Raw genomic sequence first — 43,864 nt, forward strand, 5'->3', positions numbered from 1 at the left:
AAATTCATCCAAGCTTATTCGTTCTGGTGCTTCCCACTCTTCCTTTTCTAGTTCTTTAGCACAGTGATTAAATATTAACTCAACTTCTGACCATCCTAACCCTTCTTCTCGACTTATTTCTTCGATGCTACAATTTTTTACCCTCTCATAAATCATCGATTCATAGCGAATTGTCTGATGCTGTCTTAATCTCATAAAACTTAGTCTTTCGCTGATATACTTTTGGCACTTTTGACAATGAAACTGACGGCGTGGTACTTCTAAATATACTGGATTACCTAATATTGACAAATCTCTGACTAGATTATACTCTGTCTGATTGATTCTGTCCAAGGTTTGATGGCAATTCGGACATTCAATTGTTTCATTTAAAAGAGCGAGCTTTAGGAAAATTGTCTCATCAATTTTTTGATAATTGACCACTGTTACATTTGGTAAATCGAGGAGTTGATCAAAATTTATCCACATAACCCACCTCCTGTTCTGTGTTACTATTATACCATGCTCACACAGAACCTAGAAGAGCCAAAAGCGGATAATTTTAACTGTCGATCTAGATTTTTCTCAACTTCTCGCTATTAGTGTTGATAATTTACCAAGTGTCATCCTATTCCGTTTAGGCAATGAAAACTACAATCTAATTAATCAGCGTTTAACTATAGTTTTACGAGATTGTACAAAAGCATTAAAGACGGGAGCAATTGTGTCAGTAACAGATCGTATTTTTCGGATTAGACTTTTACCAATTTAAGATTTTTGCTTTATAGCGTTCATGGAGTCTTCCCGTTAATTCCATCTTAAATATTGTGTTCCAAAAGCGAACACCTTTATTATTGAGTACAAATTATAACATTGGCAAATAATCTCCCTGTCCTCTGTGTCTCTGTGGTTAATTACACTTCGTTTCTGAATAGTCACCAATAATTATAGGTTCTTTGTTGGGAATTTTGACAATAATTTCGACAGTTCCACCTAAGGCGTTAACTACTTCGCGCAGTGTATTTAGCTCTAGATTTTGCTCTTGTTTAAGTTTAGGTACTATTGATTGCTGTACTTCAAGATACTTTGCCAATTCTGATAAAGATAAACCTAGTTTTTCCTGCAAATACTTAAGCGTAAGTTCCTCCAGATAAATTTGGGAAGCTCTTGCTTTAATAATTGCTTGTCGTTCTCCACAAAGTTTATTAAATTCTTCCGAGAAGTTGGTATATTCTTTCATGACTTTTCTTCCTTAAGTTTTTCCAGATATTTTTGATAACGTTGATCTGCTATAGGAATATTTTCTTTGTACCATCTTTTGTTACCTGACTTGTTCCCCCCAACAAGTAAAATTGCTTGTCGATGAGGATCAAAGGCAAATAAAACACGCCAAGGTTCACCTTTATACTGAATACGAAGCTCTTTCATATTCTTAAAAGAAGATCCTTCAATGGTATCAACTCGTGGTCTCCCCAGTGCTGGTCCAAGTTTCATCAATACAGTTAAAACAGCAAATACTTCATTTTGAAGTCCCTGTTCTTGTTGATAAAACCAGAACCTAAAATCTGGATCAAATATAATATTCCATTCCATAACTATAATATAGTCTGTACATAAAATAATGTCAAGCTTTCAGTTAAACATTCGGCTCTCTTGCCATCATCATTATAAATTATAACATCGGTGAATAATCTCTGTGTTCTTTGTGTCTCTGTGGTTAATTACCCTCGATAATCTCCGTACCTCGCTCCAACTCGAAAATGCTATGATAAAAGTAACCTATTATCACTAAGGAACCTTTAATCATGACTAACTTAAACAATCATTCAACCTCTAACACATCCGAAGAGCCTGAGTTATCAATGGAAGAACTCGATGCTAAATGGGATGCACTAGAAAATGACCCTGAATTTCGCAAAAAACCTTTTTGGCAAAGAATTGTTGAGATTGGTAAAGTTGTTCCCCAATCAGAATGGCGAAAACACTTACCTACAGACTTTGCGCGTAATTTTGAACACTATATGTACGGCGCACCGAGAGAAGGTGAGGAAGAATGAGAACAATTTTCTTAGATACATCCTATTTACAGGCTCTTGCTGATTTTGGCGATAATCTTAATCCATTAGCTACAGCTATGACAGGACGACTCCGTAACTTTAGAGGTGTTACCAGTGAAATGGTTCTCACAGAATTACTCAATGCTTTATGCAGTAGAGGGGAATTTTTGCGTAAATCAGCTATTCGTCTAACTCATGATTTACGCAATGACAGCAAAACCATAATCATTCCCCAAACCAGTGAACAATTTCAGCAGGCTTTTGATTTTTATCAAAGACGATTAGATAAAGGTTACAGTTTAACTGATTGTGCTTCCATGCAGATTATGAGACAACTGGAAATCAATGAAATCTTAACCTTTGATAAGCATTTTCAGCAAGAAGGATTTAGCGCATTACTCAGAGAATAGTCACTAAACTTTACTTCACTTTAATTTTTTTCTCGCTTCATATAACCATTGTTCTTCCTCTGTATTAATTATCCTCCCTTCGGCTAAATTAAGACATTTACGCCAATTTTCCTGAGATAATTTCTTATCTTGTTTTTCTAAAAGTTGAGCATAAATACAAAAAGCAGCACCGGGATTGCGGATAAATTTCTGATAAGCTGGATTTTCAGCGATACCAATAGCAACTAAAAGATTAGGAACTGCATCTTCACTGCGATTTTGCTTAAATCTGGCCCAGCCTAGATTTTTATAAATACTATATTTTTGTACTGCTAAATTGCGTTTCTCCTCTTCAGTAAATTGGTCTAGTTTTTCATCTTTTTCTGCTAATAATCTCTTGGCTTTTTCCAGTAACTCTACTGCTTCTGCATTCTTATTATCGCGCAGATACCAATAAGCGAGATTATTATAAGCATCTATAAAACCACCTTTTGCCGCGATTAAATAGTGTTTTTTCGCATTAGTCAAATCCTGTAACTCTTCGTAAAGTGTTGCCAACTTATAATGAGCATCTAAATTATCTGGATCTAACTCAATCGCTTTTAAATACTTCTCTTCTGCTAAGGCTAAATTGGGAAGTTCTTGACTTGCTGGCGGAGGAGATTGTAAATGGCTTCCTTCTTGCTTATAAAACTCAGAAAACCAAGAGAAATTTAGATAAATTCCCAAGAGAAAAGCAAAGACTATTACTGTTACAGAAAACTGTATTTCTTCATACCAATGTTCAGCAATCCCAAGAAATTTCATTAACTTAACAAAACCCTTCTGGCGCGTCCGTGTGAGAGCATTTTCAGTTTGTAATAAAGAAATGAAAGTCGAAAAAATAACACCCCCTATTTCTGGCAAACCTGAACCACCACTAAGAAACCGAGTAGCAATCGTTCCGATTAATGTAAAATTAACCCCTAATAAAACCAGTTTACCGATTCTCCATAGCCAATCAAAGCGATTGCAAGGATGCAGAGATTCTCTACTTTCTAAATGCCACCACCAAGCCTGAGCAGACATAGGTAAAGTCTCCCGATATTCAGCTAAGTCAATAACTTGAGTAATTTTGTAACTCTTCTGTTTTAATCTATTATCTTGTTCGATTAATTTTGACGACATATCAACCGAAATTTCCGCCTCAGCTTCCATTCGTTTCTGAAGAGCATCTCTGGCGGTAATAATTTCTAAAGCCTGTGCTTTTTTCAGAGATTTATTATGAGAAGTATCTAAATAATTTAGAGCATTCTGGTAACGCTCTAAAGCAACTTGAAAGGGTGTCGGCACAGGTGCAGGAGAATTCATATTATACTAAATCCGTTGAGCATAGGTTACCTATAAGGACAGGCAAAAGGCAAGAGGCAAAAGGCAAAAGGGGGAATAAATAATCAGTTTTTAATAACCAGATTTAGTATTATAAGTAGTCATGCAAAATAAATTTCCTAGTGAAGACAGGCAAGAGGCAATAGGCAAGAGGCAAAAGCTTTATCGAAATGTGTAATTAATTTTGCTTAGGTACTTACAATCCTAAAAGTTTAGTTTCTTTCACTGTTTGAGGGTAAAAAATACCTCGGCAAAACTGGCTGATGATACTAAATCCTGTTTAAAAAGTATAGGAAAGTGGGAAGATGGGGCAAAAAACCAAAGAAATTAGGAACTATATGTCCCTAATTCCTGTAGTATATGCCATTGTATGTAACGGGCTTGGAGAGACTCGAACTCCCGACCTTGTGGTCCGTAGCCACACGCTCTAATCCACTAAGCTACAAGCCCTTGTTTTTCTCAACAGTAAACTACTATAGCACAGGTTCATTCAATGACGCAAGAGGGTAAAGAAAAATTATCTCATCTCGACAGCCAAGGCGAGGCCCAGATGGTGGATGTATCGGAGAAAATGCCCACTAAACGCACTGCTATCGCCCTAGGACAAGTGAGAATGCTAAAAACGACTTTTGAAGCCATAGAACAGGGAAATGCGCCTAAAGGTGACGTTTTAGGGACGGCCAGACTAGCGGGAATTATGGCGGCCAAACAAACTTCCTCCTTAATTCCCCTTTGCCATCCCTTACCCCTGCAAAAAATCAATGTTCAGATTATCCCGAAAGCAGAGTTACCCGGTTACGAAATTCGGGCAGAAGTGGTGACAAAATCGGAAACTGGGGTAGAAATGGAGGCTTTAACGGCGGTATCTGTGGCAGCCTTGACTTTATACGATATGGCCAAAGCGTTAGAAAAATCAATCCTGATTGAAAATATCCGTCTGCTGAGTAAAACAGGAGGGAAATCAGATTATCATCAGGATACCCTGTTGCCATGAAAACCCGGGTGCATCTCACATTTGCAGAAATACCGACAATCAGCAATTATCAGTGACTCTTAAATTATTACAGATGGGTCAGCGGCTGCGTGTAAGCATCCCACCGAAAAACTAATGCGCGGGGGGTTTGGGGGGTAGAACCCCCCAAAGGCTTGGATTGAGTGGTAAAATCGGAAGTAATGACCGATTTTAGCCGAGAGTGTCCCCGTAAAAATCCCAACTTGGTAGATTGACAAAAATGAGATGCAGCCTAAAAAACCTAAGTAACCCCTTCTAACTTTTCATCGGTCAATTGATATAATTCCTGTAATTTCTCTAATTTGTCGGGGTCTGCTTGCCAAAAACCGCGACCCTGTGCTTCTAACATTCTACCGACAATATTACGGAAAGCTTCGGGATTAGCTTGACGCAATTTTTCCGCCATTTCTGCATCAAAAGCGTAGGTATCGGCTGCCTGATCATACACCCAATCGTCACTAAAATTAGCCGTACCGCCCCAACCAATTAAAGCGGTCATTCTTTGGGAGATTTCGTAGGCCCCACCGGAACCTTGATTAACCATGGCGTTGGCCCATTTAGGATTGAGTAATTTACTGCGGTATTCTAAGCGCAAAACCTCCTCTAATTTGCGGGGAGTTGTATCATTGGAAAAACTCTCGACAAAACTCGTCATCACCCGTTTACCGCTTTGTTTTTCTGCGGCTAATTTTAATCCTCCCGTGTTGCCGTAGTATTCCTGAATATCGGTTAAACCGTATTCTACCGAGTCAATTTCTTGGATAATACTTTCACTGGTTTTTAATAACTGTTGTAGCACTTCTGGCCGCGCTTGTCCCTTATCTTGACGACCATAACTAAAAACATTACGCTTTTCCCAAGTTTTCGCTAATTCGTTGTCATTGTCCCAATTTCCTTCCACTACTTGGTCATTAACTAAAGAGCCAAAATCCCCAGCAGGATTGGAAAATAAACGAGCGCTGGCATTGTCAATCCCTTGACTTTTTAAGGCTAAATAGTGCTTACGGATATAATTATCATTTTCCGATTCTTCTATCTCGGCTGCCCGCTGCATTAAATCATCCAATAACTCGATAATATTGATAAAAGTATCGCGAAAAATTCCCGATAAATTAGCCAAAATATCGATGCGCGGGTGTCCAATTTCCCCTAAAGGTTTTAATTCATATCTGACAATTCTTCCCGTTCCCTCTTTCACTGGTTCCGCACCGACTAATTCTAAGAGAATACCCAGGGATTCACCCTTAGTTTTAATCACATCTAATCCCCAGAGTAAAACCGCTACAGTTTCGGGATATTTTCCTTTTTCGGTTAGGTTTTGTTCTAGCAGTTTTTTGGCGATTTCTCGTCCGCGGGTGTAGGCTGCCGGGGAAGGCATCCGGTAGGGGTCTAAAGCGTGTATATTGCGTCCTGTGGGCAAAACTCCCGCACCATCTCGGAGTAAATCACCCCCCGGCGCTGGGGGTACATATTCCCCATTTAATCCCCGCAAAAGATTAGTTAATTCTTCGCTATTTTGTCCTAATAAATTTTTAATAGCAATGCCTTCTTTAAGCTTTTCATTGGTTGCTTCGTCAGCGATAATTTGCTGAAATTCTCGCTCAGATAAATCGGTAAAATAAGCATCAAGATAACCTTTTAATTCTTCCTGATTGGGAGCAGTTCCTAGGGTGTGTAAACCCGAAGAAAATAGTCTTTGTTCGACGATTTGTAAGTAATTATACACCTTGACAAAATAATCGGTTAGTGCATAGCGGCTAAATAATTTGGCATTTTCTAAAGTGAATTCTATTCCCTGTTTTTCTGCTTCCAGAAAAGGACAATCTTTAGAGATACCTGTATCAATAATCTTTTGAAGAATACTATCTCTTAAAGCGTAATTTTTCTCAGGATTTTCTCGAAACTCGGCAATCAAATCTCGTAAAATCATCAATTCTTTATATAATCCCGCTCGTCCGTAGGGAGGCACATTATGGGAAATTAACACCCCATAACCGCGACGTTTAGCTAGGATAGATTCCGAGGGATTATTAGCGGCATAAATATATAAATTCGGTAAATCTCCTAATAAAATATCTGACCAAGAATAACCGGTATTTCCTAGGGGTGAACCAGGCAGCCATTCGACAGTTCCGTGCATACCAAAATGAACGAGCGCATCGGTCTTAAAATCTTTTTGTAACCACTGATAAAAGGCTGCATACTGAGGGTGAGGAGTTAAATCTTTTTCAAACATTAACCGCATCGGATCCCCAGCAATTCCTAAAGGTGGTTGCACTCCAATCCAGATATTACCTAACTCAATTCCCCCTAAATGATACTGGTCGCCAATAGTTTTTATCCCCGCATCTTTAAGGGATTTCCAGTGTTTTTCGATGCGAGAAGTTAATAGATAACCTAGCCAATTTTCTAAAGTTTCTATCGATAAACGATTTTGTTTAGAGAGATTTTCATCATCGGCAAATTTGACTTTTTGAATAATTTCTTCCCCGTCTTCGGGAATCGTTCCCAGATTATAACCCTGCGCTTCTAAAGCTTGTAAAAACTTAACTAAACTCCGGGGAACATTTAACAAAGCTGCCGTACCAACTGCCCCATAACCCGGCGGAAATCCATAGAGAATGATGGCTATTTTGCGTTCTTGCGGAGGGGTTTTATGTAACTTAATCCAACTATGCAAACGTCCAGTTAAACGCTGTAATCTTTCGGGGATTAAATAGATAGTTTCCCCCACTAATCCCCCCAGAGGAATTGTATCAATTGCTCCATCTAATTCCGGTAAAGCGTATAGAACCACACTCTGTAAACCACCGATTCCCTGTCTTGTCCAAGAATAAATATCTTGAATCAATAAAGGGGCAGCGATAAGATAAGGAATATTTTTAGCGGACAGAATTCGTTTAGCCACTTCTACCTGTCTTCCTGCTTCCATAGAACCCGCAGGACCTCCCACCAAAGGAAAGCCAATCGTCGAGACAATTGCATCTACTGTCACCGCATCTTCACTTAAAGAAGGAGTTTCAATGATTCCTTTTTTTCTTTGCTGAATTTCGTAGTCTGTGGTTAACCAATCCCGAACAATTGTATGGCCTTCCACTCCGTTAATAAACACGGGTAGGGGAATTAAATTAGCCGTTTCAAAATGACGGATTAATTGATTAATATAGGGTAGTTTACTGATAACGTGCTTCCGATAAAGCAGCAGTGCCACCACTGGTTTATCAAGAGATTTATTTTTTTTATACCAAGTTAAATATTCTTGGGGAGTGAGAAAATAACCCTGATAATCGGGGTGTAATAGTCCCTTATTGGGAGTTTCGATAACTTCGGGTATTTCCCGTACTTTTAATCCTAGATATTTTTGGGCAATTACCCAACACATAGCGGCAACATTTTCGGTTCCTCCCGCATTCCAATAACCGTAAATAATTAACCAATTACGCAAATCTTGAACTTTTTTAGCGGGAATAAATTTCAGCAGTTTCGGACCAGTTTTGAGGAAACTGAGATAACCAGCTAACTTATCTTCTTCCTTGCCACTGGAAAATTTACTCAAGATAAATTGAATTGGTTTTGGCATTCCTTTTGGTTTATCCCCGATGGCAAATTCTCCCAAACGGGTTAAACTCATTAACTCTAAAGCAGACTCAAAAACTAAGCGAATCGGAATCTGTGCTGCTCGTTGCCGCAGCCAAGTAACTTGATCGTAATCGAAGATCAAACTAGCAAAAAAAACGTCGGCAGTGGCTAAAGCTTGCTCGACTATTTCCGGTTCGCTAGTCAAGGATTTATCGCTAAATACTTTTACCTCTAAATCGGGACATTTAGAACTAGCCAACAGGCCCGATTGCCGATACAAATTACTATTAAAGGTTTCAAAGCCAACAATTAAAACAATGCTTTTCATAAGAATTTATTTTCTGATAAATCAGGGTGCGTTATTTTGCCTTAACACACCCCCTGAAATGATCATAACAACAAATTAATAATAACTGCCAGATTTGCGATGATGGATGGCGGTTAAACCTTGGTGTAAAACCTTACCTTTTTCTGCGATCGCATAAAGCAGCCAATGATCACCGCACTCCATTCGTTGTTCCACCCGACATTCCAGATAAGCGAGCGCTTCGGCCAAAATCGGCCCACCGTTCTCAGCTTTAGTGGTTTCGATATTAGCGAAACGATCTTCTCCGGGGGAAAAAGGTTTAAGAAAATGCTTCATTAAAGCTATATGTTGTCCTTCTTGCCGGATATTAAGGACAAAATGGATATAAAGTGGGTAGAATCGATGGGAGGTATTATCAGCAATTCTCATTTTAAGGTTTCATGACATTAAAACCCTTGCACCTAGAAGGGTTAATAATTCTTAACGAATCTCTAGATCGCTGAAACAAGGCAAAATCGTTTCAAAATGAGAATTGCTGCCACTATCTCACCTGCATCGGTCTAACACCCCCTTAATAAGACTTATAGCAGAGAACGAGTTGGTTAGGACAACCTAAATCGCTAAAATTCAGTTCTGGCAAGGATTTTCCTTCTTCCTTCTGCCCGCTGCTATAATAGCGCACTGTGCGGTTTAATCACCTCAATCAGGAGTCAGGAGACGATGCCAAATCAGATTATACTTCATCTTTATGAGAAACGCTGTAAGCTGTAATAATTAAGAGACATCTTAAAAAAAGTCAGAAACCCTTCTGTTCCCTGTTCCGGAGTTCCCTTGTCTCTAAAGTTAACTTTATTTTTAACTAGGTACTTAGAATGAAAAATGAAATATTAAATCTAGAATTTTCTCCCGATGTTCTTGCCGCTTTAAAAATAGGAATTGATGAACTCGGTCAAGAAATTAAACTTCTGGCCGCTATTTATTATTTTCAAGAAAAGCGACTTTCTTTAGGAAAAGCGGCGGAATTAGCGAGAATTAATCGCCTAGAATTTATGGATATTTTGTCTAAAAAAGGGATTGTATTGTTTGATTATGACGAATCGGCGTTAGCGGTTGAATTAAAGGGAATAGAAAAACTGGAGCCTGATGATTGTAAGTAACGCTACTCCCCTCATCGCTTTTGCGCGAATTGGTCAACTCGGTCTTTTACAAGAAATAGTTAAAAGCATCATTATTCCTAAGGCGGTAGCTCTTGAAATCAGCACTTATGATCAAGACAAAACTGGCTCGATCGATCTATTACGAGAACAGTGGATTTCTGTCCGAGAAATCGCCTCTCAACAGCAGGTTTCCTTACTATTACCGACTCTGGATCGAGGAGAATCAGAAGTCATCGTCCTTGCACTAGAACAAAAAGCCCCTTTAGTGCTTATCGATGAATTAGCGGCTCGTCAGGTGTGTAAATCTCTCAATATTCCAATTACAGGTTCGATCGGTATTTTAATTAAAGCAAAACAGTTGGGAAAGATCGCTGCAGTCAAACCTTACATAGAAACGATGCAACAACAAGGCATATACTACAGCCAGAAATTTATTGATCTTGTTTTACAAACAGTAGCAGAAGGATAGGGGAGAGTATTGTTCACTTTCGGGATCAGCCGAAACCCTTGTTTTTTGCGATCCCTTACCCGTCACCATGAGTTAATAATAACTGCCAGATTTGCGATGATGGATGGCGGTTAAACCCTGGTGTAAAACCCTGCCTTTTTCTGCGATCGCATAAAGCAGCCAATGATCACCGCACTCCATTCGTTGTTCCACCCGACATTCCAGATAAGCGAGCGCTTCGGCCAGAATCGGCCCACCGTTCTCAGCTTTAGTGGTTTCGATATTAGCGAAACGATCTTCTCCGGGGGAAAAAGGTTTAAGAAAATGCTTCATTAAAGCCAAATGTTGACCTTCTTGGAGGATATTAAGGACAAAAGGCGTACCGCTATAAAGCAGAGACTCGATCGCTCGTTCTTTCGCCACGGCAATAGTCAATCCGGGGGGGGTGAACGTCGCTTGCGACACCCAAGAGGCTAACATGGCGCCGCGCAATTCCCCCAATTCGCAGGTGACGATACAGAGAGAACCCACCAAACGTCCCAGAGCCTGCGATCGCCGATCGCTTTGGGATTGGTTAACATTAGTTTTCGGTTGTCTGCTTTTGCGAGCTTTTTTGACTGCTTGAGCGAAATCGGTTCCTGCTTCCTCACAGGTCTTTAAAATTGCCTCCGTGGGTTTAAATTTAACCCGAATTGGCTCAAAACCGAAGCGATAACCGCCATCCCGGAATTTACCTTCTAAAAGATCGACCGCTTCCCCACTCCAACCGTAGGAGCCAAAAACTCCCACCAGCTTGCTTTTATCGCCATTTGCTAGGGTAATCCCCAAGGCGGTTTGGATGGGAGTCGGTGCGTGTCCTCCCAAAGTGGGGGAACCAAAGATAAAACCGACACTTTTTTCGATCGCCGTTTTGATCTCGTCCGGTTCAGCGAACTCGGCATTAATCGCCGTGACTGCTACTCCCGCTTTCGTGATCCCCATGGCGATCGCTTGAGCGAGGGTGGTGGTGTTGCCGTAGGCACTGGCATAAATCAGGGCGATTGTCAACTCTTGATACTTTTGTACTGCCAACCATTGTTGATAGGAAAGGGTCAATTCGTGCATCGCGTAACGCACCAGAGGGCCGTGACCAACAGCATAAAATAAGGGCGATTTAGCGGCTAATTTCTCCAAAGCGTTGCTAATTTGGCTGGCATAGGGAGCCATGAGACAATCGAAATAATAACGCCGATCTTCGTTATAAACGCTCCAACCCTCATCAAAAATTTGGTCGCCACAAACGTGCGCTCCGAATAATTTATCGGTGTAGAGAATATCGGTTTTGCTGTCGTAGGTACAGAGTTGATCGGGAAATCTGGGGTTAGGAGTGGGGATAAATTCTAATTGATGGTTTGCCCCTAAATTTAATATTTCTTCCCCCTTGACAACCAACAGATTTAATGCTTCGGTTTCGAGAATTTTTTTCAGGGAAATTGCCCCCGGATTAGAACAAACAAAAGTGACTTGAGGCGCGATTTCTAAAAGTGCCTTGAGGGTGACGGCACGATTGGGGTTAACGTGACCGAGGATAATATAATCAATAGTTTTCGGATCGATTCTTTTAGTTAAAGCCTCTAAAAATATAGCCGAGAATGATTTCCCGGGTGGATCAAAAAGAGCGACTTTTTCACCTTTAATCAGATAACTATTGGCGGTAGTTCCCTTTTGTAATCCATATTCGATCTCGAATTTTAACCGGTCCCAAGTGCGGGAACGAAAGACAAAAGTATCGACGGCAATAGGTGCTACTTGTACATCTCTCGGTTTGACAATTGCATTATTCATAATCTTAGTTACCAGTTATCAGTTAAGTAGTCAATTAGTTAAGCGGCAACTTGAGGCTGTGATCATTTTTTACTAGGCAAGTTTGGCATCAAAGTCAACACTTGATTTTTGACTAAATACAGCCTTTTATCGCTGGGGACGAGTGGGGAAATTTACAGGTTATCTTACCAGCCGGAAGGACATCAATATCTACAGTACACTATCTCTGGGAAGAAACCTAGCTTCTAGCAATTGGCTCGCGGGTAACGATACTCCTCTGGGGGGATTTGCCAGTCTATTGAGAAATTCTAAAGGGAACGTGATCCCCAGAAGCGAGGTGCTAGTCTGAGGGAAACCCTGCTATCTCCCTATCAGGCAAAGTTTTTATGAGCTATCAGCACTCGTCTTTTGACTGCACTAGCGCCAATTTTGAGAAAGCCGCTTTGACTCATTTTCGCACTCTTGTGGCTTTTTTACCGGACAATTGCCGTATTTACCGGCAAACTTGGGAATTTTCTACGGTTCTCTGTCTCGATTTTCTAGCCTGTTTGCAGGGACTAGCAATCACTCGTCAAAATTTCGCCCATCTAGTTAATGTGACACAAGAACTGGGTTTAGGTCAAGCAATTATTTTGAAAGTAGGCAATAAAATCGTTGAGTGGCATCGTTTAACAGTCTAGAAAAAAATCGGCTCTCTGTGTTCTTTGTGTCTCTGTGGTTTATCTTTAACGCTGCTGACATAACCTAATAAAAAGGTAGATTGTCGGCTATTCTAGAACTGTTTAAGTTGAGAAAAAGCTCCGATAATTTGACCAAGGCTAATACCACCATCATTAGTGGGAACGGTTTGCTGCCAGTAGGGTTGAAATCCCGAAGCTTGTAAGCGATTAATTGTTCTTTCCGTCAGATAACGATTTTGAAAACAGCCTCCCGTCAGGAGAATTTTTTCTCTGCCTATTTTCTGAGCAATTTCTACAATAATCTCACTTAAACTATTATGAAATTTAGCGGCAATTATGCCGATTTGTACTTGTTTTTCTAAATCTTCAACAACTCCTAAAATTATCTGATTCCAATCAATAACTATGGGGGAGTCGGCGGATAAAGAAAAATGATAATACTCTTCCGTTTTAATGCCATCAAGGGCAAATTCTAACTGCATTGCTGCCTGTCCCTCAAAACTTAATTGATAACATAAACCTAGAATCGCCGCCACACCATCAAACAAACGCCCGACACTAGAAGTTAAAGGACAATTAATTTTTTTGGTTAACATTTGCCTAAAAATCGACCATTCCTGTTCACTAAAAGCTGATTTTATCCTATCGGTATTTTCCATAACTTCTAGTAATCCTAAAGCCACTCGTCTGGGTTCTTTAACCGCTTTTTCTCCTCCGGGTAATGGCCAGGGTTTAAAATGGGCGACTCGCTGCCAAGAATCGGCAGCAATATGGATAAATTCTCCCCCCCAAATTGTGCCGTCTAAACCGTATCCTGTTCCATCCCAAGCAACCCCTAAAACTGGAGGTTGTAGCTGATGTTCTGCCATGCAGGATAAAACGTGAGCGTAATGGTGTTGAATGGGAATAACGGGTAAATTTAAGCTATAAGCGTACTTGGTTGCTAGATATTCAGGATGAGCATCACAGGCAATAACTTCGGGTGCAAACTCGTATAATTTTTTTAAACTATCGAGGATATTTTCAAAATGATTGACGGCATTAACTGTATCTAAATCGCCGATATGTTGACTAATAAAAACTTGATTTTTTTGGTAGATAGCCACGGTATTTTTAAAATAACTTCCCACGGCCAGAATCGGGGGGAAATCTCCCTCATTAACTTTAACGGGAAAGGGAGCATATCCCCGCGCTCGCCGCAAAATCATCGCTTTTCCCGCCATTTCCCTGATAATAGAGTCATCCACTGGTCGAACTATGGGACGATTATGAACTAGAAATAAATCGGCGATAGTTCCTAATTTTTCTAAAGCTTCTTTTTCCTCAATACAGATAGGTTCATCGGCTAGATTACCACTGGTTGCTACAATAGGAAAGCCTAATTCTGCTAATAAAAGATGATGTAGGGGAGTATAGGGTAACATGACTCCTAGATAGGGATTACCCGGAGAAACGGCAGCAGAAAGATAATTTTTTCGCTGTTTGATCAGGACGATTGCCGCAGCAGGAGACTGCAATAATTGCGATTCTAAAGAAGAGACATAACCATGCTTTTTCACTAACTCAAGATTAGGATACATCACGGCAAAAGGCTTATCCAGTCGCTGTTTACGTTGTCGCAATTTTTGCACTGCTTCCGTATTTCTTGCATCGACAACTAGGTGAAATCCTCCTAATCCTTTGATCGCTATAATTTTTCCCTGTTGAATTGCTCTAGCAGTGGCGATTAAAGCTTGATCTTTTTCCGCTAATACAGAGCCTTGACTGTCTAAAAGACTAATTTTGGGTCCGCAACTAGGACAGGCATTCGGTTGGGCATGAAAACGGCGATCCAGAGGGTTTTCGTATTCCCTTTGACATTCGGGACACTGATTAAAACCCCTCATAGTTGTGGCACTGCGATCATAGGGTAAACTCTCGATAATACTGTAGCGAGGACCGCAGTTAGTGCAGTTAGTAAAAGGATAGCGATAACGACGATTATTCGGGTCAAAAATATCGGCTAAACAATCGGGACAAGTGGCTAAATCGGGCAGAACAATTGTATTTTTTTCACCGCCGCTGCTCTGGCGTATGCTAAAGTTTTGATAACCGATAGGATTTAACCATTGAGTCTCAATATTTTCAATTAGCGATCGAGGTGGTTTTTCTAAAGATAATCGAGTCAAAAAAGTTTCTAGTTTGTCTCGATTGCCCTCGACTTCAATAAAAACTCCCGCTGCTGTATTATTCACCCAACCAGTTAGGTTTAATTCCGTTGCTAATCGATAAACAAAAGGACGAAAACCGACCCCTTGTACTGCTCCGCGCACAATTAAAGCTAATCGCTGATCCGATTGAATGCTCTGATTATTCATAAATAATTTAACGGGGAAATCATCAAATTCATCCCTGATTACTTTTCCCGTTATACTAAACTTTCACTAATCACCCGACAGCATTCTTCCACACTGGTTCTTTTTTCCATAGCTATCACTAAAGCTTGATAGGCAGTCTGTTGTTTTTCTAAAAGAGTTTTTGCCTGTAATAAACTCCAGCGCTCTTTTTGGGCATAATTATTCTCAGGAACCCCCGCTAATTTTAAGGCCGATTGCAGATAAAATCGATCGCTTTCTCCCCCCTCCGCTTTACCATAAACTAAGGTTTCGGCAGCAATTCCCGCCATCCACACCGTAGAAATTCGCTCTAAAAAAGCAGGAAAATCGGTAAAGTTCTTGACTTTTTGCTCTAAATCTGCTAGGTCAAATTGAACGCCGCCGACTCCCTCCTGGCCTTGACGAAAGGCTTCCCAAGCGGTCAAACTATAACTGGCGATCGGAATGCCTAAAATATAAGCGGTGAGAAAATGTCCGGCTTCGTGGTAGATAACTCTTTGACGGTGTTTACTGGGAGAAAGAGCATCCAGTAGTAAAGTCACGCCTCGGTTATTAAAGGTGAGAGTATCGACGGTAACTAATCCCAAGAGGCTAAAAGTAGCCAAAGCGGGGACAAAAGGCGAAATAGACAGCAAAGGGGTGACAAATACGGAAAGAGTGATCGAAAAAACGGTAATCGCGATCAGATTTAAAGCTGTCTGTTCCATAAAAATTAATAAAAATATACAAATGCTTAATACTATGTTACATTGCCTAGTTTTATTTTCCCCGAATCAACCAACCAATTACCCCACCCACAAAAGCAGTCACAATCGATATACCGATCTGTTTCCAGTTTTTTACCTCCCCAATTTTTTCGGCTAAATCGGGAATTTTTCCCACGGATGCCTCGATGAGTTTCACTCTTTCATTTAAACCGGTGATTTTTGCGTCTAAAGTCCTGATTTCTCCCTTAATTTCCGTCTGTCCTATCTCTAAGACCTGAATTTCTCTTTTGATCTCTCCGAAACTATTCTCGATCGCTTTTTGTCCACTCTCCAGAGAGGTTAAACGAGTTTCGATCGCTTTTTGTCCATTGATAATCAGATTTTCTAACCTTTTTAGGTCATTTTCCGTAAAAGCCGTCATCAGCTAAACTCCTAATAGATTAATTTTTTCTCGTCTTGAGATTAAATCGATTGTTGACTAACTTAATTATGGAGTCAAAATCAAGCTGTTCCCCATTGATGGTTCTAGGTTCGACACAGCAATAGGGATTTAGGGTGATAGGGAAATTTCCGCTAAATCCCCCATCTCCCCACTTCCCTTTACCATAAATAAATATTATTGTTTTCCTGTATGGATAACTTTTATTGATGAATATCGATCGCACTATCCAAGAGGCAATAGGGATTTAGGGTGATAGGGAAATTTCCGCTAAATCCCCACTTCCCTTTAACATAAATAAATATTATTGTTTTCCTGTATGGATAACTTTTCTTGATGAATATTGATCGCACTATCCAACTAGCTCATCAATTAGCGGACGCGTCTGGAGAGATTATCCGGCGCTATTTTCGGCAGCCTCATCTAGAAACCGAAACAAAACTCGATCAAGTTTCCTCAATAGTAACAATCGCCGATCAAGAAGCTGAGGAGGCGATGGTGGCGATTATTCGGCGAGAATTGCCTGAAGATGGGGTTATTAGGGAAGAAGGAGTCAATATTCCTTCCCAAAGTGGTCGTTATTGGGTATTGGATCCGATCGATGGCACATCCTCTTTTGTCAAAGGATTACCGATTTTTGGGACTTTAATCGGCCTAGTGGCAGAAAATCAACCGATTTTAGGAATTGTCGATCAACCGATTTTAGGCGATCGCTGGTTAGGAGTGAAGGGAAAAGGGAGTCTTTATAATAACCAGATGATTGTTAATCCCTACCGTCAAGATCAAGAACTTGTCTTAAAAAATGCCTGTTTAGCCTCCACCACTCCCTTAATGTTTATCACAGAACGACAACAAGCGATCGCTCGTCAGCTGCAAAGCGTCTGTAAACGTACCGCTTTTGGGGGTGATTGTTATAACTATATGATGTTAGCCACTGGCTGCACTGCCATGCCGATGGTAATCCTAGAATCAGACCTGAAATACTACGATTTTTGTGCTTTAATCCCGATTATTGAAGGTGCGGGCGGAATAATTAGCGATTGGTCAGGTAATCCCCTAAAAGCTGATTCTAGCGAAGTTTTAGCCGTCTCTAATTCGGGTTTATGGCGGCAGGTTTTAGAACAAATCAGCAGAGTGGGTTAGTGCCAATAGCTAACCCACCCCTGCGGCAATTAAACGGTGGCTAATTGAGGTTGGGGACGTTTGCTGTTACGGATACCTTCGATCGCGGCTGCGTAATCAGGGGCATTAAATACCGCCGAACCTGCTACGATCGCATTAGCACCCGCTTCGAGAACTTGCCAAGTATTAGCCGGTTTTAAGCCGCCATCCACTTCAATCCAGGGATCCAAGCCTTTTTCATCGCAGATTTGACGTAATTGACGGATTTTGGGGACAACTTCTGGGATAAAACTCTGGCCACCAAAACCGGGGTTAACGCTCATAATTAGGACTAAATCGCACAAATGCAGCACATATTCGATTAAATCTAAGGGAGTGGAGGGATTTAATACCACACCCGCTTGTTTACCGAGTTCGCGGATTTGGCAAAGAGTACGATGGAGGTGGGGAGAAGCATTATGTTCAGCGTGAACAGAAATAATGTCAGCACCCGCTTTCGCAAAGTCAGCCACATATTTTTCTGGTTCCACGATCATTAAATGCACATCTAAAGGTTTTTTCGTATAGGGACGAATAGCGGAGACAATCAGGGGTCCAATGGTGATATTCGGGACAAAACGACCATCCATAACATCAACGTGAATCCAATCGGCTCCTGCCTTATCCACAGCCTCGATATCGGCTCCTAATTTACTAAAATCCGCCGATAGGATCGAGGGAGAGACAACGATCGACTTCGAGCTTCCGTTTTGGGTCATGGCTAACTATAGAATTTCGTGTTTATATTTTCGTAACAATCTTATCAGCAATCAGTGATCAGTGATCAGTAATCAGTGATCAGGAGTCAGGAGACAGGAGATTATTTTTATTTATTCTCCCCACACCCCACACCCCACACCCCACACCCCACACCCCACACCCTACACCCCTCCGCATCCGGCATAGAAGCATAGGTTTATGTAATTGTCAATATAGATTTACGAACTTTTTTGTCGAAACTGGATCATAAACTTTAAAAATAGGCATGATGGGAATAGTTGGGATCGAGGGGGTGGAAAGATAGATAAACTGGTGGCTCTGTAGTTATATATACTTAGCTATCTCAGAAATTTACGCTACCCTAGATTTAGGGTTCTTTACATTTTGTTACTTACCATCCGTAAGAAAACTTAGTTCACTTACCCTATTTTCTCAGAAAAGAATCTTAAAAAAGTGTTAAGGTTTTATACTTGAGCAGTGTTATCAGGAGGAAAATTGTGTTTAAACGACTTGCAGAAGAGCATCGCCAACTGGTCAAAGACTTAGTCATGGATTTACAGGCTTTAGCGATCGCACTAGAAAATCAAGGTTATCTAGCATCTTGCTACACCTGTGGCGGTCAACTGAATAGCGCATCTTTTATGGTGGGATTGGGGGAAACCCATCTAATTCGGTTTCTCGTGTCCGATTACGGCATCACCTGGACAGAAATGCGCGATGATCGAGAGTTAATGAAACTCGAAGGTGCGGAAGCCATCAGCCAACTACAGGAATTAGCCAATCTGATTAAATATCAAATTTCGCCGGCGGAATTTATTGACAAAAAACCCTCCTCCGTGCTGCAACGGTTAGAGACGGTTTAACTGGAGATGTGACCTAGACTTGTATGTTTAGGGAGCTTTTTTCCCTAAGCTTTCAGCCAACTGTTAGCTAGATAAGCCATTCGTTTCATCTCTTTTCGTCCCCGGGAGACGGAATCGAGGATCATGCCACAGGTCAAACCTAAAAAGGCTAAAAGCATGATCGAGGCCGATAAAATAGCGGTGGGAAAACGTGGCACTAAGCCGGTTTCGAGGTATTCAAACAGGACGGGAATCGCTAAGAGGAGGGAAATAACCGCTAAAATTAGCGAGACAAGGCTAAAAAAGAGAAAAGGACGAATTTCTTTAAAAAGTAGAATAGCGGTTCCCAATACCCGCCAGCCATCTTGAAAGGTTTTTAACTTACTTTGGGAACCTTCGGGACGTTCCCCGTAGAGGGTTGGTTCTTCAGCGAAGGGAATTTTTAATTCTAAAGTGTGGATAGTTAACTCGGTTTCAATCTCGAAACCATTGGATAAAGCGGGAAAAGATTTGACGAAACGACGAGAAAAGATGCGATAACCAGAGAGCATATCGATTAAACGCGCTCCAAACAGAAATTTAACGAATCCTGTTAAAAATAGATTACCGGCGCGATGACCCCGGCGATAAGCCTGGGAGGATTTTACCGCTTCCCGACGCGCACCGACCACCATATCTAACTGTTCCCGCAGCATTCGTTCAATTAAGCGTCGTACTGCCGCAATTTCGTAGGTATCATCACCATCGATGAGAACATAGATATCCGCTTCGATATCGGCAAACATCCGCCGGACAACATTGCCTTTTCCCGGTTGGGTTTCCTGACGAACGATCGCCCCCGCTTTCAGGGCCTCCGTCACGGTATCATCGGTAGAGCGGTTGTTATAGACATAAATTGCCGCTTCTGGCAGAAAAGTTTGGAATTGGGAGACCACTTTAGCGATCGTTAGTTCTTCGTTGTGACAGGGAATAATCGCAGCGATACGGTAGTTTTGCAGGGAAATCGGCGGAATAGCGGTCATTTCGATCATAGCTGAGGACAACGTTTAATGATGGTTAGGGGGGTGTCTTGGCGTTGGACGGCGTGAACAATGGGACAATGGGGGAAAGCTTGGAAATAATCGTATCGGGATAAACCCATGTAATAATCGGGGTCGGGGGCCTTTCCCCAAGCAAAGTCATCTCGATAGATTATCGTAAAGTTTTTTTGGTAGTCTTGTACCATTTCCGCCGCAAACATCGGACCGGCAACCACAATGGTAGAGTTAGCGGCGGCATTTTGATTAAGCCATTCCATCCCCTCTTTGAGACTTAATCCCCAGTAATCGGTTTCCTGTTGACCTTGGGTAGCTTTTAAGCCTCCGTAGGCGCGATTATAGTAGGTGTACTCGTAGGGATGCAGGCTAATCATGTCATAGACAATGACGCTAAAGTTGAGGATTAGCAGGGTCGTTAGAAAGATTTTTATTGACTTTCGCTTGAGTTTATGATATGTCCAAATAATGGCCGTAGATGCGATCGCTACTAGGGCGGGAATGACAAATAAAAAGTGACGGATGCCGTCGTAGAGAGTAGATTGACGCAGGATAGCAAAGGTGGGCAGTAAAAACGCTTGCAGTAGGGTGATTATGGCGCAAGCACGCTGGCTTGGCGTTAATTTGGTCATTTTTGTCAAAATCCCCATTACACCCAATAGGACGGCGATTTGCAGGAGGACGGGGGTGGTGAGGGAAAATAGCCGGGGTAGATAGTACCAAGGCAAGGAACGACCGGGGATATTTTGACCGTCAAAGAGAACCGTATTATCCCAGATGTTATACTTCGACATGAGGGTTATCGCTTCGATAAACCAAGTAATCGGGTTTCTCCAAGCAGCAGGATAGACTATATAGGTGGTTATTGCCCAAAAAAGTATAATAACTGCGTATAGGGGCAGAAAACGCCAGAGAGTTTTGAGGATTGTTTTTAAATTCCATCGGGCCACCAGATGGGCGAAGATGAGATAAAAGAGGATAAAAAAGCCACCGATGCGAATTCCGGTGATTAAACCAGCGAGAATCCCGTAGAGGCAAGAATAAACGGTTAAACGGTTAAATCCTAGTTTAATAGTCTGATTTTCGGACTGAAAATATTTATCTAGTAATACGGAACCAGCGAAGGTTCCGAGGGTGAACATGGCTGCAAAGGGGATATCTTTGGGATTAAAGAAGCTATGACCCCAAAAAGCGGGAAATAGGGCTAAAATTAGCGCACCTAACCAAGCAGATTCGATTCCTGCTAAGATAGCGACGATTCCCACCACCGATAGATAGGCAATCAGGGAAAAAAGAAAGGTGACGACGTGCTTAACCCGGGTTATTTGCCAGATCCTCGATAGCCATTTATCCTTATCAGTGGGATTGGGAGGAAGATTGGGGGTAGCAGGGAAAAATTTTTCTTTGCTCTCGTAGATGAGCTGGGAGATGTAGTTAAAATAAAAGCCGTAATGACGGGACATTTCTGATATGGGCTTGTTTTCTCGGATATATTCGAGATTATGATTGACCATATCCACTTCGATCGGTTCGTCCCAAGTGATACCATAGTTTCCGACTACCGATAAACCAATTATCGCCAGAACTAGGATAACCGATAGAATTTTTAGATAAGCTTGCTTGACCGAGATTAACCCTTTTTCGGACTTCATGGGCGATCGAGTCAGTATGGTGGGCAATTTTATCACCTTAGTATATCAAAATTTGGTCAACTCGCCTAAGGACGTTTTTGGGAGTTAAAAGTTTCCGTTTGTATTTGTTAGCCAAACATGGTATATCAAGTAAAAAGCTATCAGCTAAAAGTCCGACTCGTCCCAGAGCTACTAATTAGTCTAATGGCACAAAAACGGGTTAGTTTTCTCGTCAAATTCACCAGAATTATTGATTAAGTTATGACATTATTAAAACGGTTCAACCTGACTCATCCCCTCCTCTGGGCAGTAGTTTATTTTATCGGACTAGGGATTTTATCAGTTATCTTAGGTCAAGATGTTAGCTGGGATTTACGCAATTATCATTTTTATAATCCCTATATGTTATTAACGGGACGTTTTAAGTATGATGTCCTCCCAGCACAGATACAAACTTTCTTTAATCCTTTGATGGATGTTCCTTTTTTTGTTGCTATCTATTACCTAAAACTACCTCCGGTGGTGGTTGGGTTTTTCTTGGGAGGATTTCACGGTTTAAATCAGTGGTTAGTTCATTTAATCACTTATCACTCCTTTGATAAGGTTTGCGAAAGATACAAGATAACTTTAAGCATAGCGGCAGCGATTACCAGTATTTTTGGCGCAGCCTATATTTCCGAATTAGGAACCAGTATCGGAGATAGTACCAGCAGTGTTTTTGTTTTGGCAGGATTATTTTTGATTATCGCTTGTCTTGGTCGTAATCAACCAGTTAAGCTTAAAACGATAATTTTCGCAGGATTGCTTTTAGGACTAGCAACAGGACTAAAATTGACCACGGCACTGTATAGTATCAGTTTAATCGTGGCGATTAGTTTTTTAACCAATACCATCAAAGAAAAGCTGCGTAATCTTCTGACTTTAATTCTCTCTATGGCTGTGGGTTTTTCCCTGACGATGGGTTATTGGATAATCCTGATGTGGACTAATTTTGCTAATCCCCTTTTTCCCTTTTTCAACAAAATTTTTCAATCTCCCTACATCGAAACAGATTTTAACCTGCAAGATACCCGGTTTTTACCGAAAGATGTTTGGCAATTTTTATTTTATCCCTTTTATTTTGTGCAGGAACAAACCCTAGTGGCTGAGGTAAAATTTAAAGAGACTCGTTTTGCCATTGCCTATCTTTTAATTGTCATTCTTCTGGGAGTGATTATTTATCAGTACACCTCTCGCCGTTCTCTAGAGCAAAAAAATAATTTAGTCCATGTACCCATTCTCGGATTTCTATTACCTTTTTATTGTAGTGCCTATCTGATCTGGTTAAAGGGTTTTTCTATCTATCGTTACTTGATAGTTTTAGAGTTAATTACACCAGTTTTAATTATCCTGATCATTGCCTATCTTTATCCTCATAAAAGGACAGTTTTTATAATCTCGATCGCTATTTTTGCCTTAATTGCCGCTACAGTCAAACCCTTAGACTGGTGGAGAATGGGATGGTCAGATAATTACTTTGGTATCGATAGTCAAGCATTAAAACCCTACGAAAATTCCACGATTGTTATGTGGGGAGATGAAGGAACGGGTTATCTAGTTCCCCATTTTCCCGCTTCGACTCGTTTTGTGCGATTGCGAGGAAATATGGGAGTTAGTGAGGGAACTTTAATGCGAAAAAATGCTGAAAAGTTTATCGCAGAAACCCCCGTGGGTAATCTCTATATTCTGATGACTGACTTTAATAGCAAATCTCCAGAGCTAGGGAAGGATTTAGCTAAAGAAAATCTAGAGATTGACTTCCAAAATTGTCAACCCTTTTCCAGTAAAATTGAAAAGTATAATCTCTGTCCTCTCCAAAAAGAGTAATTAGTACGGAAAAGCTATTCTCTAACCATTATTAATTGCCAGTGACTCCTACCTTTTATCTGTAATGATTTATCTATTGACGGTTAACTACAATTGCGGGGAATTAATTAAGCGTTTAATCGTTTCCCTCAACGATAACTTATCTGCTACTCTCATCATTATTAACAATTCCACTGAAGATAAAAATATCCAATCTTTAGCAGCGCAAAGAGTCAAGATTATTGAAGCGGGAGAAAATTTAGGATTTGGGAAAGGATGTAATCTAGGACTTGATTGGATTTATCAACAAGACAAAGAAGCTATCGTTTGGTTAGTTAATCCCGATGCTTACTTATTACCGGACTCTCTGGAGAAAGCAAGCAAATTTTTTCAGCAATATCCCGAAGTTGCCATCGCTGGTACAGAAATTTACGAACCGGATGGTAAAATCTGGTTTGGTTGGGGAAAATTTAATGCTAAAATCGGCACAATTAACGTGGTAGAGGAATCCTTAGACTATGGAAATAAACCCTATCTTATTCCTGACTGGGTGACGGGATGCAGTTTATTAATTAATTTCTCTAATTTTTCCACTTGTCCCCATTTTGATCCCGATTACTTTCTCTACTACGAAGACTTTGATTTTTCCCGAAGATACGCAAATCAAGGCTATTTAGTCGTTGTTACCAATCAGATTAAAATTATTCATGAACCATCTTCTATCACCCGACGCTATGGTTATCTAAGACTAACTCATAATATCTATGGTTATCTTCTCAGTCTCGAAAAACATACGACTTTAACTATCCTTGTTTATCGCTTGCTGCGGATGAGTTTTATGTCTTTACTGCTCCTTCCCATTAAACCCAAATTCTCCTTAGCCAAGCTGCAAGGAATTCAACTCTATTGTCAAAGAATAAACCTCTTACATAATTTTTTTATGGTATAATGCAGCGTTTTTCTTTTTTCTCGATTTTTAGATGGAAGTGGAAAAAAGAATAAAATGTGATCTTAGGTCAGGAAATCATCTATACTTTTGCTATGTTTATTAGCAAAAGTATGGATTATCAAAACTTACCAGATGAACAATTCAAAAAGACGGATGCTTTTACCATCGGGAAACTTCCGTTTAAAAGAAAAAAAAGCTCTACTAAATCAAGCAGAGATACCGGTCGTAACGGTAATGGATGTAACGGAAACTCCCAGGGAACGCCACCAAAAGAAACAGAAAGATTTTTTGGGTAGTAAAAGAGGTTATCATACTTTAAAATCCCAATTAGTAGCTGATAAAAATACTGAACAGAAACGAGAAGAGCCGCTATTTCTTTAAATGGTTTATTTCCACAACAGTCTCTGACAAAATCTACTCTTGCCGTTAATACTTCCTCATCTCACTTTTGCTCTTTGCGCCTAAAAACTTCCTTGTCCACTTTCCCTCCTTGTCCTCCTTGTCTTCTCTTCACAGGTTTGTAAAATACCTACACCTGTGAGTTCCCCGCACCCTTCTCCCTTCTCTCCCAATACTATCGGGACGGGGAAGAATTTATCGGGGGTAAAGAAGGAGAAATTTCGCCACCTCGATCGAATATTTCCAGATTCCATTGACCGAAACGATTACTTTCAAAAGCAATAAAACGACCGTTACCACTAATCGTCGGATGACGCACTTCTCCTAAGATATTTTCGGTGAGATTTTTTGCTTGCAGAGTTTGTCGATCATAAATATATATATCGGGTTTACCGGACTGTTCCGACACATAAACAATATAACGACCATCGGCACTAATATCTGGCTGATCTTGATAGGTTTTTGCTTGATTTAACCCCGGTAGGGGAACTAAACGATTAGCCACTCGATCGAATAAATAAATCGTTCGTTGACCCCTGCGATCAGAGGCAAAAACCAGATAACGACCATCGTAGTTAAAACGGGGATTATCTTCTGAGGAAGGGGTATTTAAAGTATTTCCTAAAAGCTGTTGGGGAGGGGTGACAAAACCCGCATCACTACATCCCCCCAGACTGATGATATTAACCGCAAGCAAAAGTCGAAGAAGTTTAGGAAACCTGATCATCGGTCAGCGCCGGGGAAGGAAGGATACAACAATTAATATCATCAAGACAAACTTTACCCCAATGCAATGCCCAACGCACCAATTCCACCCGATTATCGGTTTTTGTTTTCGTCAAGATATTACTAATATGATTATCAACGGTACGCTTACTAATCTCCAGCTTTTCCGAGATTTCTTGATTAGTTAAACCATTAGCCACTAAATCGAGTATTTCTAGCTCTCGATCGGATAATGAAGCGGCTGTTTGAAACTTCCCAGCAGACATGAGTATAATTCCTCTCGTATATGTACTTATCATTCTAGAAGAATTTTTTCCCCTAGGAATCGATAATCAGTAATCAGTGATCAGTAAACAGTAATCAGTGAAAAGACAGCACTGTTACTGCCATTTGATCATGCACACTTAATATAGATGGTTTGCGGCAAAAAGCTTTTCCTGGGAGTGGGGTATGGGGTTTGGGGTGTGGGGTTTTACCAGTTTTGAGGTAGTCAGTTACCTAATTTTCAGGGAAAAAGTCCAGGAATTTTCCCCCCGATCCCCGCAATGGCTGGCACTTTAAAACCTTTGTGGACAATGCGTTGAGAGGGATTGTTCCCCTCTCAGACTCAAAACTGATAACTGATAACTGATAACTGATAACTGACAAGGCTGGTAATATATAATAAAAAACGCTCCTTAGTTAGATATTGAGAAAAACATGGAAGTTATCCCCGCTATTGATATTCTCGATGGCAAATGTGTGCGACTTTATCAGGGAGATTACCAACAATCGCAGGTTTTTAATGATAATCCCGCAATAGTGGCGCGAGAATGGGTCAATCAGGGGGCAACCAGATTACATTTAGTCGATTTGGATGGAGCCAAAGAGGGTAAATCGGTTAATTTGTCAACCATTGAAACAATTCTTAATGATATTGCCATTCCCGTACAGGTGGGGGGTGGACTGCGAGATCTAGAAACGGTGAGTAATCTCCTAAAAATCGGGGTAGAAAAGGCGATTTTAGGGACAGTAGCCGTAGAAAAGCCAGAATTAGTCAGCGAACTTTGTCAAAGCTTTCCGGGGCAAATAATTGTTGGTATTGATGCTCGCGATGGTAAAGTAGCCACCAGGGGGTGGTTAGAAACTTCCTCAGTAGATGCGATCGCACTCGGTCAAGATATGGCAAAAAGAGGAGCCAGCACGATTATCTACACTGATATTCATCGAGATGGCACCCTTTCTGGCCCGAATCTCGCCGCTTTGCGAGAATTAGCCGAATCTGTCGAAATTCCCGTCATCGCCTCCGGGGGTATTAGTTCCCTGACAGACTTACTGAGTTTATTGTCTTTGGAACCTTTGGGAGTAACGGGAGTAATCGTGGGCCGCGCTCTTTATACCGGTGCGGTTAACCTCTCGGAAGCGATTAGCGCGATCGGTTCAGGCCGTTGGCAGGATGTACCCCCGAATTTTTTCGCCTAACGGACTTGTTTGAGAGTATCCACCTGTTTATTGAACATATCGGTAAATAGTCCCAAAACCGTGCGATTTTCATTGACTTTGATGTTGACACTCACAGACATCCCCGATTGCAGCGGCAGAGTAGATTTATCTTTCAAAACTAACTCTTGACTGCTCAAGCTTACCCGGACAGGGAACCGATAAAAACGGTGATTTTCGTCGGGAGGTAAAGCATCAGAACCGATCGAGATTACTTCTCCCTTAATATCGCCGTATTCACTGTAGGAAAAGGAATCAATGCGAATATCGGTCTTTTGTCCCACGCGCACAAAACCGATGTCTTGGTTAGTCACGTCCACCTCTGCCACTAAACAACCTTTAGCAGCATCTTTGATCTGGGTGGGACAGCCATCGGGAACAATTTTTAACAATGCTTCCGCTTGACTTGGTTGGGGAACAAACCCAGGCCGCGCCTTGAGATCAAAGACCACACCATCGATGGGGGCGGTAATTTTTTGATATTTAATCGTCTGTTGTGCTTGACTAATTTGACTATCTAACTCAGCAATGCGCTTGTTGTTATCAATGATAACGCGACTGATCTGACTATCGATTTCAGCAATCCGTTTCTGATTGTCCGCCATTTTATCACGCACATCTTTTTCCGTGATTACTGTGGTGTTAATCAGCCTTTCTCGCGCTTGGGAGATCAATAGGGAATAACGCTTTTCTTCCTGTTCCAAACGGGAAATTTCGGCGATGCGGGTTTGTACTTCTTGCTCTTGTTTTTCTCGATCAATTTTGCCGTTAGCCTCTTGCTGCTGCAGTTCATTTTGACGGTCAGTGACAGATTGTTTTTGTTTATTAATCTGATAACGGGCGACCGCCCCTTCTTCTCCCAAGGGTTCAATATCCTTAAGAATATTACGCTCGATATCCAAGCCTTCTTGGCCTTGTTTCATCGAATTGGCATTACGAGTCTTAATTTCTTCTAAGACGAAGCGATCATTGATTAATTGGGAGCGGGCATCGGCCAACTGTACCCTGGTTTGGTTCAATTGTTTTGCTAATTGTTCCATTTCCAATCTAGCGGCCGCTTGTCGAGAATTGGCCTCTCGTTGGGCAACCTCTAAACGGGCTAACTCTTCCCCTTGTAGAGCAGAGCTAGAGGCACCTTCATTGACCTGTGCTTGATAAAGTTGATTTTCTGCTACCAAAGCGGCACGATTACGGGCTAAATCGGCGATTTCACTCGGTAATTTTAATTGAGCGATCGAACTTTCCACTGCTGCCGGTGTCAGATCCTGCGCCATTAAGAGACGATAGAATTGATTTTCCTTCTCAGCAGTGGCGCGAATTTTTTTCAAAGATTCTAACTGCACTTGCGAGGCACTGGAATCCATTAAAACCAGTACATCCCCTTTGTTAACTCGATCGCCATCTTTAACTTTAACGAACTGTACCACCCCATTCACCGGTGCTTGTACTTCTTGCACTTTGCCCTGGGGTTTAAGTTGTCCTTGGGCACCGACCACCTGCTCGATTTTGGCGAACACTGACCAAATTAAAGCGGCAGTGGTGACACTCATTAATGTCCAGATAATCGTCCGCGACCAAATGGGCGATTGTTTCAGAATCACCGATTGTTCCGGTGGGCTGAAAGTGGGTAAAGAAGGGGTAATACTTTTATTTTTCGTGGTAGTGGCCACGTTTTTACCCGCTTGGGTCAGTTCATCGCTTTTACCATTGCCCTTGCCGTTTTGACCGTTATTAGAATTGCTGTTCATGGGGATTCTCCTATATTTATTTTTTCAGTGAGCAGTGAACAGTAAACAGTAATCAGTGAACCGATAACCGTTTACTGATAACTGATGACTGATAACTGATAACTGATAACTGATAACTGACTAACTAGATTTGCGAATCCTGTTGTTTATAGAGAGTATAGTAAAGGCCTTTTTTGGCCATTAATTCCTCGTGGGTGCCTTCCTCCGCTACTGTCCCTTTATCCATCATGACAATAATATCGGCGGATTTGATCGAAGCTAAACGATGGGTAATAAAGAAGACCGTGTGATCCTTGAAAACTTCCTTGAGATTCAGAAACACTTGCCGTTCGGTGTTATAGTCGAGGGCGCTGGTGGCCTCATCAAGAATGAGAATTTGCGGTCTTTGCAGGACGGAACGAGCGATCGCAACCCGTTGTCGTTGTCCCCCCGATAGGGATGCCCCCCGTTCACCGACGCGGGTATTATAGCCATTGGGTAGGGTCATAATAAATTCGTGGGCTGCAGCTGCTCTCGCTGCCGAGACAATTTCCTCCACCGTCGCATCGGGGTTAGTCAGGGCGATATTTTCCTGTACCGTACCGTCAAATAATAGAGTTTCTTGGGGAACCATGCCAATTTGACGACGCAGGGAATAGAGTTCCACTTTGTTGATATCGTAGCCATCGATGAGAATCCGTCCCGATTCTGGTTCGTAGAGACGGGCTAATAGTTTAGTGATGGTACTTTTCCCAGCGCCACTTTCTCCCACCAAAGCGACAAAAGTGCCAGCGGGGAATTCTAAATTGATGTTGTATAGTTGCAGGGCACCGTGGGGATTGAAGCGGAAAGCGAGGTTTTCGTAGGTGACAGTGCCTTTAATTAAGGGCATGGGGATATTGTGGCGATCGAGTTCCGCTTCTTGGGGAGTATCGACGATATCGGCTAATCTTTCCAGGGATAAGCCGGTTTCTTGGAAGTTTTGCCAGAGTTGGGTCAAACGCAGAATCGGCGAGGTAACGTAGGAAGAGATAATCCGGAAGGCGATTAATTGACCGAGAGTGAGTTGTCCGTCTAAAACTAAGGCTGCTCCCACCCACAGCACTAATAAACCCGATAATTGGTTAAAGAAGTGACTAAAGGAACCGGCCAAAGTTGAGGTCATTACCGTTTGAAAACCTTCGGCCACATAGCGAGCATAACGTTCTTGCCACTGCCAACGGGAACGCAATTCGATATTCTGTGCTTTTACTGTTTGGATTCCCGTCATCACCTCCACCAGATAGGATTGGGTTTCGGCGTTTCGTTCCGCTTTTGCTCGCAGTTGTCGCCGCACGATTGGTGCGAAAATAGCTGTGCAGAGAACTAAAATCGGCACGACTCCCAGCGCCCAAACGGTTAGAATCGGGCTATAGATCAACATAACCACGATGTAGATAACCGAGAAAATGGCATCTAACACCACCGTTAGGGCTGTACCCGTTAAAAATTGCCGAATATTCTCTAATTCGTTGATTCTTGTCGAAATTTCCCCCACAGGTCGCCGTTCAAAGTATTTCAGGGGTAAGCGCAGCAGGTGATCGATAATTTCCGAACCGAGGGTCATGTCGATGCGGTTAGTGGTATCGACAAAAAGGGATGTCCTCAAAAAGGTTAAAATTCCCTCAAAAACGGCAATTACTAACAGGAAAACCCCGAGGGTATTCAGAGTTTCTGGGCTATTCTGCACGATCACTTTATCGATGATCACCTGAATCATCAAGGGATTGGCCAGGGCAAATAACTGCACGAAGAAAGAAGCAATAAAAACTTCTATTAAGACTCGTTTATGTTTCTTGACAGAAGGCCAAAACCATGATAGGCCAAAACGCTGTTGCTGGGTGTGTTTGGTGGGTTTGAGCAGAATTACTTCCCCTTTTTCGCCCCAAGATTCCAGAAATTCGCTGGTTTTGCGTTTAATTATCCCCCGTTCGGGAACAGCGATCGTGGTTTCCCGTTGATTGATTTCGTAGAGGATAACGATGCTGTCTTGCCAGCGAATTAGGGCAGGAGGGTTGATATTGGGCAAGGAAGTAGCAGGTAAAGGCACTAATTGACTATGGAGTCCCACTACCTCGGCCACAGCCCCACACAGGGGCAGGGAAAGGCTGCCAGTTCTTTGCAATTGATCCCCTAGTATGCGTTGGATCACGTCCTTGCGAAAGGGGATATTAAAATATTTGCAGATCATCTGAAAACAGGCACTCACCGCCTCTAGTTCCGTTTTTCCCCTGAAAAAGGGATAGGATTTGCGGTTTTTCTGGAGAGTTTTGTCAAGGTCGATATCGCTGGTGATGTCGCTTATTTTTCCTTGAGGGATATCTAATACCTGGGTGGGTTTATTTCCCTTAATGACTTGGGTTTCCCAGATATCATCGGTTTTTGTTTCCGCAGCCGATTCGGCTGCAACTGTCAAGAACTTGCCCTGAGCTACGTCGAAGAATTCATCTAACTGATTGGAGAAAAGACCTAATAAACGGGTGTTAGTCGGATTATTTTGGGTAATGACTGTGCCGATAGGATAATTGTCGGTATTTTCGCTGACTAACCAGAGATAATCATCGTTAATCTGGTTGTAGGACACACAAGCTCTGTTTAAAAGAGCCTGTGCAATTTCTTTCAGGTCTCCCCCACCCCAGGCCTGTTGATTAAGATAGGAGCCTAGGGTCGCATAAACTTCAGCGATCGAGGTTTCTTTAAAGAAATATTGCTTAAATTCGGGGTAATTATTGATTAAAGACCAAAAATCCTCTTCTTTTAAGGTTAAACAGATAGTGACTTCCGAAGAAGCGATCACCGTTTCACAGGGGGTACCGCGCAGAAGACTCATCCACCCGAATAAATCCCCGGGCTGTAATTTAGCCAAAGTAACCGGCAGCGAATTGTTAACCCTAGCATCGTAACCCAAAAGTCTGGCCTCTCCCTCGTAGAGAAGAACGAGGTGAGAGGGTAAGCGGTCTCGCGTAGCGAGCGCGTTGCGACCGCACTTGAGTATGGCATTGCCCATCTCATAGCGAAAGGGTTGTAATTTCTGACCGAGGGAACGTCTAACCTCTACGGGCAGGCGATCAAAGGGCTGTACAGTCTCCAGAAAAGCGGTAAAATCTAAAGTGGTATAACTCATTAGCTAGGCGAAAATTGACTAAGTTGACAAATAATTAAGCGAAAAGACTGGGTTTACCCAGTTTTGCAAGGAAATGCTATGTAATCGATACCTGCTCGCTATTGACTGGGGTTGATTCGGGGATAGATTTCACTGTTTGCATTTGAGTCATTAACCATTGTTGGAATAAATCATTCCGTAAGCGTTGACGGGTGGGAGGGTCCAATTCACAGGATAAATATTTTTCTAACCGGACAATCACGACCCATTCTCCCACTTGCGTCGGTGGCCACAGTTGCCCCGGTTTACTTGCTTTGAGAATTTGCCCGATCTGGGGGTGGGGAGTGCTCAGTTCCACGGGTCCAAGCAGTCCTCCGGTTTCCGCTTCTGATCCTTGGGAGTATTTTTTGGCCAGTTCAGCGAAGCTATTTTCTCGATCCTGTATCCGGAAAAATAGTTCTTGGGCAATGCCGATATTTTTTGTCCGAATCAGGGAATAAACCACTTTATCCAATTGACTTTTGACTTGCAAGAAGTAGGATTCTACTTTGTTATCCCAAGTCTCCTGTTTAAATTTTTCTAATTTAATGTCCCGCAGAATTAGATATTCTAGTTGCTCGGAATCCATCCCGTTTTGTTGTAACCAAGATTTCATTTGCTCATCGTTGGCAATTTGATTATTTTGATAGAAACGGGAATAGGCCGCGTTTCTTTCTTCGGGATTGCAGGTGATATTGGCGATCGCTTGTTCGATAATTACTTCCCGGATTAACTGGGGTAACATACCATATTTTGCCAAAAGAGGCAATACCTCTGACTCGCTAATTTTTTGGTCGCCGATTTCAATAATTGAACTCATAATAAATACATTTTCCTCACAGAAATGTTTAAAACTATCAACTCTAGGAGCTTCTAAATTTTATTGAGGTGATTATACGCCAAAACAGCAATTTTAAGGCACCCCTCCCTATTCTAATTTGAGTTTTCCCCTTTGAAAGCTGAAAATTACAGAAATTAAAGGAATAAGTCGGTCATCCCGGCGGGGGTAGTGAGGGGAAGTAGTCGGGCCTATCGGCCTCCGCCCAAAATCCTGCTCAGAAACCCCTAATCACACTTCTAATGTACTAGAATAGACCTCTTGCAGAAGTCGGGGAAGGGGAAAAGGGGAAATTTTAATCTTTAACCCGATAGTAAACCTCTTGCATAATCAGGGTCTGCTGAAAAAGTTTTTCGTGGGGACAGGGTGTGGGGTGTGGGAAGTGGGAAGTGGGAAGTGGGGTGTGGGGTGTGGGGAGAATAAATAAAATAATCTCCTATCTCCTGACTCCTATCTCCTGACGACCGGCTACTGACTCCTGACGACCGGCTACTGACTCCACCAACAGATTTATTCAGCCAACGCTAAAAATCTGTAAATAGACCATTTAATTGATTATTATTCATTCTTAATTCTCCTGACTACTGACTACTGGCTACTGACTCCTAACCCTAACAACGATTTTTGATTTCTGCAAGAGGTCTAATATGCACACCTTTTCCTTTCATTTGCGGAAAATTTTTTGATTTATGCAAGGAATCTAATGATAGGATATAGGTCTAGCTGCCTTGGAGAGGTGGCAGAGTGGTCGATCGCGCTCGACTTGAAATCGAGTAACCAGCAATGGTTCGTGGGTTCAAATCCCACCCTCTCCGTACTCACCCAATCACATTTGGACTCCGGTTGCCCGATTGTTCTTAGAGAGGGGAAAATAAAATATACTAGGCTAAAAGGATAATATTGAGGCAGTAGCCCCCCGGCATGGTTTTTTGGAAGAGATTATTTAATAGCTCGGAAGTCACTGCATCACCTGACTATTCGGGAGACTTGGTAGAGGTTGCCCAGAATGACCTCGGACAGACGCGAGTATTTTTTAGTACCGATCGAGAGCTAGATCTATATGAGTTAGAAGAACTTTGTGACTCGGTAGGTTGGGCCCGTCGTCCTTTACGCAAGGTTAAAAAAGCGATCGAATGTAGTTTTTTAGTGGTGTCGATGTGGGAAGTGCGAGGTAATCGCCGTCGTTTAGTGGGTTTTGCTCGTGCCACTTCCGATCACGCTTTTAATGCTACGGTCTGGGATGTGGTTGTTCATCCTCACTATCAAAGTAAAGGCTTTGGTAAAGCATTAATGAAATTTATGATCAGGAAGTTGCGAGGTGAGGACATCAGTAATATAACTCTTTTCGCCGATCCGCAGGTGGTGGATTTCTATCGTCGTCTCGGTTTTGTTCTCGATCCCGAAGGTATCAAAGGGATGTTTTGGTATCCCGATTAATAATGCGGCTCTTAGGCTATACTAAAAAAAGAGTTTACTTCGGGATGTAGCGCAGCTTGGTAGCGCGCCTGCTTTGGGAGCAGGATGCCGCAGGTTCAAATCCTGTCATCCCGACTTGAGAGAAAATTCTTCAAATCTCAACCTTGTACCCTTTCTGGTTGACAAAAAATGCTGCCTTCTTTTCTTGCCAAACTCTGGTGAGTTAGCTAAAAAATTAGGGAGTTTGTCGGGAAAAGGAGGAGGTTTTTGGGGAATAACAAGGGTTTTTCCTGCCACTCCTCCTTTTAAGATATCTACAGACGATTATTCTTCTTCGTAATCCCCCTCGAAATCGTTCTCTCCCCCTTCCTCATCGACTTCTGACCAGCTGTCGCTGATGGGTTGGCGACTAAAGCGACTGCTGCCGCGGGAAGATAGGAAAGCCATTTCATCATCCTCTAAATCGACCACATCACCCTCAGCGTAGGCGCGAGCGGTTTGATCGTCAAGAATCATATCGCTATCCTCACTACTGTCGCCGAAACCGGGACGAGGGGGGAAACCGAGGCCGCCGGGAGGAGCGTAATAACCACGATTGTTGTTGTAGTTATATTCCTCCTCCGGGGGGGTGTAATCGCTGACCCCCGCCATGTTTTCGTGGGCATTGAAGCCAGTACCCGCCGGAATCAGACGACCGATAATCACGTTTTCCTTGAGACCGCGTAACCAGTCGGACTTGCCTTCGATCGCCGCTTCCGTGAGGACGCGGGTGGTTTCTTGGAAGGAGGCGGCACTGATAAAGCTATCGGTATTCAAGGAAGCCTTGGTGATTCCCAGTAGTACAGGCGTATATTTAGCTGCCGCCCCACCGGTGATTGACATGGCTTCATTTACCGTCTCCACCTGTCGCAATTCCAACAATTCCCCGGGTAACATACTGGTATCGCCACCGTCATCGATCCGCACCTTAGAAGTCATCTGACGCACGATCACTTCGATGTGTTTATCAGCAATATCGATCCCCTGGGATTGGTAAACCGACTGTACCTGATCAACGAGGAACATCTGGGTTTTTTCCAAGGCTTTTAAGGCCGCTTCGTAACTGCCCAAGCTATCCACATAATAATTAAAGAACACCTCTAAAATCTCGTGGGGATTAGCCTGACCATCGGTTAACGCCTGACCCACATCGATACGCTGATTATCGCTCACCAGGGGGTTTTGACTGCCTAAAAGCGGATATTCACTGATCGTGCCGTCATCCTCGACCACCTTAATATCGACGATCTCAGAATCTTGATACTCCACTTGACAAACTCCCGGTTTGCGTGCTAGTACACAAGCCTCCTTCGGTTTGCGTGCTTCGAGCAGTTCTTCGATTCTGGGTAAACCTTGAATGATATCCCCGGTTTTCGAGCGCTCAAACACCAACAGCACCAAATTATCGCCCCGTTGGACTAAATCCCCCTCATCGATGTGCAGAATCGCTCCAGCCGACACTCGGTAGGGTCGGGCCTTACGCAGACGGATTTCATAGCCGGTGGTGGTTTGGTCAATGGCCAGCACTTGACCGGAATTGGGGGCTAAAACTCCAGCGCCGATCTCGGTTTCGGCGATTACCAGATCCCCAGCTTTGACGGTGGGAGCAACAGCGAGCGGGAGAATAAACTCGTCACGGTCACTGACAATTAAAAGACGGCGTACCGGTTCGCTACCCTTGCGAATCCCGCGAATTTCTCCAGCTTCCTTACACTGAATCTCAGTCCGGGCCACCACTGCCCCCGGTGGGATTTCATCGCCATCTTGGACGAGAACGCGAGTCTGAATATTACCCCCTAAAGGATCATTATCACTATCCCGACGCAGCACCAGAGATTCGAGAATAACTAACTGTAAACGCTGACAATCCCTGTCCTCAATCGGTTCTAACTCGATATCGGCCGTCAGATGGGAGACTGATTCTGGTTCTTCGCTGGAAATTTCGAGGACTAATTGGGTGCTGATCAGTTGACAACCCTCGACGGATTTAACTCTTTCCCCGTCTTTAAAGAAGATGCGCTGCACCGATCGCAGTTCGATATGTCGTCCTCCTTCTTGGTTAGCGGAACCTTGGGTGGGAGAAGTGGATTGGTCTTCTACGGCGAACTCCTGTACTGGTCGCAGCAGTAATCCCAAACCCTCGTTAGTTTCCACCCATTCCGCTTGCCGTAACTCCTCGATCGTCACTTCGGGAGTCAACTGTGTCCCGGGGTAAATTAACTGTTCTTGGGCAATTCCGGAGGATTCCGGTTCGAGATCCATAAATAACAGCCCTGGTTTGACAATAATCTCCCGGAGGATGTCATTTTTCTGGATCACTTCCACCACACCGCTACAGTTACAGAAGATGTCTTTAACCACTTCTTCCCCTGCTTCCACATACTGCCCATCTTCCACCTGTAAGAGGGAAATATCTTTATTGACTTCGTGGGTTTCTTCGGGAATCCAGAGGATCGTGCCGCCTTTGGTGATTTCATAACCCTGTTTGCGGCTGCCTTTGGCGACTTCGATATCGACGTATTTAATCATGCCGCCGGTGTGGGTTTGATAGCGATCATCGATTAACTCGGCGACAATGGCATGATTCTGTACTTTTGTCCCCGGAGTGGTTTTCAGTAGGAAGCTTTGACCATCTCCCGTATGAATAATAAACTGTTCCCGACCGGCACTACTTTCTACTTTTACTTCGGCCTGATCCAAGGACACGGAAGCGGTGACGATATCGATTTCCCGGCTATTGGGGGCTAAACGCACCAAACCGCCGTTAGTGGATACCAGCTTAGTTTCTGCTAAAACATCCCCCACTTGTACTTGATCGCCGTTACTGACCACAGGTTCGGCCCCGGTTGGCAAGTTATACACTTCTCCGGAGAGAATCCATAGTAATCCCCCCCGTTGGGCGATGCGGGTGGTATTGCCTTGGCGATCGGTTTTTTCCTCTGGGACTAATTGGGAGAATAGCACCTCGCCGGCTAAGTCACTGGTTACGTCTTTTGTGGCTTTTTCTGTGGATTTTTGGACTTTATCGGAGGTAATTTCCGCTAGTAATTGTTCCTCGCTTACTGTTGCGCCATCGGTGACGAATAGCAGCGAACCTGGAGTTAAAGAGTAGGTGACAGTTTCTTTAGTTTTATCCCTGGGTGTTAATTTAATTTCCCCCGGTGCCTCCACCTGGTCCCGTTCATCTCCGTGGCGAGTTCGCACGTTACGGATACTTAACCCCGGCAGAAAACGCACGCTTCCCTCGAAGGGACTCCGCACTTGCCGGGCCACTTCTCCGGTAAATACACCCCCGGTGTGGAAGGTACGCATGGTTAACTGAGTCCCCGGTTCCCCGATCGATTGGGCGGCAATAATTCCCACTGCTTCCCCCATATCCACCGGATGACCGTGGGCCAGACTCCAACCGTAACAGGTTTGGCAAACCGAGCGGGCCGCTTCACAGGTTAAGGGGCTGCGGACCTTGATTTTATCGACGAGTTTGCCTAGTTTTTCGGCGGTTTCGTCATCGATAATCTGGTTACGGGTGGCGATCACTTCTCCATTGACCACCACATCTTCGGCCAAGGAACGACCTAATAGGCGATCGCTTAAGGGAATTAACACGCGATCGCCATCGGTCATGGCGGTTAATTCGATGTAACGATTGGTGCCACAATCGGCCTCGCGGACGATGACATCTTGGGACACATCGACGAGACGACGGGTCAGATAACCGGAATCTGCCGTCCGTAGGGCGGTATCAACTAAACCTTTGCGCGCCCCGTAGGAGGAAATAACGTATTCGGTAACGGTCAATCCTTCCCGGAAGTTAGTCTTAATCGGGAGGTCGATAATTTCCCCCTGGGGATTAGCCATTAATCCCCGCATTCCCACTAACTGACGCACTTGGCTCATATTACCCCGCGCCCCAGAGAAAGCCATCATATAGACGGAGTTGAGGGGATCGGTAACTTGGAAGTTGCGAATTACTTCATCTTTAAGTGATTCAGATGTACTATTCCAAGTATCGATTACTTTTTGGAAGCGTTCCACTTCGGTGATTTCCCCGCGCACATAACGCTGTTCGGTTTGCCGGATTTCCTGTTCGGCACTTTCGATCATTTGTCGTTTAGCCGGGGGTACGGTTAAATCATCCACACTAATGGAAACCCCTGCTTTGGTAGCGAAACGAAAACCGAGGTTTTTCAATTCATCGGCCATTTGTGAACAGCGCGCCGAACCGTAGTTTTGATAGGCCCAAGCGATCAGTTTTTTCAGTTTTCCTTTGTCAACAGTTTGGTTATAAAACATCTCGATCCGGGTAACAAGTAAACAGCTATTAGCTATCAGCATTCAGCATTCAGCATTCAGTTAGAAAAGGGAACAGGGAATAGGGAACGGGGAATAGGGAATAGGCAAATTTTTACTTTACTGTCCTTTTTTTTGCTTTTTCCTGGAAAATTCTCTCCTGTCTCCTGACTACTGACTCCTGACTTCTCACTGATTACTGATTACTGCTCACTGATAACTGAAATTACACTTCCGATTCTTCTTCCTCAAGGTCTTCTGTGGTTAAGGATTCGTAGGTGGGGCGAGAGGGGGCGCGACGGCCGACATCGACCATCAGATCCACCTCCACATCGCGGGAAGTACCATCGGGGGCATTTTCCACCTTGTGAACGGCGATATCGAGGCCGAGGGATTGCAATTCTCGCATCAAAACCTTAAAGGATTCTGGCGTACCTGGGCGGGGGATCGGCTTGCCTTTTACGATCGCATTTAAAGCCTCATTCCGTCCTTGCATATCATCGGATTTTACCGTTAGCAATTCCTGCAAAGTATAGGCCGCCCCGTAGGCTTCTAGGGCCCAGACTTCCATTTCTCCGAAGCGCTGGCCTCCCTGTTGAGCTTTACCGCCCAAGGGTTGCTGAGTAACCAAGGAGTAGGGACCAGTAGAACGGGCGTGAATTTTATCATCAACCAGGTGAACCAGTTTTAACATATAGGCCATACCGACGGTAACGGGACGGTCAAAGGGTTCGCCGGTGCGACCATCGTAAACCGTGACTTTGCCGGCGTGTTCTTCCTTGAACACCCAATCGCGATTGGGTTTTTTCGAGGCATTTTCTAGCAATCCGTGGACGGTTAAACGGCTGGCTTCTTCCCCATACATTTCGTCAAAAGGAGTAATCTTAAAGCGCACGCCCAGATTTTCGCCGGCCCAACCCAGTAAACATTCAAACACCTGACCGACGTTCATGCGACTGGGAACCCCTAGGGGATTAAGAACGATATCGACGGGGCGACCATCGGGGAGGTAGGGCATATCTTCCAGGGGCAGAATCCGAGAAATAATCCCTTTATTGCCGTGACGACCCGCCATTTTATCGCCCACTTGGATTTTGCGTTTTTGGGCAACGTAAACCCTTACCACCATATTGGCCCCAGGGGGTAATTCATCTCCCTGTTCGCGGGTAAATACGCGCACATCCACTACCCGGCCTTTTTCGCCGTTGGGAACGCGCAGGGAGTTATCGCGTACATCCCGGGCCTTTTCGCCGAAAATTGCCCGCAGTAGTTTTTCTTCGGGGGGTTGGTCTGATTCGCCTTTCGGGGTGACTTTCCCCACAAGGATATCGCTGGCTTCTACCCAGGCACCGATGCGAATAATGCCGCGTTCATCGAGGTTTCGCAGGGCATCTTCACCGACGTTGGGAATTTCCCTGGTGATTTCCTCTGGTCCTAGCTTAGTTTGACGGGCTTCGATTTCGTATTTTTCAATGTGGATACTGGTGTAGGTGTCTTGTGCCACCAGTCTTTCACTGATTAAAATCGCATCTTCGTAGTTATAGCCTTCCCAGGGCATATAGGCGACGAGGATATTCTGTCCGAGGGCGATTTCTCCTCCTTCGGTGGCGGAACCATCGGCGAGGATCTGCCCCGGCACAACCTGTTCACCTTGATAGACTAAAGGACGCTGATTTAGGCAGGTATCTTGGTTAGAGCGTTGATATTTCTGAATTTCGTACTCGATCTCGCTCTTGCCAAAAATCTCTTTGTCTTCATCCGCCACTTTGATGCGAATCCGGTTAGCATCGACGTAGGAAACGACCCCATTGGTACGCGAAACGATGACCATGCCAGAGTCGCGAGCGGCCTGTGCTTCCAATCCAGTACCCACCAGGGGACGTTCGGGACGCAGCAGGGGAACCGCTTGTCGTTGCATATTAGAACCCATGAGGGCGCGGTTAGCGTCGTCGTGTTCGAGGAAGGGAATCAGGGAAGTGGCCACCGAGACAATTTGCACGGGGGAAACACAAACGTAGTCCACTTGTTCGGGGGAGGTGGTGGAGAATTCCTGGCGATAGCGCACGGGGATAGTTTCGCCCAGGATATAACCATTTTCATCGGTGGCCACGTCTCCCGGTGCGACTCTGAGATCGTCTTCTTCGTCGGCGGTGAGGTATTTAACGGGGAGATCATAGCGTACTCGGCCATTTTCCACCGCATAACAGGGGGTTTCAATAAAACCGTAGTCGTTGACGCGAGCGTAGGTGGCCAGGGAACCGATTAAACCGGCGTTGGGACCTTCTGGGGTTTCCACCGGACAAATGCGACCGTGGTGGGAGGGGTGGATGTCGCGCACGGCAAAACCGGCCCGTTCCCGGGTCAGACCGCCAGGTCCAAGGGCGGAAATGCGGCGTTTATGGGTCAATTCCGCTAGGGGGTTGGTTTGATCCATGAACTGGGAGAGTTGCGAGGAACCAAAGAATTCTTTAATCGCCGCTACTAGGGGTTTCGGGTTGACTAGGGAAGCGGGGGTGAGGTTTTGGGATTCGCTGACGGTCATCCGTTCCCGAATGATTCTTTCTAAGCGGTTTAAACCTACTCGCACTTGGTTTTGGAGCAGTTCACCCACGGAACGGACGCGACGGTTGCCGAGGTGGTCGATGTCGTCGGTGTTGCCGATGTCAAATTCGAGGTTAATTAGGTAGTCGATCGCCGATAAGATGTCGGTGGTGGTGAGAACGCGCTGGTTATCGGGGACGTTGAGGCGTAGTTTTTTGTTGAGTTTATAACGACCAACGCGCCCGAGATCGTAGCGTTTATTGTCAAAAAAGCGCGATTCGAGTAGTTGTTGTCCGCCGGTGACGGTGGGGGGTTCCCCGGGGCGTAGTTTGCGGTACAGGTCGAGGAGTGCCTCTTCTTCGGTGGGATTGCCTTCTTTGTCGAGGGTTTTTTGGTAGAATTCGGGATGGCGTAGGGAGTCAAAGATTTCGTTATCGCTCAATCCGATCGCTTTCAGGAGAACTTGGGCGGATAATTTGCGGGTTTTGTCGATTCTGACCCAGACTAAGCCGTTTTTGTCGGTTTCAAATTTTAACCAAGCTCCTCGGTTGGGAATCAGGGAAGCGGAGTAGGTACGGCGACCGTTTTTGTCGATTTCGGCTTTGTAGTAAACACCGGGGGAACGGACGATCTGATTGACGATGACTCGTTCGGCCCCGTTAATGATAAAGGTTCCCCGTTCGGTCATCAGGGGTAAATCGCCGATAAACACTTCCTGTTCGATGTTTTCTCCCGTTTCTTTGTTGATTAGACGGGTAGGAACGTACATCTGAACGGAATAGGTGCTATCACGTCGTTTGGCTTCATCGACGTTGTATTTCGGTTCTTTGAGTCTGTAGTCCTGGCCGAGGAAATGTAGTTCTAATTTACCTGTATAGTCGCTGATGGGGGAAAAGCTGTTCAGTTCCTCGATTAGTCCTTCTTCCAAAAACCACCGAAAACTGGAGTGTTGGATTTCGATGAGGTCGGGTAAGAGGTTAAAGGTAAGATTGTTCATTATGGTTACAAGGGCTGATGACACGATAGCGACGGTCGGATATCAGTGAGCGGTGAGGGGATGGGTGATGGGGGAGTAGGGGAACACCGGAGAATAAATGAAAGCTTTCTCCTGACTCCTGACTCCTTTCTCCTGTCTAATAAACTATGTTTTTTAACTGGGGAGTTGAAATAATTTGCGGGCGTTGTGGGTGGTTTGTTCGGCTAGGGTTTCGACCGGATAGCCGCGCAGACGGGCGACGGTTTCGGCTACATGGAAGACGAAAGAGGGTTCACAAGGTTTACCTCGGTGGGGATTGGGTGAGAGAAAGGGGCAATCGGTTTCGATCAGTAGGCGATCGCTGGGGACAATTTGGGCGGCAGCTTGCACGGTTTTACTGTTTTTGAAGGTGACAATGCCGCTAAAGCTGATGTAAAAACCCAAATCTAAAAACCATTGAGTTTCTTCGGGGTTGCCAGTCCAGCAGTGCATCACGCCGCGAATTTTGCCCACTTGTTGCCGAAAGGCACTGATTTCCTCCCGCATTTCCTTAGCCGCATCTCGACAATGGATAATCACGGGTTTATCGAGACGATGGGCGATTTCCAATTGCGTCCAAAACACCCGTTTTTGCTGCTCTTGGTTATCCGCTTTATAGAAGTCTAACCCCATTTCCCCGATCGCCACGACGCGCCGATCAGATCGGGCTAGGGATTCGATCTGATCGGCACTATTATCTCGCCATTTTTGGGCATCTAGGGGATGTAAACCGACGGCGAAGGAAATTTCCTCAAATTGATCAGCAATGGCTTTAATCGCCGCAAATTCCTCTGGTTCAACACAGGAGTGAACCAGATGAACGACTCCCACACTTCGCCAACGTTCGGAGATAGCGGGCAAGTCGGCTTGCAAAACGTCAAAGTTCAGATGAACGTGCGTATCTATTAATTGCATCGACCCCCGATCGCTTGTTGCGTCTGTCCTGATTACAGCTTACTTGTTCCTTAGGAAGCTTGGCTAACTTTTTGCAAAGCTTTGGCTAAACCGGCTTTTTTTCTAGCACCGTTGTTCCGGTGCAAGACGTTGCGCTTGACGGCTTTATCGATTTTACTGTAAGCTTCTGATAGAGCTTGTTGGGCGCTTTCTAACCCTTCTGGGCTGGGGTTGGCTCCGTAGGACGAGACAGCGACAAGACATTTTTTGATCAGGGTTCTTACGGCTGACTTGTACGCTTTGTTGCGTAGTCGATTTCTTTCGGAGATTTGGACTCGTTTGAGTGCAGACTTTGTATTAGCCACAGTCGTTTCTTGTTCTCAATACTGGTATGGTTGATCGGGACACAGACAAACCATCATAACAGATTTGTGCTATTTGTGGCAAGAGTTTTCCCGACAAGAAGAGATATTTTCAGGATTTGGACTCCACAGATGGGAAAGGATTAAGGGTTAAAGGGACTGCCAAACCTGAATTCAGGTTCAGGGAATCTTGTCAAGACTGTCCCGATAACTAATCGCCAAACTTGTCATGAGGGGCTAAAGTGTGCTATAAGCAGTCAGACCCTGCCCTGGTCTTTATTCTTCCCGATTAGGTAAATTACTGATGACTGAAGCTAAACGCGCCCTAATTACTGGCATCACCGGTCAAGATGGTTCCTATCTAAGCGAATTATTATTAGAAAAAGGCTATGAAGTCCACGGTATCATCCGTCGTACTTCAACTTTTAACACCGATCGCATCGATCATATCTACATTGACCCCCACCAGCCCGAT

Annotated in this window: 34 protein-coding genes, 3 tRNA genes and 3 pseudogenes; 17 read left to right on the forward strand and 23 right to left on the reverse strand. The window is 43.7% G+C overall.

The window, feature by feature from the left end:
- A pseudogene (locus O9323_RS19145) lies at positions 1-468 on the reverse strand (ISL3-like element ISMae37 family transposase); the annotation flags it as partial.
- A 67-nt stretch (positions 469-535) separates the two neighbouring features.
- Here O9323_RS19145 and O9323_RS22775 point away from each other — a divergent pair.
- Positions 536-751, forward strand: coding sequence for a DUF5615 family PIN-like protein (locus O9323_RS22775; protein ID WP_373276077.1), 216 nt, complete (start codon positions 536-538; stop codon positions 749-751).
- 138 nt (positions 752-889) lie between these two features.
- On the opposite strand, the gene O9323_RS19150 is transcribed toward O9323_RS22775, so the two are convergent.
- A complete protein-coding gene (locus O9323_RS19150; RefSeq protein WP_125731189.1) occupies positions 890-1,219 on the reverse strand; it encodes a helix-turn-helix transcriptional regulator in 330 nt (109 codons plus the stop codon).
- Positions 1,216-1,572: a type II toxin-antitoxin system RelE/ParE family toxin gene (locus O9323_RS19155; protein ID WP_072926009.1), complete on the reverse strand. Its 357-nt coding sequence runs from the start codon at positions 1,570-1,572 to the stop codon at positions 1,216-1,218. Before O9323_RS19155 ends, O9323_RS19150 begins: the two co-directional genes overlap by 4 nt.
- Positions 1,573-1,784: 212 nt before the next feature.
- On the opposite strand from O9323_RS19155, the gene O9323_RS19160 reads away from it, so the two are divergent.
- Entirely contained in the window at positions 1,785-2,036 is a 252-nt protein-coding gene (locus O9323_RS19160) for a hypothetical protein (protein ID WP_002754810.1), read from the forward strand.
- On the forward strand, positions 2,033-2,446 hold the full coding sequence (locus O9323_RS19165; protein WP_002754808.1) for a type II toxin-antitoxin system VapC family toxin: 414 nt from the start codon (positions 2,033-2,035) through the stop codon (positions 2,444-2,446). The genes O9323_RS19160 and O9323_RS19165 overlap by 4 nt, the downstream gene beginning before the upstream one ends.
- A 15-nt stretch (positions 2,447-2,461) precedes the next feature.
- Here the strand turns inward: O9323_RS19165 and O9323_RS19170 are convergent, their stop codons facing one another.
- Together O9323_RS19170 and O9323_RS19175 are read right to left on the reverse strand one after the other, a co-directional pair.
- Complete coding sequence (locus O9323_RS19170; protein WP_002754806.1) at positions 2,462-3,775, reverse strand: tetratricopeptide repeat protein; 1,314 nt, start codon at positions 3,773-3,775, stop codon at positions 2,462-2,464.
- Positions 3,776-4,169: 394 nt separating this feature from the next.
- A tRNA-Arg gene (locus tag O9323_RS19175) sits at positions 4,170-4,243 on the reverse strand.
- 43 nt (positions 4,244-4,286) lie between these two features.
- Here O9323_RS19175 and moaC point away from each other — a divergent pair.
- Positions 4,287-4,787: a cyclic pyranopterin monophosphate synthase MoaC gene (moaC, locus tag O9323_RS19180; protein ID WP_002754805.1), complete on the forward strand. Its 501-nt coding sequence runs from the start codon at positions 4,287-4,289 to the stop codon at positions 4,785-4,787.
- 259 nt (positions 4,788-5,046) lie between these two features.
- On the opposite strand, the gene bchH is transcribed toward moaC, so the two are convergent.
- Positions 5,047-8,712 (reverse strand): magnesium chelatase subunit H, encoded by a 3,666-nt coding sequence (bchH, locus tag O9323_RS19185; RefSeq protein WP_002754803.1) that lies wholly within the window; start codon positions 8,710-8,712, stop codon positions 5,047-5,049.
- Positions 8,713-8,787: 75 nt separating this feature from the next.
- Positions 8,788-9,069: pseudogene (locus tag O9323_RS19190) on the reverse strand (flavin reductase family protein); the annotation flags it as partial.
- A gap of 494 nt (positions 9,070-9,563) precedes the next feature.
- On the opposite strand from O9323_RS19190, the gene O9323_RS19195 reads away from it, so the two are divergent.
- A complete protein-coding gene (locus O9323_RS19195) occupies positions 9,564-9,848 on the forward strand; it encodes a UPF0175 family protein (protein ID WP_002754799.1) in 285 nt (94 codons plus the stop codon).
- Positions 9,835-10,317 carry a PIN domain-containing protein gene (locus O9323_RS19200; protein ID WP_002754797.1) on the forward strand — a complete coding sequence of 161 codons (483 nt, stop codon included), beginning with the start codon at positions 9,835-9,837 and terminating at the stop codon, positions 10,315-10,317. The genes O9323_RS19195 and O9323_RS19200 overlap by 14 nt, the downstream gene beginning before the upstream one ends.
- 72 nt (positions 10,318-10,389) lie before the next feature.
- Here O9323_RS19200 and O9323_RS19205 read toward each other — a convergent pair whose 3' ends face one another.
- Entirely contained in the window at positions 10,390-12,120 is a 1,731-nt protein-coding gene (locus tag O9323_RS19205; protein WP_149106975.1) for a diflavin flavoprotein, read from the reverse strand.
- 365 nt (positions 12,121-12,485) lie between these two features.
- On the opposite strand from O9323_RS19205, the gene O9323_RS19210 reads away from it, so the two are divergent.
- Complete coding sequence (locus tag O9323_RS19210) at positions 12,486-12,779, forward strand: hypothetical protein (protein ID WP_002774353.1); 294 nt, start codon at positions 12,486-12,488, stop codon at positions 12,777-12,779.
- A 92-nt stretch (positions 12,780-12,871) separates the two neighbouring features.
- On the opposite strand, the gene hypF is transcribed toward O9323_RS19210, so the two are convergent.
- From hypF to O9323_RS19225, 3 genes are read right to left on the reverse strand one after another with little or no spacing between them, the layout of a single operon-like run.
- On the reverse strand, positions 12,872-15,136 hold the full coding sequence (gene hypF / locus O9323_RS19215) for a carbamoyltransferase HypF (RefSeq protein ID WP_288125591.1): 2,265 nt from the start codon (positions 15,134-15,136) through the stop codon (positions 12,872-12,874).
- Positions 15,137-15,186: 50 nt separating this feature from the next.
- Entirely contained in the window at positions 15,187-15,861 is a 675-nt protein-coding gene (locus O9323_RS19220; protein WP_002754791.1) for a hypothetical protein, read from the reverse strand.
- Between the two features lie 52 nt (positions 15,862-15,913).
- Complete coding sequence (locus tag O9323_RS19225; protein WP_288125592.1) at positions 15,914-16,282, reverse strand: hypothetical protein; 369 nt, start codon at positions 16,280-16,282, stop codon at positions 15,914-15,916.
- Positions 16,283-16,636: 354 nt separating this feature from the next.
- Here O9323_RS19225 and hisN point away from each other — a divergent pair, with 354 nt between their 5' ends.
- A complete protein-coding gene (gene hisN / locus O9323_RS19230; protein WP_024970655.1) occupies positions 16,637-17,443 on the forward strand; it encodes a histidinol-phosphatase in 807 nt (268 codons plus the stop codon).
- 29 nt (positions 17,444-17,472) lie between these two features.
- Here the strand turns inward: hisN and rpe are convergent, their stop codons facing one another.
- Positions 17,473-18,180 (reverse strand): ribulose-phosphate 3-epimerase, encoded by a 708-nt coding sequence (gene rpe / locus O9323_RS19235; protein WP_002736739.1) that lies wholly within the window; start codon positions 18,178-18,180, stop codon positions 17,473-17,475.
- Between the two features lie 498 nt (positions 18,181-18,678).
- Between rpe and O9323_RS19240 the strand changes: the two genes are divergently transcribed.
- The gene (locus O9323_RS19240; protein ID WP_004162929.1) at positions 18,679-19,044 is read left to right on the forward strand and encodes a DUF1815 family protein; all 366 of its coding nucleotides are present in this window, start codon (positions 18,679-18,681) and stop codon (positions 19,042-19,044) included.
- Between the two features lie 44 nt (positions 19,045-19,088).
- Here the strand turns inward: O9323_RS19240 and O9323_RS19245 are convergent, their stop codons facing one another.
- Positions 19,089-20,054 carry a glycosyltransferase family 2 protein gene (locus O9323_RS19245; protein WP_288125593.1) on the reverse strand — a complete coding sequence of 322 codons (966 nt, stop codon included), beginning with the start codon at positions 20,052-20,054 and terminating at the stop codon, positions 19,089-19,091.
- Positions 20,051-21,709, reverse strand: coding sequence for an ArnT family glycosyltransferase (locus O9323_RS19250; RefSeq protein WP_353851601.1), 1,659 nt, complete (start codon positions 21,707-21,709; stop codon positions 20,051-20,053). Before O9323_RS19250 ends, O9323_RS19245 begins: the two co-directional genes overlap by 4 nt.
- A gap of 240 nt (positions 21,710-21,949) precedes the next feature.
- Here O9323_RS19250 and O9323_RS19255 point away from each other — a divergent pair, with 240 nt between their 5' ends.
- The 3 genes and pseudogenes from O9323_RS19255 to O9323_RS19265 form a co-directional block, all read left to right on the forward strand.
- A complete protein-coding gene (locus tag O9323_RS19255) occupies positions 21,950-23,554 on the forward strand; it encodes a glycosyltransferase 87 family protein (RefSeq protein WP_002774344.1) in 1,605 nt (534 codons plus the stop codon).
- Positions 23,555-23,618: 64 nt separating this feature from the next.
- Positions 23,619-24,482 carry a glycosyltransferase gene (locus O9323_RS19260; protein WP_002754777.1) on the forward strand — a complete coding sequence of 288 codons (864 nt, stop codon included), beginning with the start codon at positions 23,619-23,621 and terminating at the stop codon, positions 24,480-24,482.
- Positions 24,483-24,620: 138 nt separating this feature from the next.
- Positions 24,621-24,836: pseudogene (locus tag O9323_RS19265) on the forward strand (IS5/IS1182 family transposase); the annotation flags it as partial.
- A 220-nt stretch (positions 24,837-25,056) separates the two neighbouring features.
- Here the strand turns inward: O9323_RS19265 and O9323_RS19270 are convergent.
- Positions 25,057-25,608: a TolB family protein gene (locus tag O9323_RS19270; protein WP_002774341.1), complete on the reverse strand. Its 552-nt coding sequence runs from the start codon at positions 25,606-25,608 to the stop codon at positions 25,057-25,059.
- Positions 25,592-25,873, reverse strand: coding sequence for a photosynthetic electron transport-dependent transcriptional regulator PedR (gene pedR / locus O9323_RS19275; RefSeq protein WP_002737431.1), 282 nt, complete (start codon positions 25,871-25,873; stop codon positions 25,592-25,594). The genes O9323_RS19270 and pedR overlap by 17 nt, the downstream gene beginning before the upstream one ends.
- A gap of 433 nt (positions 25,874-26,306) precedes the next feature.
- On the opposite strand from pedR, the gene hisA reads away from it, so the two are divergent.
- Complete coding sequence (gene hisA / locus O9323_RS19280) at positions 26,307-27,068, forward strand: 1-(5-phosphoribosyl)-5-[(5-phosphoribosylamino)methylideneamino]imidazole-4-carboxamide isomerase (protein ID WP_002754770.1); 762 nt, start codon at positions 26,307-26,309, stop codon at positions 27,066-27,068.
- Here the strand turns inward: hisA and O9323_RS19285 are convergent.
- The 3 genes from O9323_RS19285 to O9323_RS19295 all read right to left on the reverse strand — a co-directional run bounded on the left by O9323_RS19285 (position 27,065) and on the right by O9323_RS19295 (position 32,814).
- The gene (locus tag O9323_RS19285) at positions 27,065-28,834 is read right to left on the reverse strand and encodes a beta-barrel domain-containing protein (RefSeq protein WP_024969319.1); all 1,770 of its coding nucleotides are present in this window, start codon (positions 28,832-28,834) and stop codon (positions 27,065-27,067) included. The genes hisA and O9323_RS19285 overlap by 4 nt on opposite strands.
- Before the next feature lie 124 nt (positions 28,835-28,958).
- The gene (locus tag O9323_RS19290) at positions 28,959-31,976 is read right to left on the reverse strand and encodes a peptidase domain-containing ABC transporter (RefSeq protein WP_288125595.1); all 3,018 of its coding nucleotides are present in this window, start codon (positions 31,974-31,976) and stop codon (positions 28,959-28,961) included.
- A 76-nt stretch (positions 31,977-32,052) separates the two neighbouring features.
- A complete protein-coding gene (locus tag O9323_RS19295; protein WP_002752328.1) occupies positions 32,053-32,814 on the reverse strand; it encodes a peptidylprolyl isomerase in 762 nt (253 codons plus the stop codon).
- A gap of 748 nt (positions 32,815-33,562) precedes the next feature.
- Between O9323_RS19295 and O9323_RS19300 the strand changes: the two genes are divergently transcribed.
- From O9323_RS19300 to O9323_RS19310, 3 genes are all read left to right on the forward strand, one after another.
- Positions 33,563-33,647, forward strand: a tRNA-Ser gene (locus O9323_RS19300).
- Between the two features lie 106 nt (positions 33,648-33,753).
- The gene (locus tag O9323_RS19305; RefSeq protein WP_002736326.1) at positions 33,754-34,269 is read left to right on the forward strand and encodes a GNAT family N-acetyltransferase; all 516 of its coding nucleotides are present in this window, start codon (positions 33,754-33,756) and stop codon (positions 34,267-34,269) included.
- 40 nt (positions 34,270-34,309) lie between these two features.
- Positions 34,310-34,383: transfer RNA gene (locus O9323_RS19310), tRNA-Pro, on the forward strand.
- Positions 34,384-34,572: 189 nt separating this feature from the next.
- Here the strand turns inward: O9323_RS19310 and O9323_RS19315 are convergent.
- The 4 genes from O9323_RS19315 to rpsT all read right to left on the reverse strand — a co-directional run bounded on the left by O9323_RS19315 (position 34,573) and on the right by rpsT (position 43,392).
- The gene (locus tag O9323_RS19315; protein ID WP_288125596.1) at positions 34,573-38,580 is read right to left on the reverse strand and encodes a DNA-directed RNA polymerase subunit beta'; all 4,008 of its coding nucleotides are present in this window, start codon (positions 38,578-38,580) and stop codon (positions 34,573-34,575) included.
- A gap of 223 nt (positions 38,581-38,803) precedes the next feature.
- Positions 38,804-42,115 (reverse strand): DNA-directed RNA polymerase subunit beta, encoded by a 3,312-nt coding sequence (gene rpoB, locus O9323_RS19320; protein WP_002735867.1) that lies wholly within the window; start codon positions 42,113-42,115, stop codon positions 38,804-38,806.
- Between the two features lie 153 nt (positions 42,116-42,268).
- Entirely contained in the window at positions 42,269-43,048 is a 780-nt protein-coding gene (locus tag O9323_RS19325; protein WP_002752332.1) for a TatD family hydrolase, read from the reverse strand.
- Between the two features lie 50 nt (positions 43,049-43,098).
- Positions 43,099-43,392 carry a 30S ribosomal protein S20 gene (gene rpsT / locus O9323_RS19330; protein ID WP_002752333.1) on the reverse strand — a complete coding sequence of 98 codons (294 nt, stop codon included), beginning with the start codon at positions 43,390-43,392 and terminating at the stop codon, positions 43,099-43,101.
- Between the two features lie 301 nt (positions 43,393-43,693).
- Here rpsT and O9323_RS19335 point away from each other — a divergent pair.
- A partial coding sequence (locus tag O9323_RS19335) for a GDP-mannose 4,6-dehydratase (protein WP_288125597.1) occupies positions 43,694-43,864 on the forward strand: 171 nt, incomplete at its 3' end.

The organism is Microcystis sp. LE19-131.1A (assembly GCF_027532015.1).
Lineage (GTDB): Bacteria > Cyanobacteriota > Cyanobacteriia > Cyanobacteriales > Microcystaceae > Microcystis > Microcystis ichthyoblabe_A.

Excerpts from the sequence above, each read along its gene's own strand:
- O9323_RS19150 (WP_125731189.1), bottom strand. The coding sequence starts at position 1,219 with ATGAAAGAATATACCAACTTCTCGGAAGAATTTAATAAACTTTGTGGA.
- O9323_RS19155 (WP_072926009.1), bottom strand. The coding sequence starts at position 1,572 with ATGGAATGGAATATTATATTTGATCCAGATTTTAGGTTCTGGTTTTAT.
- O9323_RS19160 (WP_002754810.1), top strand. The coding sequence starts at position 1,785 with ATGACTAACTTAAACAATCATTCAACCTCTAACACATCCGAAGAGCCT.
- O9323_RS19165 (WP_002754808.1), top strand. The coding sequence starts at position 2,033 with ATGAGAACAATTTTCTTAGATACATCCTATTTACAGGCTCTTGCTGAT.
- O9323_RS19170 (WP_002754806.1), bottom strand. The coding sequence starts at position 3,775 with ATGAATTCTCCTGCACCTGTGCCGACACCCTTTCAAGTTGCTTTAGAG.
- moaC (WP_002754805.1), top strand. The coding sequence starts at position 4,287 with ATGACGCAAGAGGGTAAAGAAAAATTATCTCATCTCGACAGCCAAGGC.
- bchH (WP_002754803.1), bottom strand. The coding sequence starts at position 8,712 with ATGAAAAGCATTGTTTTAATTGTTGGCTTTGAAACCTTTAATAGTAAT.
- O9323_RS19195 (WP_002754799.1), top strand. The coding sequence starts at position 9,564 with ATGAAAAATGAAATATTAAATCTAGAATTTTCTCCCGATGTTCTTGCC.
- O9323_RS19200 (WP_002754797.1), top strand. The coding sequence starts at position 9,835 with ATGATTGTAAGTAACGCTACTCCCCTCATCGCTTTTGCGCGAATTGGT.
- O9323_RS19205 (WP_149106975.1), bottom strand. The coding sequence starts at position 12,120 with ATGAATAATGCAATTGTCAAACCGAGAGATGTACAAGTAGCACCTATT.
- O9323_RS19210 (WP_002774353.1), top strand. The coding sequence starts at position 12,486 with ATGAGCTATCAGCACTCGTCTTTTGACTGCACTAGCGCCAATTTTGAG.
- hypF (WP_288125591.1), bottom strand. The coding sequence starts at position 15,136 with ATGAATAATCAGAGCATTCAATCGGATCAGCGATTAGCTTTAATTGTG.
- O9323_RS19220 (WP_002754791.1), bottom strand. The coding sequence starts at position 15,861 with ATGGAACAGACAGCTTTAAATCTGATCGCGATTACCGTTTTTTCGATC.
- O9323_RS19225 (WP_288125592.1), bottom strand. The coding sequence starts at position 16,282 with ATGACGGCTTTTACGGAAAATGACCTAAAAAGGTTAGAAAATCTGATT.
- hisN (WP_024970655.1), top strand. The coding sequence starts at position 16,637 with ATGAATATTGATCGCACTATCCAACTAGCTCATCAATTAGCGGACGCG.
- rpe (WP_002736739.1), bottom strand. The coding sequence starts at position 18,180 with ATGACCCAAAACGGAAGCTCGAAGTCGATCGTTGTCTCTCCCTCGATC.
- O9323_RS19245 (WP_288125593.1), bottom strand. The coding sequence starts at position 20,054 with ATGATCGAAATGACCGCTATTCCGCCGATTTCCCTGCAAAACTACCGT.
- O9323_RS19250 (WP_353851601.1), bottom strand. The coding sequence starts at position 21,709 with ATGAAGTCCGAAAAAGGGTTAATCTCGGTCAAGCAAGCTTATCTAAAA.
- O9323_RS19255 (WP_002774344.1), top strand. The coding sequence starts at position 21,950 with ATGACATTATTAAAACGGTTCAACCTGACTCATCCCCTCCTCTGGGCA.
- O9323_RS19260 (WP_002754777.1), top strand. The coding sequence starts at position 23,619 with ATGATTTATCTATTGACGGTTAACTACAATTGCGGGGAATTAATTAAG.
- O9323_RS19270 (WP_002774341.1), bottom strand. The coding sequence starts at position 25,608 with ATGATCAGGTTTCCTAAACTTCTTCGACTTTTGCTTGCGGTTAATATC.
- pedR (WP_002737431.1), bottom strand. The coding sequence starts at position 25,873 with ATGTCTGCTGGGAAGTTTCAAACAGCCGCTTCATTATCCGATCGAGAG.
- hisA (WP_002754770.1), top strand. The coding sequence starts at position 26,307 with ATGGAAGTTATCCCCGCTATTGATATTCTCGATGGCAAATGTGTGCGA.
- O9323_RS19285 (WP_024969319.1), bottom strand. The coding sequence starts at position 28,834 with ATGAACAGCAATTCTAATAACGGTCAAAACGGCAAGGGCAATGGTAAA.
- O9323_RS19290 (WP_288125595.1), bottom strand. The coding sequence starts at position 31,976 with ATGAGTTATACCACTTTAGATTTTACCGCTTTTCTGGAGACTGTACAG.
- O9323_RS19295 (WP_002752328.1), bottom strand. The coding sequence starts at position 32,814 with ATGAGTTCAATTATTGAAATCGGCGACCAAAAAATTAGCGAGTCAGAG.
- O9323_RS19305 (WP_002736326.1), top strand. The coding sequence starts at position 33,754 with ATGGTTTTTTGGAAGAGATTATTTAATAGCTCGGAAGTCACTGCATCA.
- O9323_RS19315 (WP_288125596.1), bottom strand. The coding sequence starts at position 38,580 with ATGTTTTATAACCAAACTGTTGACAAAGGAAAACTGAAAAAACTGATC.
- rpoB (WP_002735867.1), bottom strand. The coding sequence starts at position 42,115 with ATGAACAATCTTACCTTTAACCTCTTACCCGACCTCATCGAAATCCAA.
- O9323_RS19325 (WP_002752332.1), bottom strand. The coding sequence starts at position 43,048 with ATGCAATTAATAGATACGCACGTTCATCTGAACTTTGACGTTTTGCAA.